At 60.1% G+C, this 55,451-nt stretch carries 52 protein-coding genes, 2 tRNA genes and 1 pseudogene; 32 read left to right on the top strand and 23 right to left on the bottom strand.

The annotated features are described in order from the left end of the window. Positions 1–108 precede the first annotated feature (108 nt). The 7 genes from RHIBUN_RS0107590 (at position 109) to RHIBUN_RS0107560 (ending at position 6,294) form a co-directional block, all read left to right on the top strand. Positions 109–306, top strand: coding sequence for a twin-arginine translocase TatA/TatE family subunit (locus tag RHIBUN_RS0107590; protein WP_007532194.1), 198 nt, complete (start codon positions 109–111; stop codon positions 304–306). Between the two features lie 49 nt (positions 307–355). Continuing rightward, positions 356–973 (top strand): Sec-independent protein translocase protein TatB, encoded by a 618-nt coding sequence (tatB, locus tag RHIBUN_RS0107585; protein ID WP_025659085.1) that lies wholly within the window; start codon positions 356–358, stop codon positions 971–973. Next, positions 970–1,797 carry a twin-arginine translocase subunit TatC gene (tatC, locus tag RHIBUN_RS0107580; protein WP_018859384.1) on the top strand — a complete coding sequence of 276 codons (828 nt, stop codon included), beginning with the start codon at positions 970–972 and terminating at the stop codon, positions 1,795–1,797. The genes tatB and tatC overlap by 4 nt, the downstream gene beginning before the upstream one ends. Positions 1,798–1,887: 90 nt before the next feature. Further along, positions 1,888–3,171, top strand: a complete 1,284-nt coding sequence (gene serS, locus RHIBUN_RS0107575) for a serine--tRNA ligase (RefSeq protein ID WP_025659084.1) — start codon at positions 1,888–1,890, stop codon at positions 3,169–3,171. Between the two features lie 4 nt (positions 3,172–3,175). Then, on the top strand, positions 3,176–3,943 hold the full coding sequence (surE, locus tag RHIBUN_RS0107570; RefSeq protein WP_018859382.1) for a 5'/3'-nucleotidase SurE: 768 nt from the start codon (positions 3,176–3,178) through the stop codon (positions 3,941–3,943). A 6-nt stretch (positions 3,944–3,949) separates the two neighbouring features. Next, on the top strand, positions 3,950–4,603 hold the full coding sequence (locus RHIBUN_RS0107565) for a protein-L-isoaspartate(D-aspartate) O-methyltransferase (protein ID WP_025659083.1): 654 nt from the start codon (positions 3,950–3,952) through the stop codon (positions 4,601–4,603). 137 nt (positions 4,604–4,740) lie between these two features. Next, complete coding sequence (locus tag RHIBUN_RS0107560) at positions 4,741–6,294, top strand: peptidoglycan DD-metalloendopeptidase family protein (RefSeq protein ID WP_025659082.1); 1,554 nt, start codon at positions 4,741–4,743, stop codon at positions 6,292–6,294. Positions 6,295–6,346: 52 nt separating this feature from the next. On the opposite strand, the gene RHIBUN_RS0107555 is transcribed toward RHIBUN_RS0107560, so the two are convergent. Next, positions 6,347–7,219, bottom strand: a complete 873-nt coding sequence (locus tag RHIBUN_RS0107555) for an ATP-binding protein (RefSeq protein ID WP_025659081.1) — start codon at positions 7,217–7,219, stop codon at positions 6,347–6,349. A gap of 207 nt (positions 7,220–7,426) precedes the next feature. On the opposite strand from RHIBUN_RS0107555, the gene yajC reads away from it, so the two are divergent. From yajC to RHIBUN_RS37210, 8 genes are all read left to right on the top strand, one after another. Next, the gene (yajC, locus tag RHIBUN_RS0107550) at positions 7,427–7,774 is read left to right on the top strand and encodes a preprotein translocase subunit YajC (protein ID WP_018859378.1); all 348 of its coding nucleotides are present in this window, start codon (positions 7,427–7,429) and stop codon (positions 7,772–7,774) included. Positions 7,775–7,830: 56 nt separating this feature from the next. Next, positions 7,831–10,392, top strand: coding sequence for a protein translocase subunit SecDF (gene secDF, locus RHIBUN_RS0107545; RefSeq protein WP_025659080.1), 2,562 nt, complete (start codon positions 7,831–7,833; stop codon positions 10,390–10,392). Positions 10,393–10,396: 4 nt separating this feature from the next. Then, positions 10,397–10,783, top strand: coding sequence for an Mth938-like domain-containing protein (locus RHIBUN_RS0107540; protein WP_025659079.1), 387 nt, complete (start codon positions 10,397–10,399; stop codon positions 10,781–10,783). Between the two features lie 2 nt (positions 10,784–10,785). Beyond that, complete coding sequence (locus tag RHIBUN_RS0107535; protein ID WP_025659078.1) at positions 10,786–11,637, top strand: phytoene/squalene synthase family protein; 852 nt, start codon at positions 10,786–10,788, stop codon at positions 11,635–11,637. Between the two features lie 68 nt (positions 11,638–11,705). Continuing rightward, a complete protein-coding gene (locus RHIBUN_RS0107530; RefSeq protein ID WP_025659077.1) occupies positions 11,706–12,173 on the top strand; it encodes a hypothetical protein in 468 nt (155 codons plus the stop codon). Between the two features lie 191 nt (positions 12,174–12,364). Further along, positions 12,365–13,024 (top strand): peroxiredoxin, encoded by a 660-nt coding sequence (locus tag RHIBUN_RS0107525; RefSeq protein ID WP_018859373.1) that lies wholly within the window; start codon positions 12,365–12,367, stop codon positions 13,022–13,024. A 36-nt stretch (positions 13,025–13,060) separates the two neighbouring features. After that, on the top strand, positions 13,061–14,098 hold the full coding sequence (locus RHIBUN_RS0107520) for an MBL fold metallo-hydrolase (protein WP_025659075.1): 1,038 nt from the start codon (positions 13,061–13,063) through the stop codon (positions 14,096–14,098). Between the two features lie 25 nt (positions 14,099–14,123). Further along, the gene (locus tag RHIBUN_RS37210) at positions 14,124–14,357 is read left to right on the top strand and encodes a GDCCVxC domain-containing (seleno)protein (protein WP_082728492.1); all 234 of its coding nucleotides are present in this window, start codon (positions 14,124–14,126) and stop codon (positions 14,355–14,357) included. Here the strand turns inward: RHIBUN_RS37210 and RHIBUN_RS0107515 are convergent. The 4 genes from RHIBUN_RS0107515 to RHIBUN_RS0107500 form a co-directional block, all read right to left on the bottom strand. After that, positions 14,330–14,926: a class I SAM-dependent methyltransferase gene (locus RHIBUN_RS0107515; RefSeq protein WP_025659074.1), complete on the bottom strand. Its 597-nt coding sequence runs from the start codon at positions 14,924–14,926 to the stop codon at positions 14,330–14,332. The genes RHIBUN_RS37210 and RHIBUN_RS0107515 overlap by 28 nt on opposite strands. Positions 14,927–15,014: 88 nt before the next feature. Further along, positions 15,015–16,448 carry a methylenetetrahydrofolate--tRNA-(uracil(54)-C(5))-methyltransferase (FADH(2)-oxidizing) TrmFO gene (trmFO, locus tag RHIBUN_RS0107510; protein WP_025659073.1) on the bottom strand — a complete coding sequence of 478 codons (1,434 nt, stop codon included), beginning with the start codon at positions 16,446–16,448 and terminating at the stop codon, positions 15,015–15,017. Between the two features lie 76 nt (positions 16,449–16,524). Continuing rightward, entirely contained in the window at positions 16,525–18,594 is a 2,070-nt protein-coding gene (locus tag RHIBUN_RS0107505; protein WP_025659072.1) for a pyridoxamine 5'-phosphate oxidase family protein, read from the bottom strand. Positions 18,595–18,642: 48 nt separating this feature from the next. Next, positions 18,643–19,260 (bottom strand): glutathione S-transferase, encoded by a 618-nt coding sequence (locus RHIBUN_RS0107500; protein WP_025659071.1) that lies wholly within the window; start codon positions 19,258–19,260, stop codon positions 18,643–18,645. 111 nt (positions 19,261–19,371) lie between these two features. Here RHIBUN_RS0107500 and RHIBUN_RS0107495 point away from each other — a divergent pair, with 111 nt between their 5' ends. After that, on the top strand, positions 19,372–20,259 hold the full coding sequence (locus RHIBUN_RS0107495; protein WP_025659070.1) for a LysR family transcriptional regulator: 888 nt from the start codon (positions 19,372–19,374) through the stop codon (positions 20,257–20,259). A 58-nt stretch (positions 20,260–20,317) separates the two neighbouring features. On the opposite strand, the gene RHIBUN_RS0107490 is transcribed toward RHIBUN_RS0107495, so the two are convergent. The 3 genes from RHIBUN_RS0107490 to RHIBUN_RS35170 all read right to left on the bottom strand — a co-directional run bounded on the left by RHIBUN_RS0107490 (position 20,318) and on the right by RHIBUN_RS35170 (position 21,290). Next, positions 20,318–20,521 carry a hypothetical protein gene (locus RHIBUN_RS0107490; RefSeq protein ID WP_025659069.1) on the bottom strand — a complete coding sequence of 68 codons (204 nt, stop codon included), beginning with the start codon at positions 20,519–20,521 and terminating at the stop codon, positions 20,318–20,320. 182 nt (positions 20,522–20,703) lie between these two features. Then, on the bottom strand, positions 20,704–20,847 hold the full coding sequence (locus RHIBUN_RS35175) for a DUF1127 domain-containing protein (protein ID WP_018859365.1): 144 nt from the start codon (positions 20,845–20,847) through the stop codon (positions 20,704–20,706). A gap of 296 nt (positions 20,848–21,143) precedes the next feature. After that, positions 21,144–21,290 (bottom strand): DUF1127 domain-containing protein, encoded by a 147-nt coding sequence (locus tag RHIBUN_RS35170; protein ID WP_018859364.1) that lies wholly within the window; start codon positions 21,288–21,290, stop codon positions 21,144–21,146. Between the two features lie 864 nt (positions 21,291–22,154). Here RHIBUN_RS35170 and RHIBUN_RS0107470 point away from each other — a divergent pair. From RHIBUN_RS0107470 to RHIBUN_RS37205, 5 genes are all read left to right on the top strand, one after another. Next, a complete protein-coding gene (locus RHIBUN_RS0107470; RefSeq protein ID WP_025659068.1) occupies positions 22,155–23,258 on the top strand; it encodes a DUF2157 domain-containing protein in 1,104 nt (367 codons plus the stop codon). Further along, positions 23,255–23,842, top strand: coding sequence for a GDYXXLXY domain-containing protein (locus RHIBUN_RS0107465; protein ID WP_025659067.1), 588 nt, complete (start codon positions 23,255–23,257; stop codon positions 23,840–23,842). The genes RHIBUN_RS0107470 and RHIBUN_RS0107465 overlap by 4 nt, the downstream gene beginning before the upstream one ends. A gap of 154 nt (positions 23,843–23,996) precedes the next feature. After that, positions 23,997–24,081 (top strand) — tRNA-Leu (locus tag RHIBUN_RS0107460). A gap of 186 nt (positions 24,082–24,267) precedes the next feature. Continuing rightward, positions 24,268–25,746, top strand: coding sequence for a trigger factor (tig, locus tag RHIBUN_RS0107455; RefSeq protein ID WP_025659066.1), 1,479 nt, complete (start codon positions 24,268–24,270; stop codon positions 25,744–25,746). A gap of 335 nt (positions 25,747–26,081) precedes the next feature. Then, a complete protein-coding gene (locus tag RHIBUN_RS37205; protein ID WP_245271639.1) occupies positions 26,082–26,324 on the top strand; it encodes a hypothetical protein in 243 nt (80 codons plus the stop codon). 35 nt (positions 26,325–26,359) lie between these two features. Here the strand turns inward: RHIBUN_RS37205 and RHIBUN_RS0107445 are convergent, their stop codons facing one another. The 6 genes and pseudogenes from RHIBUN_RS0107445 to RHIBUN_RS0107420 form a co-directional block, all read right to left on the bottom strand. Continuing rightward, positions 26,360–28,150 carry a radical SAM protein gene (locus RHIBUN_RS0107445; protein WP_025659065.1) on the bottom strand — a complete coding sequence of 597 codons (1,791 nt, stop codon included), beginning with the start codon at positions 28,148–28,150 and terminating at the stop codon, positions 26,360–26,362. Positions 28,151–28,339: 189 nt separating this feature from the next. Then, positions 28,340–29,746 carry a Si-specific NAD(P)(+) transhydrogenase gene (gene sthA, locus RHIBUN_RS0107440; RefSeq protein WP_025659064.1) on the bottom strand — a complete coding sequence of 469 codons (1,407 nt, stop codon included), beginning with the start codon at positions 29,744–29,746 and terminating at the stop codon, positions 28,340–28,342. Between the two features lie 87 nt (positions 29,747–29,833). After that, on the bottom strand, positions 29,834–30,454 hold the full coding sequence (locus RHIBUN_RS0107435) for a dual specificity protein phosphatase family protein (protein ID WP_025659063.1): 621 nt from the start codon (positions 30,452–30,454) through the stop codon (positions 29,834–29,836). A 64-nt stretch (positions 30,455–30,518) separates the two neighbouring features. Continuing rightward, a pseudogene (gene radC, locus RHIBUN_RS33165) lies at positions 30,519–31,335 on the bottom strand (DNA repair protein RadC). 7 nt (positions 31,336–31,342) lie between these two features. Further along, complete coding sequence (gene map, locus RHIBUN_RS0107425; RefSeq protein ID WP_018859953.1) at positions 31,343–32,179, bottom strand: type I methionyl aminopeptidase; 837 nt, start codon at positions 32,177–32,179, stop codon at positions 31,343–31,345. 568 nt (positions 32,180–32,747) lie between these two features. Continuing rightward, positions 32,748–34,073, bottom strand: a complete 1,326-nt coding sequence (locus tag RHIBUN_RS0107420) for a DUF2778 domain-containing protein (RefSeq protein ID WP_025659062.1) — start codon at positions 34,071–34,073, stop codon at positions 32,748–32,750. Positions 34,074–34,389: 316 nt separating this feature from the next. On the opposite strand from RHIBUN_RS0107420, the gene RHIBUN_RS0107415 reads away from it, so the two are divergent. Further along, on the top strand, positions 34,390–35,409 hold the full coding sequence (locus RHIBUN_RS0107415) for a methyltransferase (protein WP_025659061.1): 1,020 nt from the start codon (positions 34,390–34,392) through the stop codon (positions 35,407–35,409). 24 nt (positions 35,410–35,433) lie between these two features. Here the strand turns inward: RHIBUN_RS0107415 and phaC are convergent, their stop codons facing one another. Beyond that, a complete protein-coding gene (gene phaC / locus RHIBUN_RS33160; protein ID WP_037215164.1) occupies positions 35,434–37,272 on the bottom strand; it encodes a class I poly(R)-hydroxyalkanoic acid synthase in 1,839 nt (612 codons plus the stop codon). A gap of 154 nt (positions 37,273–37,426) precedes the next feature. Here phaC and RHIBUN_RS0107405 point away from each other — a divergent pair, with 154 nt between their 5' ends. The 5 genes from RHIBUN_RS0107405 to RHIBUN_RS0107380 all read left to right on the top strand — a co-directional run bounded on the left by RHIBUN_RS0107405 (position 37,427) and on the right by RHIBUN_RS0107380 (position 43,619). Beyond that, the gene (locus RHIBUN_RS0107405) at positions 37,427–37,843 is read left to right on the top strand and encodes a hypothetical protein (protein ID WP_018859949.1); all 417 of its coding nucleotides are present in this window, start codon (positions 37,427–37,429) and stop codon (positions 37,841–37,843) included. Positions 37,844–38,068: 225 nt separating this feature from the next. Then, the gene (locus tag RHIBUN_RS0107400; protein ID WP_007532313.1) at positions 38,069–39,286 is read left to right on the top strand and encodes an LL-diaminopimelate aminotransferase; all 1,218 of its coding nucleotides are present in this window, start codon (positions 38,069–38,071) and stop codon (positions 39,284–39,286) included. Between the two features lie 64 nt (positions 39,287–39,350). Beyond that, positions 39,351–40,673 (top strand): homoserine dehydrogenase, encoded by a 1,323-nt coding sequence (locus RHIBUN_RS0107395; protein WP_025659060.1) that lies wholly within the window; start codon positions 39,351–39,353, stop codon positions 40,671–40,673. A gap of 182 nt (positions 40,674–40,855) precedes the next feature. Continuing rightward, the gene (gene recJ / locus RHIBUN_RS0107390; RefSeq protein WP_025659059.1) at positions 40,856–42,658 is read left to right on the top strand and encodes a single-stranded-DNA-specific exonuclease RecJ; all 1,803 of its coding nucleotides are present in this window, start codon (positions 40,856–40,858) and stop codon (positions 42,656–42,658) included. Positions 42,659–42,947: 289 nt separating this feature from the next. Continuing rightward, on the top strand, positions 42,948–43,619 hold the full coding sequence (locus RHIBUN_RS0107380) for a TetR/AcrR family transcriptional regulator (protein WP_025659057.1): 672 nt from the start codon (positions 42,948–42,950) through the stop codon (positions 43,617–43,619). A gap of 178 nt (positions 43,620–43,797) precedes the next feature. Here RHIBUN_RS0107380 and RHIBUN_RS0107375 read toward each other — a convergent pair. Continuing rightward, positions 43,798–43,872, bottom strand: a tRNA-Glu gene (locus RHIBUN_RS0107375). Between the two features lie 230 nt (positions 43,873–44,102). Beyond that, a complete protein-coding gene (locus RHIBUN_RS0107370) occupies positions 44,103–45,164 on the bottom strand; it encodes a class I SAM-dependent methyltransferase (protein ID WP_018859944.1) in 1,062 nt (353 codons plus the stop codon). A gap of 230 nt (positions 45,165–45,394) precedes the next feature. On the opposite strand from RHIBUN_RS0107370, the gene RHIBUN_RS0107365 reads away from it, so the two are divergent. Beyond that, positions 45,395–45,829 (top strand): hypothetical protein, encoded by a 435-nt coding sequence (locus RHIBUN_RS0107365; RefSeq protein ID WP_018859943.1) that lies wholly within the window; start codon positions 45,395–45,397, stop codon positions 45,827–45,829. 149 nt (positions 45,830–45,978) lie between these two features. Here RHIBUN_RS0107365 and RHIBUN_RS0107355 read toward each other — a convergent pair whose 3' ends face one another. The 4 genes from RHIBUN_RS0107355 to RHIBUN_RS0107340 form a co-directional block, all read right to left on the bottom strand. Further along, on the bottom strand, positions 45,979–46,752 hold the full coding sequence (locus RHIBUN_RS0107355; RefSeq protein WP_018859941.1) for an amino acid ABC transporter ATP-binding protein: 774 nt from the start codon (positions 46,750–46,752) through the stop codon (positions 45,979–45,981). A gap of 19 nt (positions 46,753–46,771) precedes the next feature. Then, positions 46,772–47,926, bottom strand: a complete 1,155-nt coding sequence (locus RHIBUN_RS0107350) for an amino acid ABC transporter permease (RefSeq protein ID WP_025659056.1) — start codon at positions 47,924–47,926, stop codon at positions 46,772–46,774. A gap of 1 nt (position 47,927) precedes the next feature. After that, complete coding sequence (locus RHIBUN_RS0107345) at positions 47,928–49,130, bottom strand: amino acid ABC transporter permease (RefSeq protein WP_025659055.1); 1,203 nt, start codon at positions 49,128–49,130, stop codon at positions 47,928–47,930. Between the two features lie 91 nt (positions 49,131–49,221). Further along, the gene (locus RHIBUN_RS0107340) at positions 49,222–50,247 is read right to left on the bottom strand and encodes an amino acid ABC transporter substrate-binding protein (RefSeq protein WP_018859938.1); all 1,026 of its coding nucleotides are present in this window, start codon (positions 50,245–50,247) and stop codon (positions 49,222–49,224) included. Positions 50,248–50,612: 365 nt separating this feature from the next. On the opposite strand from RHIBUN_RS0107340, the gene RHIBUN_RS0107335 reads away from it, so the two are divergent. Beyond that, on the top strand, positions 50,613–51,803 hold the full coding sequence (locus RHIBUN_RS0107335) for a cystathionine beta-lyase (protein WP_025659054.1): 1,191 nt from the start codon (positions 50,613–50,615) through the stop codon (positions 51,801–51,803). On the opposite strand, the gene RHIBUN_RS0107330 is transcribed toward RHIBUN_RS0107335, so the two are convergent. After that, complete coding sequence (locus tag RHIBUN_RS0107330) at positions 51,804–52,949, bottom strand: FAD-dependent monooxygenase (protein ID WP_025659053.1); 1,146 nt, start codon at positions 52,947–52,949, stop codon at positions 51,804–51,806. Positions 52,950–52,974: 25 nt separating this feature from the next. Beyond that, positions 52,975–53,220: a zinc-finger domain-containing protein gene (locus RHIBUN_RS0107325; RefSeq protein ID WP_018859934.1), complete on the bottom strand. Its 246-nt coding sequence runs from the start codon at positions 53,218–53,220 to the stop codon at positions 52,975–52,977. Between the two features lie 155 nt (positions 53,221–53,375). Here RHIBUN_RS0107325 and RHIBUN_RS0107320 point away from each other — a divergent pair, with 155 nt between their 5' ends. The 3 genes from RHIBUN_RS0107320 (at position 53,376) to RHIBUN_RS0107310 (ending at position 55,435) form a co-directional block, all read left to right on the top strand. Then, positions 53,376–54,158, top strand: a complete 783-nt coding sequence (locus RHIBUN_RS0107320; RefSeq protein ID WP_025659052.1) for an alpha/beta hydrolase — start codon at positions 53,376–53,378, stop codon at positions 54,156–54,158. A 112-nt stretch (positions 54,159–54,270) separates the two neighbouring features. Continuing rightward, positions 54,271–55,104 (top strand): serine O-acetyltransferase, encoded by an 834-nt coding sequence (gene cysE, locus RHIBUN_RS0107315; protein WP_025659051.1) that lies wholly within the window; start codon positions 54,271–54,273, stop codon positions 55,102–55,104. A gap of 127 nt (positions 55,105–55,231) precedes the next feature. Further along, the gene (locus RHIBUN_RS0107310) at positions 55,232–55,435 is read left to right on the top strand and encodes a DUF3126 family protein (RefSeq protein WP_007532353.1); all 204 of its coding nucleotides are present in this window, start codon (positions 55,232–55,234) and stop codon (positions 55,433–55,435) included. Positions 55,436–55,451 lie beyond the last annotated feature (16 nt).

The following is a 55,451-nucleotide window of genomic DNA, read 5'->3' as shown; positions in this document are numbered from 1 at the left end:
CAGAGGGCGATCCCGTGACATTAAGCGACAATCCAAGGGGAACTTTGATGTTGGAATTGGTGTAGGAAGCTCTTACATCTGGAAACATCGCAACAGGGAGTTAGCGTAATGGGTTCTTTTAGCATGTGGCACTGGCTGATCGTTCTGGTCATCGTGCTTTTGTTGTTCGGTCGCGGCAAGATTCCGGAGCTGATGGGTGATGTCGCCAAGGGTATCAAGAGCTTCAAGAAGGGCATGAACGACGAAGACGCGCCTGAGTCCACGACTGCCAAGACCGTCGATCACAAGGCCGACGAGACGAAGTAATCCACTTCCGGGCAACGTAGCCCCCACGTTTCCCGTTCAGGAGCCTTGAATGTTCGATATTGGCTGGACCGAGCTGCTTGTCATCGCGGTCGTATTGATCGTGGTGGTTGGTCCCAAGGACTTGCCGCCGATGCTTCGTGCGTTCGGCAAGATGACGCAGCGCGCTCGTAAGGTCGCCGGTGAGTTTCGTGCCCAGTTCGACGAGGCCCTGCGTGAAGCGGATCTGGACGAAGTTCGCCAGACGCTGACTGATGCGCAGAAGCTGAACCCCGTCAACACCTTGCGCGAAGCAATGAACCCGCTTCGCCAGATGGGCAACGAAATCAAGGCTGACCTGCAGAAGGCGACGACGGTCGATAACAAGACCGAAGTTCCGCCGGCTGCCGTATCGGTTCCTGAGCCGTTGATGAGCCTGCCAGAGACGCCGCCGGTCGTAGCACCGGCGCCTGTTGCAGCAGGCGTGGAAAATGCGGCAGCCCAGGAAAAGCCGAAGGCGGCCCATAAACCGCGCGCCAAGGCGGAGCCTGCGCCTGCCGCGGTTGCTGCTCCGGTCGGAAAGCCCAAGCGGACTTCGACGAAGACAGCGGCCGCCAAGAAGCCTGCGGCAGTTGCCGCCACAGCCGCTCCGAAGAAGACGGCAGCAAAGAAGAAGAAGGACGACGCATGAGCGGTGAAATCGAAGACAAGCCGCAGCCACTGATCGAACACCTGATGGAGTTGCGTACGCGGCTGATCTGGTCGATCGGTGCGTTTTTCGTCGCGTTCATCGCCTGCTTCATATTCGCCAAGCATCTCTTCAATGTGCTCGTCTATCCATACAAGTGGGCGGTGACCTGGGCGCATCTAGACGTGTCCAAGGCGCAGCTCATATACACCGCGCCGCAGGAGTTCTTCTTCACGCAGGTAAAGGTCGCCATGTTCGGCGGCCTGGTCATCGCCTTTCCGATTATCGCGGCGCAGATCTACAAGTTCGTCGCCCCTGGCCTCTACAAGAACGAGCGCGCGGCCTTCCTGCCGTTTCTGATTGCGTCGCCGGTCCTGTTTCTGATGGGTGCTTCGCTCGTCTATTTCTTCTTCACGCCGATGGTCATGTGGTTCTTCCTGACCATGCAGCAGGCGCCGGGTGAGGGCGATGTCGCGATCTCGCTGCTTCCGAAGGTCTCTGAGTACCTCAGCCTGATCATGACGCTGGTGTTTTCGTTCGGCCTGGTCTTCCAGCTTCCTGTCATCACCACGCTGCTCGCCCGTGTTGGGCTGCTGACTTCCGATTGGCTGGCCGAGAAGCGCAAGTTCGCGATCGTGCTCGCTTTTATCGTGGCAGCGGTGCTGACGCCGCCCGATCCGATGTCCCAGATCGGCCTTGCACTGCCGACCATCCTTCTCTACGAGATTTCCATCTACGCGGCGCGACTCGTGGAGCGCCAGCGTGCCCGCGAGGCGGTCGAAGAGGCTGAAGGAAACACGGACGTTGCCAAGACGGACAACGTCTGACGATTTCCCTCAATGAGCGCTTCCAAGCATCCGGTCGAGGCCTAGCCGGGCTTTGGCCGGGTTATCTTTTTACAACGACCTGGAACGACGATGCTCGATATAAAATGGATCCGTGAGAATCCCGAAGCCCTCGATGCGGCACTTGCCAAGCGTGGTGCCGAGCCTTTGTCCGAAAACCTGATTGCGATCGACGAAAAGCGCCGTTCGGCCATCCAAAGCGTCCAGGACATGCTGTCCCGCCGCAATGCCGCCTCCAAGGAGATCGGCGCTGCGATGGCCCAGAAAAACAATGAACTTGCTGAAAAGCTGAAGGCCGAAGTAGCCGACTTGAAGTCGCTGCTTCCGGCCGCGGAAGAGGGCGAGCGGCAGGCGACGGACGAACTGAACGATGCGCTGTCGCGCATTCCGAACATCCCGCACGATGACGTGCCGGTTGGCAAGGACGAGCACGACAATTCCGTTGCCCGAGTCGTCGGCGAAAAGCCCCGCTGGAATCATACGCCGAAGGAACACTTCGAAATCGGCGAAGCGCTCGGCTACATGGACTTCGAACGGGCTGCGAAGCTCTCGGGATCGCGCTTTACCGTGCTGACCGGCCCGCTGGCGCGGCTGGAGCGTGCGCTCGGTCAGTTCATGATCGACCTGCATACGCGCGAGCACGGCTATACCGAAGTCAGCTCGCCGCTGATGGTTCGTGACGATGCCATGTTCGGCACCGGCCAGCTGCCAAAGTTTGCGGAGGACCTGTTCAAGACAACGGATGGCCGCTGGTTGATCCCAACCGCCGAGGTGACGCTCACCAATCTCGTCTCGGGGGAAATCCTCGACCAGGAGAAACTGCCGCTTCGCTTCACCGCGCTGACCCCGTCCTTCCGATCGGAGGCAGGCTCTGCCGGACGCGACACGCGTGGTATGCTGCGCCAGCATCAGTTCTGGAAGTGCGAGCTCGTCTCGATCACCGATGCCGAGAGTTCGCTTGCCGAGCACGAGCGTATGACCGCTTGCGCCGAAGAGGTGCTGAAGCGCCTCGGCTTGCATTTCCGCACGATGACGCTCTGCACCGGCGACATGGGCTTCGGTTCGCGCAAGACCTACGACCTCGAGGTTTGGCTGCCCGGCCAGAACACCTATCGTGAAATCTCGTCCTGCTCGGTCTGCGGCGATTTCCAGGCGCGTCGTATGAATGCGCGCTATCGCGGCAAGGAAGACAAGGCGACGAAGTTCGTCCACACGCTGAACGGTTCCGGCACGGCGGTCGGCCGCTGCCTGATTGCGGTTCTGGAGAACTACCTGAACGAGGATGGTTCCGTGACCGTTCCCGATGCTCTGCTGCCATACATGGGCGGTTTGACGAAGATCGAACGGGCGGCCTGAGCCGATGCGCATTCTGCTCACCAACGACGACGGCATTCACGCGGAAGGCCTCGCGGCGCTGGAGCGGATTGCGCGGACGCTGTCCGATGATGTCTGGATTGTCGCGCCGGAGACGGACCAGAGCGGCCTTGCGCATTCGCTGAGTCTTTCCGAGCCGTTGCGGCTTCGGAAGATTTCCGACAAGCATTTCGCGCTGCGCGGAACTCCGACCGATTGCGTCATCATGGGCGTCAAGCAGGTTATGGACGTCAAGCCCGACCTGGTGCTCTCGGGCGTCAATTCAGGCTCTAACGTCGCCGATGATGTGACCTATTCGGGCACCGTCGCCGGGGCGATCGAGGGCACGCTGCAGGGTGTCCGCTCCTTTGCGTTGAGCCAAGCCTATCTGCACCAAGACGGGGCAAGGGTGGTCCCCTGGGAGGTCTGCGAGGCGCATGCGCCGGCACTTCTCGACAAGCTCATATCGCTCGACCTGCCTGACGGCACCTTCCTGAACCTGAACTTTCCGAATTGCCGGCCGGAAGAGGTCGAGGGCGTGGAAGTGACGGCACAAGGGCGGCTTGCCTTCAACCTGCAGGTCGATGCCCGTTCCGACGGGCGCGGCCTGCCCTATTACTGGCTCCGGTTTGGAGAACGCGCCGGCGCCTTCGTCGCAGGCACGGATATTCACGCCCTGAGAAGCCGCAAGATTTCGGTAACGCCTTTGAAACTGGATCTGACTGATTATTCCGTACAGGACCGCGTCGCGCGGGCGCTTTCGGGTACGGAGTAGACTATTTTGACGGCACGGTTGGTGGAGAAGGAAGGTTTTGCGGCGCTCGTCTTGAGGCTGCGAGCCGAAGGCGTGTCCGATCTGGACCTGCTGACAGCAGTCGAGCAGACGCCACGGTCGCTGTTCGTGCCGGCACAGTTTGCCGAGCAGGCCTATTCGAGCCGCACGATCCCGATCGAATGCGGCTCCTTCATCGAGGGCGTCGATCTCGCGGTCAGGATCCTTCATCACCTGAAAATCAAACCCGGGCAACGCGTGCTCGAGGTCGGCACCGGCAGCGGCTTCATGACCGCCGTCATGGCTCGCATGGCCGAGCGCGTGCTGACGATCGACCGCTACAAGACACTGACGACGAATGCGCAGCGCCGCATAGACTCGCTCGGACTGCGAAACGTCATCATCCGCCAGGCTGACGGCAGTGCCGGTCTGCAGGGAGAGGGGACCTTCGACCGTATCGTCGTAACCGCTGCGTTCAATTCGATGCCACGGTTCTACACCGACCAACTCGTTTCCGGCGGTTCGATGATCGCTCCATTGATGATTTCCGACAACGAGTGTCGCCTCGTGCGGCTCACGAAAACGGGCAGCCGCTTCGAGCGCGAGGAGCTGTTCGACACACCCTATCTTCCGATCGTCCCTCGTCTCGCATCTCAACTCTAGGGCGACTGGCTCGCAAGCGCTGCTATGGTTAGCAATCCCTCAAAAAAATCTCGCGGATTCCGGCACCTTAACCGCGTGGTAATACTAACGCGCTTTAATAAACCCACAAATGGTTGCGTTAATCAGTGGGTCGAGTCATGCGTTTCAGTCTTTCGCCAAGAGTGGGCAAGTCTGCCGGTAATGTCCTGATAGCGGCTTTGCTGGCGAGTGCGGCAACGGGTTGCAGTTCCGATGTGACACGTTTCGGTGGTCTCTTCTCGTCATCCGGTCAGGACCAGATGACGACCAACTCAATCCCTCGCAGAGGTATGCAGGCCGATCCGGTGCCGCAGGCGGATTTGGCACAGGGCGGCTACGCGCCAAGTAGCCAGGCAACGAGCCAGCCTTATCCCGCGCAGCCCGCTTATGGCGCCTCCAGCGCCCGCATGGCCTCGGCACCTGTTTCCGTCCAGCGCTCCGAACTCGCGGCTCCCTCCGCCGTTGCACCGGCAGCGCCATCCCGTGAAAGGCAAGTCGCACTCGCCCAGCCATTCCCTGCCGCCACTGCTCCGAAGAAGTCGGCGCCCATTCTCGTTCCACCGAAGGCAGACGCGATCGTCACCGGCACGAACCCCAAGGTTTCCGGCTGGTCGGCAACCAATGCGCCGTCCGTCACACTTCGCCCGGGTGAAAGCATCACGACACTCGCCAACCGCTACGGTGTGCCGGAGAAGGAGATCCTTCGCGTCAACGGCTTCAAGGCTGCCGCTGCCGCCAAGCCGGGCCAGATCATCCTGATCCCGACATTCAATGGAGGCAATGCAGCAAAGGCAGCCGCCCAAAGCGCCGACCTCTCCAAAGGTGGGCATCTGCCGCAACCGAACAAGCAGCAGGAACAGAACGTTGCGGTCGTTCCGGGTGCGAACTCCGCCCGTGACAAGTCAGTCGCAAATGCCGATCTGTCCAACAAACTTGCGGCCGGTGCAGGCAAGGGGCCAAAGGGCGCCGGCGGCACCTACGTCGTCAAGCCGGGTGACTCGCTCGCCAAGATCGCCAAGGCGACGGGCACCAGCATCGACGATCTGAAGGCCGCCAATAACCTGTCGGCCGGTTCTATTCGCATCGGTCAGGAGCTTAGTCTTCCGGGTGGTTCTAAGGATGGCATGAAGACGGCTTCCATTCCGGCAAAGGCAGAGCCGAAGCCAGTCGCCGAGCCCGCCTCCGCAACGTCGACTGCTGCCGCGCAGCCGGCAACCTACAAGGCTCCTGTCGCCACCGAGACGGTGGATGAGGCTGCCAAGAAGGAAGTGGCATCCGCCGCACCCGAGGCTACCGGCATCGGCAAGTATCGCTGGCCGGTTCGTGGAGCTGTCATTGCCGCCTACGGCGCCAACGTCAACGGCAGCCGCAACGACGGCATCGACATTTCCGTGCCCCAAGGTACGCCGATCAAGGCGGCCGAAAACGGCGTGGTCATCTATGCTGGCAACGGCCTGAAGGAACTCGGCAATACGGTCCTCGTCCGCCACGACGATGGTACGGTCACCGTCTACGGCAACGCCGATACCTTGAGTGTTGCCCGCGGCCAGAAGATCCAGCGCGGCCAGACGGTCGCCGTCTCCGGCATGAGCGGCAACGTCAAGCAGCCGCAGGTCCATTTCGAAGTTCGGAAGGACGCGACGCCGGTCAACCCGATTACCTTCCTCGAATAGGTATTGCGTCCGAGGATGCTCAAAAGCCCGGCCTCAAGCCGGGCTTTTGTCATTATGCACGGTCGAGTGCGATGCGCATCCGACCGGCGAGATCCTGAATGTACTGCCAGGCAACACGGCCCGAACGTGCGCCACGCGTCGTGGCCCATTCTAGCGCCTCCGCATGCATCTTCTCGCGATCGATTGGCAGCCTGAAGTGGTCGGCATAGCCGTCGATCATCGTTAGATAGTCGTCCTGGCTGCATTTGTGAAAACCCAGCCAAAGGCCGAACCGGTCGGACAGCGAAACCTTTTCCTCGACCGCCTCCGAAGGATTGATCGCCGTCGACTGCTCGTTCTCCATCATGTGGCGCGGAAGCAGGTGGCGCCGGTTCGAGGTCGCATAGAACAGGACGTTGTCCGGTCGACCTTCCACGCCGCCATCAAGGGCTGCCTTGAGCGATTTGTAGGCCGTGTCATCATGGTCGAACGAAAGGTCGTCGCAGAAGACGATGACACGGTGCGGCGTGTCCTTGAGAAGATCGAGCAGCGTCGGGAGGCTCGCAATATCCTCGCGATGCACTTCCACCAGCTTTAGCGACACGCCGCTCTCGCGCCGCACATCCTCGTGAACAGCCTTGACCAGCGACGACTTCCCCATGCCGCGCGCACCCCAGAGAAGAACGTTGTTGGCCGGAAAGCCTTCGGCGAAGCGCACCGTATTCTCGTGCAGGATATCGCGCACGTGGTCGACACCGCGGATGAGCTTCAGCGCCACGCGGTTCGGCCGTGCAACCGGCTGAAGATGCTGACGGGCAGGGGACCAGACGAAGCAGTCGGCCGCGTTCCAGTCGTTCAATGCGGGCGGCGGCCCCGCCAACCGATCGATCGCATCTGTGAGCCGGCGCAGCTCCGTCAGAATGGCGTTGTTGACGTCTCCGGCCATGGGCCTTCCTCCTGAATTCTGCTTGCAACCAGTGTACTGTGTCTTTTGCCTGCGGCGTAGCATGGCCTTTTACGAGCGGAAAGGTTATGAGGCAGCGGAATCGGTACGGTTTCCAGCTGTTTCTGTTGCATTCGCAAAGACCGCAATTATAGTCCGGCCACCCGAGAAAGGCGGAGTTCCGCCTCCGGAAAGTTTGAGGAGTTTAGCATGTTCATCACCCCGGCATTTGCCCAGGCTGCCACCGATACCGCGGCGTCGCCGTTCGGTTCCGGCTTCGAAATGATCATTCTTTTCGTGCCGTTGATGGTTGTATGGTATTTCCTGCTGATCCGTCCGCAGCGCGCCCAGGCCAAAAAGCGGGAAGAAACGCTGAAGGCGATCCGCCGTGGCGATCAGGTTGTGACCGGCGGTGGCCTCGTCGGCAAGGTCACCAAGGTTGTTGACGACAAAGAACTCGAAGTGGAGATTGCAGACGGCGTTCGCGTTCGCATCGTCCGCACCGGCATTTCGGAAGTTCGCGTCAAGGGTGAGCCAGTCAAGGCGGACGCAGCATAGTATTGCAAACCAAGATGTGAACCGGATTAGGCCGGGTCGGAAATAGTCGAGAGAAAATGCACCGTTTTTCCCGCTTGAAGGCCGTCCTGATCTGGGTTTTGGTGGTGGTGGCCGTGATACTCGCGGCCCCAAATCTGTTGTCTGAAGGGCAGCGTTCGAGGCTGCCCCTATGGCTGGCTCATAGCCACATTGTTCCTGGCCCCGATGTGCAGGGCGGTTCCCATCTGCTTTTCCAGATAGAACGCGCTGATATCGTAAAGCACCAGCTCGAACGCACAGTCGCGGATGTGCGCGGTAAGTTGCGCGAAGCCAATATTCGCTACACTGGCCTGACCGGCAACGATCAGGAGATCACCGTCAAGATTACCGCTGCCAGCCAGGTGGATGCTGCCGTCAATGCGTTGAGCGCGCTGACCGTGAGCACGAAAAGTGGCTGGTTCGGTGGCTCGGTTCAGAATGTTTCCCTGCAGAAGGGCAATGACGGACAGCTTACGCTACGAATTTCGAACGCTAGCATCGACCAAGGTATCGCGGCCGCTCGGACGCAGTCCGTCGAGGTTGTGGAGCGTCGCATCGCCGGCATTGGGATTAGCAGTTTTTCAGTCCGCGGAGACGGGCGCGATCGTATCGACGTCAAGGCACTGGGCTCGGTCGACGTCGAGCGCCTGAAGAATATTCTGAGCGAGCCGGCCCAGCTCTCCGTCCGGCTGATCGATGAAAGCATGTCGGGGCAGGAGGCCCTTGCCGGTCGCTGGCCCGCGACGTCAGAGGTTCTCTACTCGCTCGACGATCCGCCCGTTCCCTATCTCGTGGACCGCACTGATTTCGTGACGGGCAACAATCTCGTTGACGTTCAGGCCGTCGCCGATGCGAACACGGATTCAGTCGCAATCAGTTACAAGCTGGATGCTGAAGGGACCGAACGCCTCGCGCAGAAGACTCGCCAGAACATCGGTCGGCACCTTGCCATACTTTTCGATGATCAGGTCATGGCGGCGCCTCTGATCAATGCGCCGATCCTGGACGGCACCGGGAAGGTGCCGGTCAGCTTCAGTGAGGACGGAGCCCGCGATCTTGCGCTGATCTTGCGAAGCGGCGCTCTGCCGGCGACGTTGACGACCGTAGAGGAGCGCACCGTCAGCCCCATCCTCGGGGCTGAATCAAAGCGCGCCGGTCTGATCGCCGGCTTCGTCGCTGCGATCCTTGTCACCGGATTGATGTTTGCCTTCTATCGCAAGCTGGGCATCATTGCCGGCATTTCGCTGGTCCTGAATCTGCTTTTGATTCTTGCTGTGCTGAGCGTGATCGGCGCGACACTCACGCTGCCCGGCCTCGCAGGTATCGTCTTGATCATCGGCATGGCCGTCGACGCCAATGTGCTTGTCTACGAGCGCATTCGCGAGGAGGCGAAAGCCGGTCACTCCTTCGCGGATGCGATCGACAACGGCTTCTCCCGGGCATTTATGACGATCCTTGATGCCAACGTCACGATCGTCATTGCGGCCGTCATTCTCTATTATCTCGGCAGCGATACCGTCCGCGGTTTTGCAGTGACGCTGGCCGCGGGAATCCTGACGACGGTCTTCACTACCTTCACGCTGACGCGCTGGATTGTCGTTACCTGGCTGCATCGCAAGCACCCGCGGCATCTGCCAAGGGATGTTCAGACGGGCATTTTCGACCGCGCGAACATCCGTTTCATGGGCATCAGGCGCTACACCTTCACGGTGTCGGCCGTGCTTTCCATTCTCGCCATGGTCGGCTTCGCGACAGTCGGTGCAAATCTTGGTGTCGACTTTGCGGGCGGGTCGCTGGTGGAAGTCAAGGCGAAGCAAGGAGCTGCCGATCGTGATGATATCCGCGCTCGCCTCGGTGATCTGAACATCGGGGCCATTGAGGCTCGCCGCCTTTCGGACCCGTCGACGGCATTGGTCCGCATCCAGGCGCAAGGCGGCGGCGAGAATGCCGAACAGTCTGCCATGACGTTGCTGCGTGATGAATTGAGCGACGACTATGAGATCCGGCGTGTCGAGGTTGTCGGCCCCGCCGTATCAGGCGAACTGACCAGGGCCGCGACGTTGGGCATACTCGGTTCGCTCGCTATCATCCTGCTTTACATCTGGCTCCGCTTCGAATGGCAATTCGCGATCGGCGCGATTATCGCGACGCTCCACGATATCATCCTGACGCTAGGCCTTTTCGTACTGACCGGCATGGAATTCAATCTCACAAGCGTTGCGGCCCTCCTGACGATCGTCGGCTATTCGCTCAACGATACAGTCGTCGTCTACGACAGGATGCGCGAGAATCTGAAGCGCTATCGCAAGATGCCTATGCCGATCCTGATCGATGCTTCCATCAACCAGACGCTGTCGCGCACCGTTTTGACGGCGGCAACGACGTTGCTGGCGCTCCTGGCGCTCTGCCTTTTCGGTGGCGACGTGATCCGCCCGTTCGCCTTTGTGATGCTGTTCGGCGTTGCCATTGGCACCTTTTCCTCCATCTATATAGCCGCGCCCGTGCTGATAGCCTTCAAGCTCCGCCCTGACGCGATTGACAACGATCAGAACAAGAAAGTGGCCGAGCCGGATACGAACCCCGGCAATCCGGCAGTGTGAGAATATGGCAAGAGGCATAGAAATCCGCGAGGCGCATTTTCCTGGACGTGCGCCCATCGATACCTACGGCAATGGCGGCTTCCGTTTCGCTGACATGTCTCATCGCGGGTCGATCCTTTGCCTGCCGTCCGGCATCTATGGCTGGGACATGGACATGTCGAAGTCTCTGTCGATCAAGAATTTTCAAAAGGTGCTCGATGAAGCAGCCGGGATCGAGGTTCTGCTGATCGGGACGGGAGACGACATGCGTCCGATCCCGCCTGATCTGAAGGCCGCGCTCAAGGCTGCAGGTATTTCCTCGGATCCCATGAACACAGGCGCGGCCGTCCGCACCTTCAATATCATGCTCATGGAATCCCGCGCTGTCGCCGCGGCACTGATCGCGGTTTGACAATGGCGGAGCAGTCTTTGACGAACCAGGACATTTGCCTGGCGATGCTGCGTGACAACGACCGCGACCGCTATCTGGCTTGCCTGCTGGCGCCGGAAGTAAGGCGGGGCGCTCTGGCAGCTCTCTACGCTTTCAACGCCGAGCTCGCGCGCATTCGCGATCTGGTGCACGATCCCCTTCCAGGGGAGGTTCGCATGCAGTACTGGCGCGATCTGCTGGAGGGCAGCGCGCACGGCTCCACCCAGGCAAACCCGATTGCCGCCGCCTTGTTGTCGTCGATTGAAACCCACCGCCTGCCATCGCAGACCCTCGTCAACATGATCGATGCCCGCATCTTCGATCTCTACGACGATCCGATGGAGACGCGGGTCTCACTTGAGGGGTATGCCGGCGAGACGGCGTCTGCGCTGATCCAACTGGCAAGTCTCGTGCTTGCGCCGGAGGCGGCCACCGCATCTGCCGAGGCTGCTGGGCATGCGGGCGTTGCGCAGGCCATCGCCGGTCTTCTGCTCCTGATGCCGTTGCATCGCCACCGCGGCCAGCTCTACCTTCCCCTTGAAATCCTGTCCGCTACCGGGCTCGATCGTGATGCGTTTCTCGCCGGCGAGGACAAGCCGCGAATCTCTGCCGCGATCGAAGCCTTTGCGGGACTTGGACGCGACCATCTTGCCAAGGCGAGACGTGTCGCAATACCGCAGTCGGTGTTTCCCGCCTTTTTGCCTGTCACCATGGCGGAGCCGATTCTTTCCAACGCCCAGAAGGTAGGCGCGGGACTGTTCGATCGGCAGATCCAGCGATCGCAGTTTCGGCGCCAGGCCGGCATGCTGCTTGCGCTGATGCGCAAGAAAATCTGACCCTGTTTAAACTCGCGCAAGGCTCGTGCGTTATAAAGACGCCGTTGTCGATTTGATCGGAGAGGGATGTGAGCATAATCGTCTGGTGCGTTATATTCGCGATCGTCGTCTTCATCGCCTTCATTTCGACGCGCATGGCGGCGCAGAACAAGGAAGATGGCCTGCACGATACCGGGCTCGCGATCATCGAGTTCAACCGGGCTTTCCCCAACGAAGCAATCCGCCAGTTGCAGGCGACTGCCGATGGGCAGGCGGTGTTCGTGCGTTTGCATGACAACAAGGCCGGCATCATGCGGAATATGCAGCGGCACTATTCGTGCCATGTTCTTGAGCCGGGAAGGGTGCGTGTGCTCAGCTCCGAAACCGGGCGAGGCCTCAACATAGAGTTCCTCGACGCACCACATTACAGCGGCACCTTTGAATTCGCGTCCGCCAGGGTGGCGTCGGAGGTCGCACTTTGGCTGCTCGGCAACTACGTGGCCGAGCCTGACAAGGCATTGCCGTCGCACAATCCCACGGTCGCAAACGGCCAGTAGCAAAGGTCCTGGCGAACCGGGATATCCCTTCGCTGCGGCCGTCCCGCATTTACAATCATCCTCGTCGGCGCGGCCCGCGCGACGCGTCGCCGCGGCCGTTTTGCCGTTGCCTACGGTCCGAAATAGGCGCAAGATTTACGCTATCCGGCATTAGTTTGAGTTTGTATTCACAAACGCGATGGAGGTGCGTGATGCTTGCAATCAATGATACCGCTCCGGATTTCGAAGCTCAGACGACCGAAGGCGTGATCAGTTTTCACCAGTGGATCGGCAACTCCTGGGCAGTGCTGTTTTCGCATCCGAAGGACTTTACCCCCGTATGCACGACCGAACTCGGCTACATGGCGCGGATCAAACCCGAATTCGACAAGCGCGGTGTGAAGATTATCGGTCTTTCCGTTGATCCGCTCGAACGCCACACCAGCTGGATGATAGACATCGAGGAAACGCAGGGCTATCGTCCAAACTATCCGATGATCGCGGACGTCGATTACGCGGTATCGAAGCGTTACAACATGCTGCCCGCGCTCGTATCCGGCGATCCGACCGAGCGCACTCCAGCCGACAATCAGACCGTCCGCAACGTCTTCGTGATAGGGCCTGACAAGAAGATCAAACTGGTCATGGTCTATCCGATGACCACGGGGCGCAACTTTGATGAGGTGCTGCGGGTCATCGATTCCCTGCAGCTTACTGCAAAGCACAAGGTCGCAACGCCAGTGAACTGGAAGAACGGCGAGGACGTGATCATCGCCGGTTCAGTCTCCGACGACGACGCAAAGAAGCAATACCCGCAAGGTTGGCGAGCACCGAAGCCCTATATCAGGATCGTGCCGCAACCGCACGGATAGGCAATCGCAAAGCAAGCCGCCACGAAGGAGGTGGGGATGATCTTCCGGCAGCTGTTCGATCCGGTGTCGAGCACCTATTCCTATTTGCTGGCAAGCCGGAACGGCGGCGAGGCGCTGATCATCGATCCGGTGTTGGAAAGGGTTGATCGCTATCTTCAGCTCATTCACGAGCTCGATCTGAAGCTCGTGAAGGCCGTAGATACCCATCTCCATGCCGACCACATCACAGGTCTTGGCGCGCTGCGCGACAAGACCCATTGTATTACCGTGATGGGAGAGCAAACAAAGGCCGACGTCGTTTCGATGCGTCTGTCGGACAATGAGAAGCTGACCATCGAGGGACTCGCCCTCGATGTGATTTATACGCCGGGACACACCGACGATTCCTACAGTTTCGTTTTGCCCGACCGCGTTTTTACCGGCGACACCCTGCTCATTCGCGGCACCGGCCGCACCGATTTCCAGAATGGAGATCCCCGGGCGCAATACGAGTCGATCTTTGGCCGACTGCTGAAGCTTCCGGAATCGACGATGGTCTTCCCTGCACACGACTACAAGGGCGATACGGTCTCGACCATCGGCGAGGAAAAGGCCTTCAATCCACGCCTGCAGGTAAAATCCGCCGATGAATATGCCGATCTGATGAACAATCTGAAACTGGCCAATCCGAAGATGATGGACGTAGCCGTTCCGGCTAACATGAAGGTCGGGATGAACCAGGACAACGTAATGCGCCATGGCTGGGCGCTGACGGCGCAGCAAGCGCTGGGCGTCGTCGGCCTCGGCGACGTCGCCTTGGTCGACCTGCGCGAGAATGCCGAACGGCAGCGAAACGGCACGATCCCGGGCTCTCTTCACGTCCCCTATCCCTCGCTCGAGGAAAGCATAGGCGCTGGCGGTACGCTGCATGAGCTGGCAACTTCAACCCGCAAGAGGCTGCTTTTCTATTGCGCGTTCGGCGAACGATCGGCAATGGCCGTGCAGGCAGCGCATGACGCCGGTCTTCCGCTGGCCTTTCATATTCAAGGCGGCATCGACGCCTGGAAGAAGGCGGACGGACCGATCGCGCATTAGCGAGCGCCCTATGGCAAGCGATAAAATGGTGCAGCGGCAATCGATTCTGACCTGTCCGATCTGCGGGCACCGATCAGTGGAAACGATGCCGGTCGATGCCTGCGTTTGGTTCCACGAATGCCAGGGCTGCGGCGCGACGCTTAAGGCGAAGCACGGCGATTGCTGCGTCTTTTGCTCATACGGGTCGGTTCCGTGTCCGCCGATTCAAACCCGCGCGATCTCGCGGTGTTGTCAGGCCACCTCGAACACGGCCGCGTAGTGATAGGGCGGCAGATCGACGACCCGCTGCATGAAAAAGCCAGCAGTCTCAACAACGGTACGAACCGCTTCGGGCGACATGCGCATCTCGGTTCGCGGTCCCCGGGGCTTGCCTAGGACCACCGTTTCCTCTCGCGGAGCCGGGTGCCAGTTGACGATGCAGAACAGGCCGTCCGGTTTCAGAACTTCCCTTACGGAACATGCGAGACCTATTTGGTCAGGAACGCCGTGGAAGGTATTGGCGATCAAGACAAAATCGACCGGTTCGTCAAGGTGTTTCGCCAGCGCCGACGTGGCGTCCGCGCAAATCCACTGGCGAACTGACGCGCCGCTGCGCTCAACTTCGGCCTTTGCCAGCTCGATCATGGCGGGATCGAGATCGAGCGCCGCCAACCGTCCGTCGACCAGTGCTGCGAGCGGGCCGGTGAAGTAACCGTCGCCGCAGCAAAGGTCGAGAACGCTCATGCCCCGCCGGATGCCAATCTGTTGAAGCAGCCCTTGGGGATCAGGCCACAGCGCAGACCACCAATCCCTGTCCGGCATGGACGTGCCTTGAAACAATGCTGCCATGTCACGCCCCCGAGGAGGTCTCACCACACAGAATTTCGACAGCGACGAGACGCCTGTCGATGGCTAGATCGGTAGGCTCCCGGCTCGATTACGCACTCTCCGCGAGCTTGACGTCCTGTCCGAGCCAGGTGGCACAATCCGCAAGCGCCCGCTTGGCGATCAGCTGCCGCTTCATGATCGTCTTGTCCTTGCCGCGGAAACGCTTCACGCCTTCGGGTTTGACAATCGAGCCGGGCTCCAGCTCGGGGAACAGGCCGAAATTGATGTTCATCGGCTGAAACGACCGCTTGCCCGGCTCCTCGTCGTTGACGATGTGTCCGCCCGTGATGTGGCCGAGCAGCGAGCCGAGCGCCGTCGTTGCCGGCGGCAGGGATACTCCTTCTCCCTTTCGCTCGGCAGCGGCGAACCGGCCAGCCATGAGGCCGACGCTGGCGCTTTCGACATAGCCTTCGCAGCCAGTAATCTGCCCGGCAAAGCGCAGGCCCGGGCGGGACTTGAGCGTGAGCGACGGGTCGAGCAGCGTCGGCGAATTGATGTAGGTATTACGGTGAAGGCCGCCGAGGCGAGCGAATTCGGCGTTCTGAAGCCCCGGGATCATGCGGAAGATCTCGGCCTGGGCCCCGTATTTCAACTTCGTCTGGAAGCCGACCATGTTGTAGAGCGTGCCGAGCGCATTGTCCTGGCGCAACTGAACGACGGCATAGGCCTTGACCGTCGGGTTGTGCGCATTGGTCAGGCCCATCGGCTTCATCGGGCCGTGCCGCAGCGTCTCGCGGCCGCGCTCTGCCATCACCTCGATCGGAAGACAGCCGTCGAAGTAAGGCGTTCCTTCCCACTCCTTGAATCCGACAGTATCGCCGGCAATCAGGGCATCGACGAAAGCGTTGTACTGCTCTTCGGTCATCGGGCAGTTGATGTAATCCTTGCCGGTGCCACCCGGACCGACCTTGTCATAGCGCGACTGGTACCAGCAGATATCCATATCGATGCTGTCCCGATGAACGATCGGCGCGATTGCATCGAAGAAGGCCAGCGCGTCCGCGCCCGTCTCGGCCTGGATGGCGCTTGCAAGGGAAGGTGCCGTCAACGGGCCGGTGGCAACGATGGCGAGATCCCATTCTGTCGGTGGCAAGCCGGTTACTTCTTCACGAACGACCGTGATCAACGGGTGCTCTTGGATCGCTTTGGTAACGGCGTCCGAGAAACCGTCGCGGTCGACGGCCAGCGCGCCACCGGCGGGGACCTGATGCTTGTCGGCGCACGCCATGATCAGCGATCCCGCCATGCGCATTTCGGCATGGATAACGCCAACCGCGTTGCTGGTCGCGTCGTCAGAGCGGAAGGAGTTGGAGCACACGAGCTCGGCCAAGCCGTCGGTCTTGTGGGCGTCGGTGCCACGCACACCGCGCATCTCGTGCAGAATAACCGGCACGCCGGCATTTGCGATCTGCCAGGCTGCCTCGGAGCCGGCGAGCCCGCCGCCGACCACATGGATGGGAGAATGGGAAAAGGTCTTGTTCATGCGCGGCTGATTACCACGCTGGGCCGGCGCAGGAAACCGAAGAATTGGCGACTGATCGATGCCGGCACCGATGCCGTCAAATATCCAGCTTCAGCCGAGCGCCCGTGTCGCTCGCCGCCGGCACGGCGCAGCAAATCAGCGCTTCGTCATCGGCGGCGTCGGCGGTCGGCTCCTTCGTGTATGCAACGGAGCCTGACAGGATTTTCGTCCTGCAACTTCCGCAATTGCCAAGGCGACAGCTGAACTCGGGCGCCAAGCCGCGCGCTTCGGCAAGCTCGAGCAACGTGCCCGATCCTGGCTCCCAGCGTGCTTCCTTACCGGAGCGCATGAAATAGACCGGCTGCGGTTCTTCAGCGGCGGCGCGCGCGGGCGATCGCGGGAGCGCATCTCCCGATCGCTGGAGAGACGCGGGTCCAAACGCTTCGGCATTGATGCGGCTATCAGAGATATTCAATCCACGCAGGCCATCATAGACCGACTGCATGAAGCCGGCTGGACCGCACAGATAAAAGTCGTAGTCGTTGAACGGCAACACGCTGCTGAGCAGGGTCATGTCGACGCGCCCCTGCTTGTCATAGTCTTCACCAGCGACCGTATCAGAAGTATCGCTGAGCAACCGGACCAGCTTGACGACGCCGCCGGACACTGCGGCGAGTGCCTGCAGCTCGGCATTGAATGCACGTTCCGACGCGTTGTGCGCTGAATAGATCAGCCAGGTCGGTCGTATCCGCCTGGTTCGCAGCCCCTCGTAGACGACATGCCGCAGCATCGCGAGCAGGGGGGTGATCCCGATGCCTGCCGCCAGCAAGACGGCAGGGCGTCTCTCGCCGGGGTCAATCGTGAACGCGCCTGTCGGGGCGCGTGTCTCGATGATGTCTCCTTGCCGGATGGCATCGTGAAGATGCGCCGAGACAAGCCCTTCGCGCTTGACGCTGATGCGATAGATACTGTCGGAGGGGGCCGAGGAGATCGTATAGGTGCGCACCGCCGGCACATCCGATCCCTCGAGCTTGATGCGGATCGGCAGGTGCTGGCCGGAGACATGCGGAATGATCCCGCCTTCGTCTATCGGTTCGAGATAGAACGAGCGCACGCTGGCGCTCTCTTCGACGATCCGGGTGACGCCGAAGGGCCGCCAGCTCTTGGCGAGGGCAATCGCCTGAAGCCGCGCGGCAGCCTCATCCCAACTCCCGGTCATCAGGGAGTTGGGAGATGGACCGTTGGCGCGCGATCGCCATCGCAGCGGCAACGCTTCCTGCCGGTAGACGATCTGTGTCGGGCGAAAGCGCCACAGCCGCTCCGCCCCCTGGAACGCCGCTATCTCAGGCGATTCCAGAATGACCTCGGCGCTGCCCGATAACTGCAGCAGGTCGCCGCTCTCGAAATCCGCGAAGACCAACCCCGCCCGCGGATTGGCAAGAATGTTGCCGAGCGTGTTGAAGAAGAGATTGCCGGCAAAGTCCGGGATCGTCAGAACACTGTCCTCGCCAATCCGGACAAAGCCGGGCCGGCCGCCACGATGCGAAACATCGATTTGGCGCCCTTCATGGTCGCGGTCGACATACGAGGCGACGAAGAATGTATCCGCCTTGGCGATCATTTCGGCAGGCCGACCCTCCAGATTGCCAAAACTGACCGGGTCGTACCCGGAGGGCTGCATTGGATCCCGTGCAAACTCGAAATCGCGCAGCTGGATATATTGCGGGCAGTTGCCGTAGGCCTGCCCAACACGCACATCGAAGCCGTCCTGCCCGGTTCGATGGATAGTGCCATTCAGCCGGTTGCGACGGCGCGTGTGGAGCTCGATACCCAACATGGCAATGGCCTTGCCGTCGTCCATTCCCGCGCCGGCCGGGTCGAGCAGCTCACTCGGAAGGTCGACACTCAGTGTGTGGAGGTCCGGGCTCTGAAGGAAGCCCGGACGATTGGCACGGAGTGTCGCCCATGCGTTGCCGTCTTCATCTACCGTCCCAAGAACGATGAAGGGCAGCTGCGGGTAGAACTGCCGATGCTGATCGATCAGGTGATCTCGCAGCACGCGGCGGCCCACTTCGTCCATTCGCTTCGCGACGCCGACCTTCTCCTGCAGTGCGATCTCTCCGGCATGCCAGGGAGAGGAGGTGGTGCTCTGTGCCTCGGTGGGCATAACTGGCTCCTTCACGGCTTTTGGTCGGGTGCGGCGCGATGCGGCGCCTTAAGCGGCCTCGACAATGCCGACGGGTGATTTCTGGAAAGGCTGAAAGCCGGGAAGAGCTTCTATGCGCTCGAGCCAGGTCGTTACGCTACGGTAGGCAGACCGGTCGACGTTCCCCTCAGGCGCCCGGGCGATGTAGCTGTAGAGGGCGATGTCGGCGATCGTCGGTCTCGTTGAGGCGATCCATTCACGACCGGTCAGTTGGGCATCGACAAGGCCAAGAATGCGATGAGCTCTCGCGATCACTTCTTCAGTATCGAATTTCGCGCCGAATAATGTCACAAGACGGGCCGCGCATGGACCATAGGCGATCTCGCCCGCCGCGACCGACAGCCACCGCTGAACCGCAGCCGCCGCTGCCGGCTCCTCCGGCAGCCATCCCTCCGGCGCATACGTCTTGGCGACATAGACAAGAATGGCGTTGGAGTCGCTGACGACGGTGTCGCCGTCCTGAAGCACCGGCAGCTGCCCGAATGGGTTGAGCGCCAGGAAATCGGGGCTCTTGTGTTCTCCCGCCGCTAGGTCGACCTCCACGATTTCGGCATCGACGCCGATAAGCGACAGAAAGAGGCGGGCGCGATGGGCATGGCCCGATAGAGGATGCGAGTACAGCTTCATCGATCTGATCTCCGATTGAGGTGAACAGACAATAATTGTTTCCTGCTGCGCGCTGAATTGCGATAATACGAAAGTCACTATTTCAATTTGTGGAATATTGCGGGATATCCTATGGATCGGCTTCAATGTATGAGGGTTTTGGTCAAGGTCGCCGAGACGGCGAGCTTTGCGCAGGCTGCACGCCAACTTCACATGAGCGCTCCGGCCGTTACGCGCGCAGTCGCCTATCTGGAGGAAACTACAGGTGCTAGGCTGTTCGTGCGCTCAACGCGCTCGGTGAAGCTGACGCCATCAGGCAGCCGATATGCTGACGACTGCCGAAGGATTCTCAGTGATATCGACGAGGCGGAAGCCTCTGCCGGTGGATCCCATTCAACGGCATCCGGAATCCTCAGCATCACTGCGCCGGTATTGTTCGGTCAGATCCATGTCGTCCCGATCTTGACCGCGTTTCTCAGCACGCACCCGGCGGTCACCGGGCGCGTCCTGTTCTTCGATAGGATGGTCAATCTCGTGGAGGAGGGCATCGACGTCGCCATTCGTATCGGCCACCTGCAGGACTCGGACCAGCAGGCGAACAAAGTCGGCAGCGTGCGCCGCGTTGTCTGCGGCGCGCCGGCCTATTTCGCGCGTCATGGCGAGCCGGTAACGCCGGCGGATCTCACCCGGCACGTGACCATCGTCAATACGGGATCATCGGCGCCGTTGGACTGGCACTTCGCGCCCAACCATACGCCCGTCAAGCTTCACCCGCGCATGTACTGCAACACCGTCGATGCATCGATCTCCGCGGCGTTGACGGGGTGGGGCCTGACGCGGACCTTGTCCTATCAGGTGGCGGAGCATCTTGCTGCCGGTCGGTTGAGGACGGTGCTCGATCAGTACGAGGAAGAGCCACTGCCGATCCACGTGGTCCACGTAGAGGGCAGGCACGTCTCAGCCAAGACACGTGCTTTCGTGGACTTTGCTGTTCAGAAGATAAAGGCGCTCGGCCTCTAGAGGCAGACCGATGTCGAGGTAGATATCAGCCCGATACGCTGTGCCGCAAAGGCGGCATTTATGCAATGGCCTTGGCCGAGGCTTCGTAGCATTCGGACAGGGAGCTTATACGATCGAGGTTGTTCAGGATATCGACCATGTCGCATGCTTCGCGCCACGTCATCCGAGCCATCTGCACGTTGTTCAACTCCGCCGGCCGTTGTGTCGTGGCATCGACAACGGTCCAGAGTCCGTCCTCCATGCGAAGATTATATCGGCACATTACGCATGTCTCCCTTGGGTAATGCCGGATACTTTCACAATGGCTAATATGAGTCCATCCTAAAGGATGATGGAAGTGTGGTATTAACTGCCATGCCCGTGGCGGGCGCGCTCGCCGTGAAGGGGCTCAGAATCAAAAACGGCGCCAAAGGCGCCGTCTTGGAAGCTTCACGCTCGCCGCTATTAGCGGAACGAGCGGGAAGCGATATTGCGGATGTCGTAGCGGGTAACGCCGATGTCGGCGAGCGCCTGGTTGGAGAGGCTGCCAAGTTCACTGAGCGTGCGGCGATAGCTCATCCAGTTCTTTGCAATGCGGATCGGGTTCATGTTCTTTTCCTCAGAATGATCGTCAGAGCGGCCCCATCGCCGTCTCATCGTTGACGTTCATATAAGTCTTCTCTGTCATATTGTGCAGTGCAAAGAAGCGGCATCTGCTATGCAATTGTGCATGTGATGCTCATTCCGAATGCAACGATTGTTTTCTGAGCCACGCCAAAAGGGACGGGGAATTGACTGCAACTATCGCGGAAGCTGGTAGCCAGGCAAAAGAAAACGCCCGTTGCCAGGGGCAGCGGGCGTTTTATCAAGGCGATCTTGCTTGGGAGGATAGCAAATCGCTTGGATTAGCGGGCAGAAGCCTCGCGAGCAACACGATGGATGTCAGAGCGGTCGATACCGAGGTCGTGCAATTCGCGGTTGGTCATGCGGCCGAGTTCGGAAACAGTCTGACGATACTTGCGCCAGTTGTTGAAAGAGCGAGAGAAGTTCATTTTGGTCCCCTTTCCTAGGGCTTGCGATCTGCCAGCTGCCGCCGATCGGCGCTGACCTCTATTTGATGACTGCAATATATGTTGCGCTGCGAAGTCGTAACAGAGACAAGATTTCAGATCACCTATGCATTTAGCGCAAGTCTCAAGCGCTAGTCGCCGTGATTTCGCTCCCATGTGGTTAATCATTAGGCAGAATGGTTGGCGTATGCCGGCCCGCGTTACCTTTTCTCCTTGCGAGGCGAGTGGCCGCCGGTTGGCATATGCAGCTGCGACAAGGAGGTCGCAGCGAAATTTGGTTCGGCGGTCAGCGGCTGCGGGGTCGTTGCTGCCTCCGATGAGCCTGCTGCCAGGCCATTAGACCGGCGCGACCTGCGGGAGGCACATCCGCCACCGCTGTCCAACAGGCATTGGAAAACCACGCTGCGATATTGTCGAAAACCAAACGCCCACCGGGGGAGGATCCGGTGGGCGTCGTTAGGGTGACTGACAACTGGGAGGAGGAGTGTCGTCAGTCTATCGGAGGGCGCTGGGAGGAGGAGTGCGCTGCTCCGAATTTCGTTACGAAGATCATCTTCGCAGGCTTTTCCGGTAACCCGGGGCAGGGCGCCGTCCCCTTGCCTTCTGACTAGTAACATAAATCGTCTTACTGGTATTTTGCAGTGCAATATAATCATGCTGCCCATGCAGAAATCGCATGGCTTGCGAGTATGGAGTGTATATTAGCAACCTGCCGTTATGGATCGGTTAAAAAGCACCCCAAATTCGCCCAATGAGGATTTCGTATGGGAATATTTCCCCGTGCTCGATCAACGGCTATAAAGCAAAGAGAGGAAGCGCGTAATCGCGCGTTTGGCGGAGTAGGGCATGTATCGCGGTCGATTGGAGCGAGACCTCTCGCTTTGGGTGGAAAAGGGGCTCTTGCCGGAGGCAACTGCAGGAGCGCTCTTGGAGGAATATGACGCGCGCCCGGCAAGCTTCAGCCTTGGCAACGTGCTGATGATCCTCGCGGCAATCCTGCTAGGGGCGGCGATCCTGCTGGTTGTCGCTTCGAATTGGGAAGCCATCCCGCGTCTTGTGCGCGTCGCCGTCATTCTTGCAATCATCTGGGTCGTGCATCTCGGCGCGGCGGTCATGCTCAGGCGCGGCGCCACCGGTGCAGCAGGCGGACTGCTGGTGATCGGGACATTGGCCTTCGGTGGAGCGATTTCGCTGATCGGGCAGATGTATCATTTGTCGGGAGACCAACTGACGGTCATGTACCTGTGGTTTGGCATGGCAGTGGTTTCGGCGGTGCTGTTTCGCTCCGGCGTCGTCGCCGCGGTGGCAGGCTTTCTGTCTTGGGGCAGCTTCGCGGCCTATCTCGATACCTACGATACGCGCTGGGTCGGCCTCGATCCCTGGATTGTGCCGCTCATGGCAGCTGTTGTCATTGGTCTCGTCCGCCTCACCGGCGCGGATCGCGCGCGCCATCTCGCGTATCTGCTGCTTGTCGGCTGGCTTACCTGGCTCTATGCGGTGAACGAGAATTTCTGGCTCGCGCTCGCCTATGCTGTCGGCGGCATGCTCGCCTTTGTTCTCGTCAGCCTGCCGGTAGCACGACGTTCCGCGCTTCTCAGGACTGCCGGATCGGCTCCTGCCTTTTACACTTTCCTCGTCGCCATCATCGGTCTCCTTCTGCTCCATATTGAACTGGAGCATGGCTGGCAGTTCGTGACATTGGCGCTGGTGACGCTGGGCGCCGCAGTTGTTGCCATTGCGCTCCAGGGACGAAACAACGGTGCGGTGCGCTATCTGGCCTACGCCGCCTTTGCCGCTGAGATGCTCTACCTTGCGTCGGTGACCGTCGGGTCGATTCTCGGGACATCGAGCCTCTTCCTGTTCTCGGGGCTCTTCGTTGCGGCCGTCGCGTGGCTCGTCATTCGCCTCGAGCGGCGATTTGCCCTCACAACTCCGGAGGCAAGCGTATGAGCATTTTCTCGCCGCAAGGTTCAGGCAGCCGCTACATCGTCGCTGCAATCATCGTAGCGGCGCTGCAGACCGCCGTTCTTGGCTATGTGATCGAGAGCCGTGCGTCGATTCTGCGCAGCGGTACCGACGCTCTGCTGAAGACCGCGCCCGTCGATCCGCGCGACTTTCTGCGCGGTGACTATGTCGTGCTGAACTACGAGATCTCCTCGGTCCCGGTAGCATCGATTGTTGGCGGTGTACCGCAGGACCAGGGCAAGAAGAGCCTTTGGGTGCGGCTGAAGCCTGGCGATGGCGGATTCTGGGGCATTGTCGAAGCATCGTTCGAACGCTTGGCCGAGCAACCGGGCACCGTGGTTCTGCATAGCAGGCCTTTCTATAGTTATGGCCCCAATTCCGCCGACCACATCCGCGTCGAGTATGGCATCGAACGCTACTACGTTCCGGAAGGCCAAGGCACGGCCTTGGAGCAGGCGCGCCAGGGCGGTGACGTCTCCATTGCCGTTCGCGTGGCCTCGGATGGAACGCCACAGATACGCAGCCTGCTCGTCGACGGGAAGCCCGCCTACGACGAGCCTCTTTATTAAGTTGACGCCGAATGGTGTGGAAGCCTGCGAGCGCGGGCGAAATCACTGTCATTTGCCCTTCATTTTTCCTTTGCCTCTCCCAAATCGGGTGTTATAGAGACGCCGCGCTCCGGAAGGCCTCATGTGCAGGCATATGCATGCGGTTTTTGAGAACGCGGGTATGGTGAAATTGGTAGACACGCCAGATTTAGGTTCTGGTGCCGCAAGGCGTGGGAGTTCAAGTCTCTCTACCCGCACCAAAAGCTGGCTTGCAGGCGGGGGGACCGGAACCGGTGTTCCTCGATTACCCGGCAGCAAGGCGCCGTTCCGCCAGGGGCGGAATGAATAAGAATTGAGAACAAGCCACGCTCGGCAACTTTCCGGCGTCGTGCTCATCGAAACGAACGGCGTCTGGGCACGGCCGCCACGAAATGAGGTAGGAAGACATGCAGGTTATCGAAACGCTCGCTGAAGGGCTGAAGCGCGAAATCAAGGTCGTAATCCCGGCCAAGGACATGGAAGTCAAGATGAATGAGCGTCTTGCCGACGTGAAGGACAAGGTCCGCATCAACGGCTTCCGTCCGGGCAAGGTTCCGGCCGCTCACCTCAAGAAGGTTTACGGCAAGTCCATTATGGCCGACCTCGTCAACGAGATCGTCCGCGAGCAGCCGACCGCCATCTTGGCCGAACGCGGCGAAAAGTCCGCGACGCAGCCGGAAATCGCGATGACGGAAGACAAGGACGAGGCCGAACAGATCCTCGCCGCTCAGAAGGACTTCGAGTTCACGCTGTCCTACGAAGTTCTGCCGCCGATCGAACTGAAGTCCAACAAGGGCATCAAGATCACGCGCGAAGTCGTCGACATCTCCGAAGAGGAAGTCAACGAACAGGTTCTGAAGGTCGCTGAAAGCGCCCGTTCGTACGAAACCAAGAAGGGCAAGGCCGCCAACGGCGACCGCATCACGATGGACTACGTCGGCAAGGTCGACGGCGTTGCCTTCGAGGGCGGCACCGACCAGGGCGCCGAACTCGTTCTCGGCTCCGGCCGGTTCATCCCGGGCTTTGAAGACCAGCTGGTCGGCACCAAGGCTGGTGACGAGAAGACCATCACCGTTACCTTCCCGGCTGACTACCCGGCCAAGAACCTCGCTGGCCAGGAAGCCACCTTCGACGTGTCGGTCAAGGACGTTGCTGCTCCGGCCGACGTTGAAATCAACGACGAGTTGGCCAAGAAGCTCGGCCTTGAATCGGCTGACCGTCTGAAGGAAATCGTCCGCGGCCAGATCGAGTCGCAGTACGGCTCGATGACCCGCCAGAAGGTCAAGCGTCAGATCCTCGACCAGCTCGACGAAATGTACAAGTTCGAGACCCCGGCCTCGCTCGTCGACGCCGAGTACAACGGCATCTGGAACCAGGTCGCCAACGATCTCGCTCAGTCCGGCAAGACCTTCGAAGACGAAGACACGACGGAAGAGAAGGCACGGGAAGAGTACAAAAAGCTCGCTGAGCGTCGCGTTCGCCTCGGCCTCGTTCTCTCTGAAATCGGCGAAAAGGCCGGCGTCGAAGTAAGCGAAGACGAAATGCAGCGCGCTATCTACGAGCAGCTGCGCCAGTATCCGGGCCAGGAAAAGCAGATCCTTGACTTTTTCCGCAGCCAGCCGGGTGCAGCAGCCTCGATCCGCGCTCCGATCTTCGAAGAAAAGGTCATCGACCATCTGCTGACCGAAATCGACGTCACGGACAAGAAGGTAACCAAGGAAGAACTGCTCGCCGACGAAGAAGGCGAAGCGTCCGAGAAGGAAGCCAAGAAGGCCGCTCCTAAGAAGAAGGCTGCTGCAAAGGCAGAAGCTGCTGAAGGCGAAGAAGCTGCTCCGAAGAAGAAAGCCGCTCCGAAGAAGAAGGCTTCCGAGGAAGGCGCCGAGTAATCTTCGGCCAGTTGAAATTTACGAAAGCCCCGCCTTGTGCGGGGCTTTTTCTTTCCAGGTCGCGTGCCTGCTTTTAGGCTGTCGTCCGTCCAGGTCGCACGGTATGGTTGCATTTTGAAATGATATGATGCAATCTAAGCGTTGTTGGCAGGGGAAGGATTGACGATGGCTTCCGGCGCAGACCTGACAAGGCGGATTTTCGAGGCGCGGCATCGGGGGGACCTTGATGCGCTTATGTCATTCCTTGGGACAATTGCGTTTTCCGGGCAGCCGGCAGCCAGTATCTGGCGTCGCTCACCAACCCCGTTGTCGGCAGCGCTGCACTCCGCGCGACGATGCGGCAGTTCATTGACACATGGGACATGACGGCGCTGGAACTCGACATCCGTGTCGACGGAAATGTTGCACCGGTTCATCGCGTCGGCCAGATGCGTCATAGTACGACCAAGTTCGATACCGAAATCATGGACAAGATGACCTTCGAGAACGGCAAGCTGGTTGAGTGCGTGGAATTTCTCGACACACTTCAAGCTGCGTCACTACTCAATATAGCGGCGATCTCTACGGCACAAATTTAACCGGCCCGTTCTTGCGTTGGCGGCGGCGGTCGACCTCAGACTGCCGGTCGGGCCTTGTGGGCGTGGGTCAATTCCGCAACCTTGTGAATGTGGGACACAGCAGCCCGCCCGCCCGCTGTCTTCGTGAAGAGTTCAAGCGTCTCATCCTCATGGTCACCGACCGGTGTCAGTGCCTGGTCCATATAGGCTTTGGACGCTTTGTCTCGTGCGATGAAGAAGGCGCTGATTGCAAGCTTGGCAATGGTCGCACCTAGCGACAGGTGTTTGGTGACCGTCTCCCAGACGAAACGCGGCCAGAAGGTTACAGCGCTTTCGCGCGGCATATCGGGCCGCCGTTCGGAGGGATGCTTGAGACGTAGAAGGCCGCTCTGCAATGGATGCACGTTCTCCAACGGTACAGTTGTGGCGAACGACACAAGGACCTTCACGAGGCTGGCGAGCGGCACGCCCGTGGCAACGGCCCGGCGCAGCAGCGTCTTCATGTGCTCCGGCGAATAGTAGAGCGACCAGGCCTCCTGGTAGATGCCCTCCCATTCCTGCTTGCTCATCTTCGGATGCGCGGTGCAGACGTGCTCCACGTCGTAAATATTGAGATCGGCGTCCATCTCGACGCCTTTCTTCCACAAGGTCTGGTGGTCTTCCGAGCCCGGCAGTGGTGTCAGCACGAAGAATTCAATGACATCAAGAGGCAGTTCGTGCTGGATGATCGCGATGTCGCGGCGGATCGTCTCCGGCGTGTCCGCGGGGAAGCCGAGAATGTAACCGGCGAGAGTCATGATGCCCTGTGCCTTCCAGGCAAGCAGCATCTTCCGGTATTCGGTGATCTTGTTCTGGTTCTTCTTGGCCGCCGTGAGGTTGTCCGGGTTTACGTTCTCAAGCCCGATGAAGACGCGGGTGACGCCGGCACGCTTTGACTTTTCGATGAAGTTCGGGATCTTGTGGCAGAGGGTGTCCACCTGGATCATCAATCCGAGCGGAATGCCGTCCTTCTCCCTGAGTTCGATCAGGCGGTCGAAGATTGCTTCCCAATCCCTGTTGCGTGCGAAATTGTCGTCGGTGATGAAGAACTTATGGATGCCTTGCGCCCAGTTCATTCGCACCAGCTTTTCGACATCGTCGGCCGAGCGGAAACGCGACTTGCGGCCCTGCACGTTGATGATGGTGCAGAAGGAGCACTGATAGGGGCAGCCACGGCCGGCGTCAAAACTCGTGCTGAGGCCGAGCGTCTGCGCGACATTGGTTTTCGGCAGAAATGGGACGGCGGCACCTTCGATGCTGGGCAGGTCGTTCATGAAATTGTAGAGCGGCTCAAGCTTGCCGGCGGCGGCGTCCTGTAGAACGCGGTCCAACCGGCCTTCTGCCTCTCCAGCAAACATCGAGATGCCCATCTCGCGACAGGCGTCGAGGCCGACCGCCTTGCCGTCGAGCATGGCCAGGCATCCCGACACGTGAAAACCGCCCATCGAAACCGGAATTCCGGCAGCGCGGAAGGGCCGGGCAATGTCGAGCGCCCGCGGATATTGGTTCGACTGCACACCAACCAGGGCGATCATCCCGAAATTGTCGTGCTGTTCAAGCCGCTTGAGAAGTGCGGGAATGTTGACCCGGGTGTTGGTCTCGTCGATGACCGTAATCTCGATCCCGACATCGGGCCCCAATACCTTGCGTTCGGCGCAGTCGACAGCGATTCCATAGATCGCAGCCAAGGAATTCGACGGGATCATCGCCCGCCACCACCGGATTACATAGCCGTCATCGTCATAGTGCGACGGCTTGATGAGGATGAGCTGAAAGGTCCGTTCGGCAGTCTTTGGAAGATCTTGCACGGTCACTCGCTGGTAAGAGGAATCCCCGAAAATGGACGCTACCAGACACGGTGGATTATACAAGCAAAGCTTTTACCGATGCTATTCGACACAAATAAGTCAGTTGAAATGGATTTTGGACGGCGCGTAGGTATCTGTTTTCGTTCAAGAAATTATCAAATTCCAATCGGTTGCCTTTAGTCGGAGGGATTAAAGCTCCGACTTGATGTCGCCCATGCGGTTCCACGCGTCGAGGCCTGCGATCTTGTAGGCTTCTGCGAGGGTCGGGTAGTTGAAGGTGTTTTCGACGAAGTACTCGACGGTGCCCTTGAGGTTCAAGACTGCCTGGCCGATGTGAACCAACTCGGTCGCTCCTTCGCCGACGATGTGCACGCCAAGCAGCCGGCGCGTCTTCAGAGAGAAGATGAGTTTCAGAAGCCCAGTATCGAGGCCCATGATGTGGCCACGCGAAGTCTCGCGGAAACGCGCGATGCCGCATTCATAGGGGATACCGCGCTCCTTCATCTCTTCCTCGGTCAGGCCGCAGGTGGAGATCTCAGGCACGGCATAGATGCCGTAGGGAAAGTACTTTGGCGGCTCCTTCGCGACCGCGCCGATAGCAACGCGCGCAGCAATGCGGCCCTGCTCCATCGAGGTGGATGCCAGGCTCGGAAAGCCGACGACATCGCCCGCGGCATAGATGTTTGGTACGGACGTCTGGAAGGTCTCCGGATTGACCTTGAGGCGACCGCGGCTATCAGCTTCGAGCCCGGCCGCGTCCAGGTTGAGCGTGTCGGTCGCGCCCATGCGCCCGGCGGCGAACAGGACCATGTCTGTCACCAGGCGGCGACCATTGCCGAGCTTCAGTTCAACCTTGCCATTGTCGAGACGCGTCACCTTGTCGGCCTTGGTGCCGAGCAAGATCTTCATGTTGCGATCGCGCAGTTGGTAGGTGAAGTCCTCGACGATTTCCCGGTCGATGAAATCGAGCATCGTCGCCTTCGGATCGATCACGGTCACCGCGGTATCCAATGCGCTGAAGATCGTCGCGTATTCGATGCCGATGACGCCCGCGCCGATCACGACCATCGAGCGCGGCAGCTCGTCGATGTCGAGCAGTTCGTCACTGTCGAGCACCGTCTTGTTATCGAATGGGATGTCGTCCGGACGGAACGGTTTCGTGCCGACCGCAAGCAGGATGCTCGCTCCCGTGACCTTGACCACTTCCCCATCATCCTTGACGACCTCGAGTGTCGACGGGTCGAGAAAGCTTGCCTTGCCCCTGATGTGCTGCACCCGGTTTCGGGCGAACTGGTGTTCCAGCACTTCGACTTCGTGATCAAGTGTGATCAGCAGGCGGCGCCGAAGGTCATCCGCGCTGATCTCTTCCTTCACGCGATAGGATCGGCCATAGAAGCCGCGCTCACGCCATCCGGACAGATTGAGCGCCGTTTCGCGCAGCGTCTTGGAGGGGATGGTGCCGGTGTGCACCGAAACACCGCCGACGCGCTTGCCTTGCTCGATGACCAGGACCTTCTTGCCAAGCTTGGCTGCCTGGATTGCGCCGCGGCGGCCTGCCGGGCCGCTGCCCACAACAACGAGATCGTACTGGAACATTAGGCTGGCCCCGATTGGAAAGCTGGAATCATTTTGCGACGCAATATGTCGCGCGTCCACCGGGGCAGGTCAATGTTGCAAAATGCTCTAGGAGGAGAGGTCTGGATTTATTGAAGCCAAGTAGGGTTCCAGCTTCTCGAAGCTGCGGTCCATGGCGAATGCGCGAGCGAAAGGCAACCCGATATGCCCGTAGAAGATGGACATCTGTTTCTCCGCAACCCCCTGGCTCGTCTTGTCGACGCCGGCCAGATAGAGTGCGGAAGCGAGACCGGTTCGATCCGCGCCTGAGTTGCAATGGATCAACAGCGGTTTCGGCGCGTCCTTCATGACTTGGATCAATTTCATCGCTCGCTCTGGCGAAAGCTCCTTGTAGGCCGACATCGGGAAATCGATATGCTCGATGCCAAGTGTCTTTGCCTGCTCGACTTCGGCGCTCCGTACCGGGTTATTGCCTCGCAAGTTTATGATCGTCTTGATCCCATAACGCTTCGAGAAACCCGCAAGGGCTTCAGGCGATGGCTGCGATGAACGATAGACTTCGCCATCGATGACCGCGTGGAAGTTGTCCGTAACTGTCAGGTAGAGGGCGTAGCTGCCACCGGCGAGAAAAGACCCGGCGAGCAAGCACAACGCTGCTATCGCGGTGCGAGGAAATCGGCGAAAGGCGGTTGGCGTCATAAAGGTACCGGAGCAGTTTGATTGCAGCATTGTCCCTTTGCCACCTAAACCTGACGGATACCTGAAGCACTTTAGCTCCTATAGGTTTAGACTCCTATATCAGACGCAACCCTTTCAGGCTAGCGTGACCGTCCTTGCCGATGATGATGTGGTCGTGGACCGTGATGTCGAGGGGCTTTGCGGTGTCGACAATCATCTTGGTCATGTCGATATCGGCCCGCGACGGCGTGGGATTGCCGGAGGGATGATTGTGGACGAGGATCAGGGCTGTGGCCGAAAGCTCCAGCGCCCGCCGCACAACCTCGCGCGGATAGACCGGCGTATGATCGACCGTGCCCCGCCCTTGAACCTCGTCGGCGATCAATGCGCTTGTCGAGAAAGAGAATGCGGAATTGCTCGCGTGTCTCGTGAGCCATCGCGGCGTGGCAGTATTGAATCACCAACGACCAGGACGACAGCACCTGCTAGCCTCGAAGCTCGCTCTTCAGGGTCCGCTGTGCGACCGTCGAGACCAGTTTCAAATCGAGCGCCACGGCTTCGCCGATGCCCTTTACCTCCTGCAGCAGAGGCAGCGGTGCACCGAAGACGGCAGCGAGCGAGCGGAAGCGCTCGTGCAGCGCCTTGGCGATCGGCTTGGTGTCGCGCCGGGGGATCAGCCTGTACGGCAGCAGTTCGAGCAACTCGTAATCGGCGAGGGCTGTATCGCCATGCTGACGGAAGCGGTCGCGCAGGCGCTCGCGGTGCCCGTGGTAGTGCTCTTCCTTGCCAAGCAAGGCGGAGAGGCTGGCCTGCTTCGCCAAGGATGCCGGCTTGGCGGCCTGTTCCGCGAAAAAGGAGCGTTCGTCGCTTGCATCGCTGGTGGCGAAGGGCAGTTCGGCGTCGTTGGAATGCGAAACAGGACCCTTCGTCATCAAGCGCTCATCGGTTCAAGGGCGGGAGGCCGGGTCGGTCGAGGCCGCCTGGCGAAAGCGTGAAAATCTCGCAGCCGTCGGCAGTAACCCCGACCGTGTGTTCGTATTGCGCCGAAAGCGAGCGATCGCGCGTTACCGCAGTCCAGCCGTCCGCAAGAACCTTCACATGCGGCCGACCGAGATTGATCATCGGCTCGATCGTGAAGATCATGCCTTCCCGCAGTTCGGGCCCTTCGTTCGCGCGACCATAGTGCAGGATATTTGGGGAGTCGTGGAACAGCGCGCCGACGCCATGACCACAGAAGTCGCGCACGACGGAACAGCGCTCGGCTTCGGCATAGGTCTGAATGGCTTCCCCGATCGCGCCGGTGCGGGCGCCGGGCCGAACGGCCGATATGCCACGCAGGAGGGATTCATAGGTCACTTCAAGCAGCCGCTCAGCAGCGCGCTTGATGGTTCCGACCGGGTACATCCGGCTTGAATCGCCGTGCCAGCCTTCGACCACGTAGGTGACGTCGATGTTGACGATATCGCCTTCGCGCAGCGGTTTTGCATCCGGAATGCCATGGCAGACGACATGGTTGATCGATGTGCAGGTAGACTTTGTGTATCCGCGATAGTTGAGCGTCGCCGGAATCGCGCCGTTGTCCATGCCAAATTCGAACACGAAACGGTCGATTGCATCGGTCGCAACGCCGGGCCGCACGAACGCCGCCAGCTCATCGAGGCAACGCGCCGTCACTTGGCACGCCTTCCGCATTCCTTCGAATGCTTCGGGACCGTAGAGCCTAATTGCGCCGGTATTCTTCGATGGCGCGGAAGAGGCTTCGATATAATTCACCATTGCAGGCCCTTAGGATTGTCATTCTGGTACATAATGCAGCTATGCCGGGTTCGTCCATCGCGATCAATGGGGCGAATGCTATTTCTGCCGTGTGCGTCGTGTATCGGTGCCAAGTGGCTTTTCTGCGAGCGGCACGCGTCTTCGCCCTCACGGGATCCTCACGTCCCGCGGCTTGAGCATGCATGCATTGGACGGGGCGCTGGAAATTGCCTCGTTGAGATAAAATCATATGGCTCTTCCCAGAGACCCGTTCGGCGGTTTATGTCCGCAACTCCGGTCCCTCTGCGGCCTTGCCCGAGGAAGCTTCGCTTCCCCTGGGGACCATGTGTGCCACACAGGCACGTCCGAGGCTCAACTCAACGCCGCATTCGCGCGGACGCCGCCGTCCCCGGAGGGAGACCATTTTCTGCAGACCCCTGATGCGGAAGCTCACGTCCTTCTTCCGCACCCGGCGCCGGTTCCGCCTCGCCGCAACGCCTTGTGGCGTATCCGCGACGGGACAAGGGGATGATTGCATGGGGGCGAGGTGCGGTGAAAATCGAGCGCGGTGTTATCTTTTGACTATTGATTAGGAGCGCGACGAGAACAACGAAGCGAAGGTGGACGTCGGCTTGTTCGGCATGCTCGTGACCACCACCAGCTGGCGTATCTGGCCGCGCTTGAAGGCAGCGAGGAAGCGCTTGTAGTCCTTGAAGGACACGCAACCGTTCGAGTCGCCGCGGGCGCCGAGCATGTAGGTGTGCGCAAGCAAGCCGACGCGGTTGTAGACGTAGCCTGCACCGCCGACAGGGTTCAGTCGGATCGCCTCGACGCCGTGGAAAAGGCTTTCGCGCATCGTCAGATTGTAAGTATGCGGTGGGGTCGGGCCGCGGTTCTTGGCATGCACAAAACGCGGATTGTCACGCATCTTGCCGAGGCCGGAATGGGCTTCCAGGCGTTCGCCGTTCGGAAGGTAGACGACGTTGGCCGAAATGTCGTAGACCGCGACGCCATTGCGGGCGATCGCGGGGGACAGCCCCTTCTTCACCGTCGGCATTTGATCGTCGTCATCATCGGAAGCGCCGGCATCCGGGCGCGCATAGGCAAGTACGGGTTCAGCCGGAGCACTGCGATCGTTGGGGGTAGCCCGCTTGATCAGGCCATCGGGCCGAGCCATGGGCAAGGGGATCTCGGTGTCGGTGCCGCTCAAAACGAGATCGAACGGCTGGGTTGCCCCCGGTGCAGGCTGCTCAGTCGGCGCAAGAGCCGCAATCTCGACCGGGCCGGGCTTGGTGGCGGCGGGCGGTACCTGTCCCTTGATTTCGGCCGCAGGGCTTGCTGCGAGCGCCAGCAAGGCAGGTCCTTCGGCGGCTGCGACCTCCTGCTTCGACGGGATGATGATACGGTCAGTCGAGGCAACGGTCGCTGATGCCACCTCTACGGTGTCGTCCTTGGCCGGGCGCGCCGGCTGAGCGGGTGCCGGTGACGCGACAGCCGTCGCCAGCTCTCTGTTCGGAGAGGCTTCGGAGAGCGCAAGAGGTTCGGACTGCCCGACAAATGCCGCCGCAAGCGCCGCCGACGGAGCGGCTACGTGAACACCCCTTGCAAGGGCCAGTTCGGCATCGGTGCTCATGCGCAAGCGCGAGAATTTCTTGACGTGAACGAGGCGTTGCACAGGCTCGGTCTTCGCGACGCTTGCGGGGGCAAGCGCGATGTCGGCGAAGCGACCGGCGCTCGGAAGCGGGGCCGGTGCAACCATATGCATAGTCGCAAGTGTAGCGACGACCCACGCTGAAGCGGCAAACCCCGCACCGATGAGAGCTGCACCTGAAAGAAAGCGGAAAGAGTAACCGAAACGAGAAATGGACGTACCTATAGGCCTGCTATTGCTAAACACATCGACCGCAAACGCCATGAGACCCGTCTTTCACAACTCGTTACTGGGGCCGGCGGTACGAACCGATGGATATTCCTTCGCCGGGGCCGGTATAGAAGCATCAGGGCTAAATTGCGGCTCGCTAATATGTCCGGTTGATTGGCAGGATGCCGAATTATGGTAACCAATTCCTTTACGCGCTCGCTCGAGCCGTTCAAAATTGAGGGCAGGCTTTGGGCATGTCCTTGGGGCGCCGGCTTTTTGCCTGCTCCTCCTTTGTCAGGACGTGCCGAGGAATGCGGATTCTGCTATGAATACCTCCCGTCGCGTGGCTCCACGTTGGGAGGGAAAGCCGATGTCTTCGACACAAGTGGTTCATGAAGAAATCTCGCCAGCCTTGCTTGTTGATGCGATGTTTGCATTTCGGAAAACGGCGGCGATGAAGGCAGCGATCGAATTCGATCTTTTCACAAAATTTGGCGGGCAAGCGCGCACGGCGGCGATGCTCGCGTCGGACATTGATTGCGCCGAGCGTGGGGTGCGCATTCTTTGCGACTTCCTGGTAGTTTCGGGTCTTCTGACGAAGAGCGGTGAGAGTTATGCGCCGACGCCGTCGAGCAAGGCCTTTCTGGACAGGCGTTCCCCGGCCTATATAGGTGCGGCGATCGATTTCATGGGGTCGCCGCAAATGATGTCCTTGTTCCTCGAAAATCCTGCCGCCTACGTCCGCAACGGAGGCTCCGTCGGCTTGGCCAACGTGGAGCCGGACAACCCTATTTGGGTCAAGTTTGCGAGGGGCATGTTTGGGCTTAACACAGCGAGCGCGAAAGCTGTGGCATCTGACGTTGCGACATGGTCAAAGCTGCCAAGCAAGGTGCTGGACGTTGCCGCCGGTCCTGGTGCCTTCGGTATAGAAATCGCCAAGGTGGCGCCATCTGCCAGCGTGGTTGCTATCGATTGGAAGCCGGTTCTTGCGGTGACCGAGGAAAATGCAACGAATGCAGGAGTAGCGGGGCGCTTCAGCTTCCGGCCCGGCAGTGCCTTCGAGGTTGATTGGGGCAGTGGCTATGATCTCATCCTGCTGCCGAATTTCCTTCATCACTTTGACGCCGAAGGCTGCGTCATGCTCCTGAAAAAGGCGCGAGCAAGTCTGGCAGCAGGAGGCCGCGTTGCGATCGTCGAGTTCGTTCCGAACGAGGATCGGGTGTCGCCCGAGTTCCCGGCTGCTTTCGCCATGGTCATGCTGGCCACGACACCGAAGGGAGACGCCTACACGGAGCGGGAACTGGCCGATATGGCCAAGTCGGCTGGTTTTCAGGAGTTCGTTTCCCGACCGCTGCCCCCGTCACCTGCCAGTCTGATCTTCCTGGAGTGATGAAGCCGAGCAGGGGCGTCGCTCTTAGGCTCGCTCCATCACGTAGCTTCCCGGCGCCTCCTCGATGGCGTTGAGCGCGGTGCCTCCCGGTTTCCGGGCGGGCACGCGCTTTTTGTCCTTCGCCTCGATCCAGGCTTGCCAGTGTGGCCACCACGAGCCGGCGTTCTCAGCCGCTTTGGTAAGCCACGTCTCATAGTCGCCGGTTACGCCGCCGCCGGTCCAGTATTGGTATTTCTTCTTGTCCGGGGGATTGACGACGCCCGCTATGTGGCCGGAACCTGCCAGCACGAAATCGACCTTGCCGCCGAAGAACTGGCTGCCGAGAAACACCGATTTTGCAGGCGCGATATGATCTTCGCGGGTCGCGAGATTGTAGATCGGGATCTTGACGTCCTTCAGCGACAGCTTCTGACCGTCCAGGATCATCTCGTTCGCCGTCAGCGCGTTCCTGAGGTAGCAATTACGCAGATAGAAGGCGTGGTTTGCCGCCGCCATGCGGGTGGAATCGGCATTCCAGAACAGAAGGTCGAAGGGCATCGGTTCCTGGCCCTTCAGATAGTTGTTGACGAAATAGGGCCAGATCAGTTCGGAAGCCCGCAGCATATTGAAGGCGGTCGCCATCTTTGAGCCGTCGAGGTAGCCGATCTCCTCCATGTGGGCTTCAAGCCGGCCCAATTGCTCCTCGTCGACGAAGACCTTGAGGTCGCCGGCGTGGGTGAAATCGACCTGTGTCGTGAAGAGGGTAGCGGTCTTGATCCGCTTGTTCTTTTCCTTGGCGTGCAACGCTAGCGTTGCCGCAAGCAGCGTGCCTCCGACGCAGTAGCCGACGGCGTTCGCTTCCTTCTCACCCGTCGCCCTCTCGATGGTGTCGAGGGCAAAGTCGATGCCTTCGCGCGCATAGGCGGCCCAATCCTTTTGCGCATGCCGCGCGTCCGGATTGACCCAGGAGATCACGAAAACGGTCTGGCCCTGGTCGACGCACCATTTGATGAATGATTTCTGTGGGTTGAGGTCCAGGATATAGAATTTGTTGATCCACGGCGGGCAGATGAGGAGAGGGCGCTTCAGCACCGTCTCTGTCGTCGGCTCGTACTGGATGATCTGGCAGATCTCATTCTGTGCGATCACCTTGCCCGCGGTCAGCGCCATGTCGCGACCGACGGCGAATTTGGTCATGTCGGTCTGGCGAAGCCTCAGGTCGCCTTGGCCCGCCACGATATCCTCGGTAAGCATCTTCATCCCGCGCACCAGGTTCTCGCCGCTGGTCGCGATCGTTTCACGGTAAAGCTGCGGATTGGTGGCAACGAAGTTGGTCGGCGAGAGGGCGGCCGTGATCTGCTTCACATAGAAACCGGCCTTGTGCTTCGTGTGCTCGTCGAGCCCGTCGGTTTCGGCGACCATCTTCTCCGCCCAATCGGCGGTGATGAGGTAAACCTGCTTCAGGAACTCGAAGAACGGGTTCTTCTGCCAGTCTTCATCGGCAAAGCGCTTGTCGTTGCGCTCCGGTTCCGCCGCCGGCGTTTCGCCCTGCATGCGTTGCATCGAGCGCATCCAGATACCGAAGTAGCTGCTCATCAACTGGGTCTGCGCTTCGAAGGTGCGGCGCGGATCTGAGATCCAGTATTCGGTGACCTTGGAGAGCGTCTTGACCATGTCGGTCACCGGCTCTGCTGCATTTTCTGCGATCTCGCCACGTTCGCGTGGCGCAAGCCAGGCCGTGGCCGCCTTGCCGAGATTCTCCAGTGCACGGGCAAAGTTGACCGCCATCGCCTCGGGATCTTTCATCAGGTACGGATCCAGGTCCTTCGCATCGAATCCCCGGCTCTTTGCCTTGTCGCCGTCTTGCTGCTTGCTGTCGGTCACCTGTCTCCTCCGGCGGCGGCATGTTCCTGCAAATTGATTTGTACATCTGGAAAGATCTATAAAACAAGTTCCGCTGACGCACGCTCGTGCTATTGCTTTGTGGCGGCGACGAATCTAACAGTCGAAGCACCTCAGGATTTGGGACCTCTGGCAAATGACGAGAATTGGCATCCGCACCATCGCAAACATGACCCGTATCGCGCTCATCGGCGCCGCCGCGGCCATGGCGCTTGCCGGATGCATGCAGACGCCCGAGGAAAAGGCCGCCTTCGCGGCAAGGCAAGCGGCCCCGACGCCCGTTGTCATGAGCGCGACAAAGGGTGAAGAGCCGACCGAGAGCGGCCTGTCTCATTACAAGGACGGCTATCCGGGATTCGGGGCACCGCTCACGGCCGCAAACGTTCAGATGAGCGACGACGAGGCTGGCGGGGTTCAGAAGCAATTGACGGCGCTTGCCGCCCAGCGCAAGGCCGGCACGATCTCGGAAGCCGAGTACCAGCGTCGCGTCGCGGAATTTCGAAAGCTAGCGGCCGAGCACGGCGCCGAGACGCTCTCAGAAATCGCCAATTAGGCCTTGCCTTCGCTGCAATTTGGAAGCAAAGCCTTCCATCTGTGGCGGAAGATGAATTTTTCCCGATAATGCACGGCCTGCGCGGCTTTCCGTCAAAGAAATGCCGTGCGACGCAAGTCTGATGAATACGGCGTTGGTGATTCTGAAGTTCGTATCGCGAACAGCCGGGAATTTAGGACGAACTTCGAGCGCGGCCGCGGTGGCCGCATTTCCGTGGGGAAAGAAATGGAAGAGTTTCACAAAGTCCGGCGTTTGCCGCCTTACGTTTTCGAACAGGTCAACCGTTTGAAAGCAAGCGCGCGAGCGGGCGGGGCCGATATCATCGATCTCGGCATGGGAAACCCTGACCTTCCGACCCCGAAGGCGATCGTCGACAAGCTCTGCGAAGTCGTCCAGGACCCGCGCACGCATCGTTATTCGTCCTCCAAGGGCATTCCGGGCCTTCGCCGGGCGCAGGCTGCCTATTATGCGCGCCGCTTTGGCGTGAAGCTCAATCCTGACACGCAGGTCGTCGCGACGCTGGGCTCCAAGGAAGGCTTCGCCAACATGGCGCAGGCAATCACCGCGCCGGGCGACGTCATCCTCTGCCCGAACCCGACCTATCCGATTCACGCCTTCGGCTTCCTGATGGCCGGTGGCGTCATCCGCTCGATGTCGGTCGAGCCGGACGAGAGCTTCTTCCCGCCGCTGGAACGCGCCGTTCGCCATTCGATTCCGAAGCCGCTGGCGCTGATCCTCAACTATCCGTCCAACCCGACGGCTTTTGTGGCGACGCTGGACTTCTACAAGGACGTCATCGCGTTCGCGAAGAAGCACGATATCATCGTCTTATCCGACCTTGCCTATTCGGAAATCTACTTCGAGGGCGAGCCGCCTCCGTCGGTTCTCGAGGTTCCGGGTGCGATGGATGTGACGGTCGAGTTCACGTCGATGTCGAAGACCTTCTCGATGCCCGGCTGGCGCATGGGCTTTGCCGTCGGCAACGAGCGTCTGATCGCCGCGCTCACACGCGTCAAATCCTACCTCGACTACGGCGCGTTCACGCCGATCCAGGTAGCGGCAACGCACGCGCTGAACGGCGACGGCTCTGATATCGCGGAAGTCCGCAACGTCTACAAGCGCCGCCGCGACGTCATGGTCGATACTTTCGGCAAGGCCGGCTTTGAAGTGCCGCCGCCGGCAGCGACGATGTTTGCCTGGGCCAAGATCCCGGAAAAGTTCCGTCACCTCGGTTCGCTGGAATTCTCCAAGCTGCTCGTCGAGAAAGCCGACGTGGCTGTCGCGCCAGGCATCGGTTTCGGCGAAATGGGCGACGACTACGTGCGCCTGGCGCTCGTCGAGAACGAGCACCGCATTCGTCAGGCAGCCCGCAACATCAAGAAGTTCATGTCGACGGCAGACGAGACGATGCACAACGTCATCTCGCTCAACGCACATCGCTGATATAATCCCTCAACGGCAGCCGCTTCCGGCGGCTGCCCTTCATGACACATTTCAGGATCGATCCATGGCAGATGCCCTCAAAATCGGCATTGCGGGCTTAGGTACCGTTGGTGCTTCGCTTGTCCGTATCATTCAGCAGCGCAGCAACGAGCTGGCCGCAACGTGCGGACGCCCGATCCTGATTACGGGTGTTTCCGCCCGCGACAAGACCAAGGACCGCGGCATCGACGTCGGCGGCATCGAGTGGTTCGACCGGCCGGAAGATCTGGCGGGGAAGGGCGACATCGACGTTTTCGTCGAACTCATGGGCGGCGTCGGTGGATCGGCAAACAGCTCCGTACGCGCTGCTCTACAGCGCGGTCTCCACGTGGTGACAGCAAACAAGGCGCTGCTTGCCTACCACGGCGTCGAACTGGCGACGATCGCGGAGGAGAAGGGCGCGTTGCTGAACTTCGAAGCAGCGGTTGCCGGCGGCATTCCCGTCATCAAGGCGCTGCGCGAATCGCTGACGGGCAATACGATCTCCCGCATCTACGGGATCATGAACGGCACCTGCAATTACATCCTGACGAAGATGGAAAAGGAAGGCCTGTCCTTCGCCGACTGCCTGAAGGAGGCACAGCGCCTCGGCTATGCAGAAGCCGATCCCGCCTTCGACATCGAAGGCAACGACACTGCCCACAAGCTCTCGATTCTCACGACGCTCGCCTTCGGAAACCAGATCGCGGCCGACGATATCTATCTCGAAGGCATCATCAACATCTCGATCGAGGACATCCACGCTGCCGCCGATCTCGGCTACCGCATCAAGCTGCTCGGCGTTGCACAGCGGACCGATACCGGCATCGAACAGCGCGTCCATCCGACGATGGTGCCCGTCGATTCCGTGATTGCACAGGTCGACGGCGTGACCAATGCCGTGGCGATCGAGTCCGATGTTCTCGGTGAGTTGCTGATGGTCGGGCCCGGCGCTGGCGGCAATGCGACGGCTTCGTCTGTTCTCGGTGACATCGCGGACATTGCAAAAAGCCGACCTGGCGCCCAGCGCGTGCCCGTTCTCGGCCATCCCGCCAAATCGCTCGAGCCCTACCGCAAGGCGCAGATGCGAAGCCACGAAGGCGGATATTTCATTCGCCTGACTGTGCTCGACCGCACGGGCGTGTTTGCAAGCGTCGCGACCCACATGGCGGAAAACCATATCTCGCTGGAGTCGATCGTCCAGCGCTCGAAGCAGCACCTTGCGCCGTCGCATCACCAGACGATCATCATGGTGACTCACGCGACAACAGAGGACTGCGTTCGCAAGGCGGTCGCCGCAATCAAGGGCGAGGGCTATCATGTGGGTGAACCGCAGGTGATCCGCATCGAGCGGCCGAAGGAAGACTGAGCCTCACCCGCTCCCAGAAGATCGATGTTGCCGAAGGTGCCGCGGTAGATCAGCCGCGCGCATCCACAGCTAACGTCGAGTGTCTCGTCCAAAACCGTTGTGCGGCCGGGCCAAGCCGCATAAAGCTGCCGATATCACTCCCGGTCCCGGGGTGGTGACAAGCGACGAGGGCAGCAGGCGATATGGAGATTCCGGCCGATCCGGTACAACGTGCGTTTCTGGGCGTGGAGAGGTCCGTACTGGACAACCGCTGGATATCGCGACTGGATCAGGCCGGCCAGAACCGGGCGCTTGCGATGTCTCAGGTGCACGGGCTGCCTGAACTTATCGCGCGCGTCCTCGCCGGACGCGGTGTCACCGTCGACGAGGCGCTGGAGTTTCTTGATCCGACGCTCCGCAACCTGATGCCGGACCCCTACACGCTGACGGATTGTGAGAAGGCGGCCAAGCGGCTCGCCGAGGCCATCCGCAACCAGGAGCAGGTCGCGATTTTCGGCGACTACGACGTCGACGGCGCGTCCTCGTCGGCGCTTATGTTCCGCTTTCTCGAGCACTTCGGCGTCAAAGCTGAGATCTATATTCCGGATCGCATTTTCGAGGGCTATGGGCCTAACGCTGCGGCAATCGGCAGTTTGATCGACAATGGCGCACGGCTGATCGTCACCGTCGATTGTGGGTCGACCAGCCATGATGCCCTCACCGAGGCAGCGAGGCGCAATATCGATGTGGTGGTGATCGATCACCACCAGGTGACACACGATCTGCCGCCGTGCCACGCGCTGGTCAATCCGAACCGGGAGGACGATCTCTCCGGGCAGGGACATCTCTGCGCGGCGGGCGTCGTGTTCCTCGTGCTCGTCGCGACGCTAAGGCTGTTGCGGGAAGCAGGAAACCCGCGCGTACGGTCGATCGACCTGCTGCAATGGCTCGATATCGTCGCGCTTGCGACCGTCTGTGATGTCGTGCCGCTGAAGGGCCTGAACCGTGCCTACGTCGTCAAGGGGCTGATCGCCGCTCGCCACCAGGGCAATGCCGGCCTGTCCGCTCTCTTTCGCAAGGCGGGTCTTGCTGGACCGGTGACGCCCTATCACTTCGGCTTCCTGATTGGGCCGCGCATCAATGCCGGTGGTCGCATCGGCGACGCGGCACTCGGGAGCCGCCTGCTCACCCTGGACGACACGAGCGCGGCCGAGGCCATCGCCATGCAGCTGGATGAGCTCAACCGCGACAGGCAGGCGATGGAAGCGGCGATGCTGCTGGAAGCGGAAGCCGAGGCACTGGCGGAATATGGGGACGGCGAGGGCGCCTCGGTCATCGTCACTGCGCACGAAAAGTGGCACCCCGGGATCGTCGGCCTGATTGCCGCCCGTCTCAGGGAGCGCTTCAAGCGCCCGGCCTTTGCCATTGCTTTCGATCCATCCGGCAAAGGCACCGGCTCGGGTCGCTCCATCAACGGCTTCGACATGGGCAAGATGGTGCGCGCGGCTGTGGACGATGGCCTGCTGGTCAAGGGCGGCGGCCACGCGATGGCTGCCGGTCTCACCGTTGAGCGCGACAAGCTCGGCCGCTTGCGCAGCTTCTTTGCCGAGCGAGCCGAAAAGACGGTTGCCGCACTCGTCGCCAACGAGAAGCTGAAGATCGACGGCGCGATTGCCGCCAGCGGCGCGACGCTCGATCTGATCGACCGCCTCGAGACGGCCGGGCCTTACGGCTCGGGGCATTCACAGCCGCTCTTTGCTGTTCCCGCCCATCGGCTTCGCGATTCTCGTTTGGTTGGCGAGAAGCACGTGAAGGTGACGCTCGAAGCCATGGACGGCGCCCGCCTTGATGGGATCGCCTTCCGGGCCGCCGATACGCAGCTCGGCAACCTGCTGCTGAATTCGAGGGGCGCCAACCTCCATGTTGCAGGCTCGCTTGGCGCGGACCACTACCAGGGTGTACGACGCATCCAGCTACGCGTCCAGGACGCCGCTCCGGCGCGGTGAGTGCACATGACTATCCAGGGAAGGCTCGCCAGTGGCGGCAATTGCGGCTGCCTCGAACTGTTCCCGAAGACTGTCAACCGGGTCCTTGCCATTGGCAAAGTCCGCTTGGATGGCGACGGATTTTGCGCCAAGCGCTGCGGCACCGCCGATGCCACTCGAACTGCCAGTCACGAGGGCTACTTTGGTGCCAATTTTCCAGACATAAGTCTCTCCGCTGCAATTTTTATAGCGACCGATATATTGTGAGGGAAATCCGCCTGTCAATATTTTTATAGGGATCGATATAAAAATGAATGAACCAGTCCGGAAACGTGGCAGGCCAAGAGCGCTCGATCGCGACGTCGGGTTGGGTGTCGCGTCGCGGCTCTTCTGGGAGCATGGTTACGAAGGAACCTCGATCGCCGACCTGACCCAAGCGATGGGGATCACTCCGCCTTCGCTGTACGCCGCGTTTGGTTCAAAGGAAGAACTCTATCGGCAGGCCCTCGACTACAATATCGAGCATGAAACCAAACGCCGCACCGAGGCGCTGCAAGGGCCGATGTCAGCCTATGACGCACTTGCATTCTACCTGTATGACGTCGCCGAGGGTGTCTCCAATCCCGATAAGCCGCGTGGCTGCATGGTCTCAACCGCTGTCCTCCAGCATGCCGAGGAGAACGAGGCTGTCGCCCGAGAAGTGGCAGTACGACGGGACGCTTCGATCCGATTCATGAAGGCGCGCTTCGATCGCGCAGTCGGCGAAGGCGAGCTTCCGACGGAATCCGACACGGATAGTCTTGCCCGCTTCTATTCGGCTGTCGTTCAAGGCATGTCCGCGCAGGCCTGTGATGGAGCATGTACCGTCACACTGAAGCGCTTGGCCGATGTGGCGCTGCGGGCTTGGCCTGGAAAGCATACGGATCGCAAGGCTGAGCGAGAGGTTCGGAACGGACCATGGGCTGCTCCATTCTGCTGCTAGGTAGATGGCGGGGAGGGCTCGAACCATGATGTCCGAGCCCCAAGCTATAGCAGGTGGCTGATTCCCAGACATTCGCTTTGCCAAAAGCAGTTTATAATCCGCTTGCCCCCGAAACTCGGAATAATTATCGAATTTCCGCAAGCGGGTATCTAAACAACTGATTTTTAAGGGAAAACGATGGCACGCCCTAGGGGAGTCGAACCCCTCTTCCCAGAATGAAAATCTGGTGTCCTAACCGATAGACGAAGGGCGCTTCCTTCGTGGTGGCGCCCTTATAGTCAGGCACTTTGAATCCCGCAAGCGGCAAAACCAGAAAAAATCACAATCGCGCGATTTTTTCTCTCCCTTGAACCTCCTGCGCCTAGGAAAATCTGTCTATCCTTTTGATATTTCTCCGTTATCTCTATATTCACAAGCTCTTCTCAGCATGTGGAAAGTTTCAGGTGACGCGGCGGGCCATGGCCAAGCGCGCCGCACCTCGCCTCACGCGCGCACCTCGAAGACCATGTTGAAGGGTGTTTCCGTGGCGCGGCGGAAATGCTTGAAGCCGGCATCGAGGGCGACCTTACGCAGCTTGGTTTCCCCGGCCTGCGCGCCGAGTCCGAGGCCGACCTCCTGAGAGAGCGACGCCGGCGTGCAGATCATCGTCGACGCGCCGTAGTAGACGCGGCCGACCGGATTGAGATTGTCCTTCAGGCAGTCGTGGGCGAAGGGCTCGACGACCATCCAGGTTCCATCGGCCGAGAGCGATTCCTTGACATGCTTGCCGGCACCGACCGGATCCCCCATGTCGTGGAGGCAGTCGAACATGGCGATGAGATCGTAGTTCCCCTCCGGAAAGCCGGCGGCGGGCGCCTGTTGGAATGTGACGCGATCTGAGACGCCGGCCTCCTTGGCGGCAGCCTTCGCCCGCTCGATCGACGGGGCGTGATAGTCGAAGCCAAAGAACGTCGAGGCAGGATAGGCCTTAGCCATCAGGATCGTCGAAGCGCCGTGGCCGCAGCCGACATCAGCGACCTTGGCGCCGGCTTTGAGGCGGGCGTCGACGCCCTGGAGCGCCGGAATCCACTCAGCAACCAGATTGTTGTTGTAGCCGGTCCGGAAGAAACGCTCCGTGCCGCGGAACAGGCAGGCGCTGTGTTCGTGCCATCCCACACCCTTGCCGGTCCGGAAGGCGTCAGCCACCTTCGGTTCGTCCGTCCACATGGCCTGCACGACCTGAAAGGCGCCAGCAAAGAAGGCTGGGCTGTCCTCCTCGGCAAAGACCATGGCCTGCTCTGGCGTCAGATGAAAGCGATCGCTCTTCTCGTCATAGCTGACGTAGTCGGCAGCTGCGAGGGCGGACAGCCACTCCCTGATATAACGTTCCTTGATACCTGTTTTTTTCGACAGTTCGGAAGAGTTGCGCGGCTTGCCGTCGGCCATGGCCTTGAACAGGCCGAGGTCATCGCCCAGCACCACCAGCGCTCCGGAGACGGCCGCGCCAACATCGCCGATTAACCTGCCGACGAGTGCATCTACTTTCTGCATGTCAGGTTCGCGCATGTCTTCCTCCCTCGGAAGTGCAGGAAAAGCCAGCCCGGCCGGCACTATACCACCGTCGGCGTTTTGCCGCTAAGCAAACGCCTGCTGCATCGCGGGGATGTTATCCCGTCAGCGGAGCTCGACGGTTGCCCGGAACAAATCTAACGTACTGGTTGCGCCAATTGTCGCGTTGACAAGAAAATTGGCCAGCCTGATAGTTTGATTGCCCCTGGAGGCCTGGAGGAAAGATCATGATCAAGCAGTTGACTATTCTTGCATCCGTTTCCCTGCTCGGGGCGTTGGCGTTTGCTACGCCGTCCTCGGCGCTGACCATGAAGGAATGCAGCGCGAAGTATAAATCGGCCCAGGCTGACGGCTCTGCGAAGAACATGAAGTGGAACGATTTCCGCAAGGCGCAGTGCGGTCCGGATGCGACGGCCGAACCCGATGTCACCCTCAACAGTGGCGAAGAACCGGACAAGCCGACGATGACGGCGCCCAAGGGCGTGTCGTTCCCGACAGCAATTTCACCGAAATACGCCAAGGAAACGCCCGGAAAGGGCCGGATGCATACCTGCGTCGACGCCTACCATCAGAACAAGGATGCGAACACGCTCAATGGCCTGAAGTGGATCCAGAAGGGCGGCGGCTTCTACAGCCTCTGCAATGCCAAGCTGAAGACCTGATCGCTCTCAGGCTCGCCTCGGAAGGCCCCGTCATCGGGGCCTTTTGTTTGTGATGTTATGGCGCCGCGTGTGAACCGCCAGAAGTGCCCCGAAACGAAAAGGCCGCCGGAAAAATCCGACGGCCTTGAATTTGTTGTTCGCCAATCGACCTAGTGCAGGATCTGGCTGAGGAACAGCTTGGTGCGTTCGTGCTGCGGATTGTCGAAGAACTCGGCCGGCGAATTCTGCTCGACGATCTGCCCCTGGTCCATGAAGATGACGCGGTTGGCGACCTGACGCGCGAAGCCCATTTCGTGCGTCACGCACAGCATCGTCATGCCTTCTTCCGCAAGCCCGACCATGGTCTCCAGAACTTCCTTGATCATTTCTGGGTCGAGCGCTGAGGTCGGTTCATCGAAGAGCATGATCTTCGGGTTCATGCAGAGCGAGCGGGCGATTGCCACACGCTGCTGCTGACCGCCCGAGAGCTGGCCCGGATACTTGTTGGCCTGTTCCGGGATCTTGACGCGCTTCAGGAAGTGCATGGCGACTTCTTCCGCCTGCTTCTTCGGCATCTTGCGCACCCAGATCGGCGCCAACGTGCAGTTTTCCAGGATCGTCAGGTGCGGGAAGAGGTTGAAGTGCTGGAAGACCATGCCGACTTCGCGGCGCACTTCGTCGATCTTCTTGAGGTCGTTGGTGAGTTCGACGCCATCGACGATGATCTGGCCCTTCTGGTGTTCTTCCAGACGGTTGATGCAGCGGATCATCGTCGACTTGCCGGAGCCCGAAGGGCCGGCGATGACGATGCGTTCGCCACGCATCACTTTCAGATTGATGTCGCGCAGAACGTGAAAATCACCGTACCACTTGTTCATGCCGATGATGTCGACGGCAACGTCGGTTGCCGAAACGGTCATCTTCTTTGGTTGAGCCTCAGCCATGTGTTCGTTCCCTTATCTTTTATCGTTTGTGGCCGGTATCGAGATAGCGTTCCATGAAGCCTGAATAGCGCGACATGCCGAAGCAGAACAGCCAAAAGACGAAGCCAGCGAAAATCAGGCCTGTCAAGGGTGTCACCGCGCTCGCCCAGTTGGCGTCCGTGAAGTTGAAACGGACGATACCGAGCAGGTCGAACATGCCGATGATCGACACCAGCGATGTGTCCTTGAACATGCCGATGAATGTATTGACGATGCCCGGGATGACCAGCTTGATCGCCTGCGGCAGGATGATCAGCCGCATTTTCTGCCAGTAGCCGAGCCCGAGCGAGTCGGCCCCTTCGGACTGGCCCTTCGGGATCGCCTGCAGGCCGCCACGGATAACCTCGGCCATGTAGGCGGAGGCGAAGATCGCCACACCGATCAAGGCGCGGAGCAGCTTGTCGATCGTAAAGCCTGTGGGCAGGAACAGCGGAAGCAATACGCTCGCCATGAACAGCACGGTGATCAGCGGTATGCCGCGAATGATCTCGATGAAGCCGACGCAGACCATCTTGATGACAGGCATCTTCGAGCGGCGTCCGAGTGCCAGGATGATGCCGAATGGCAGCGACACGGCGATGCCGACGAAGGAGAGCACCAACGTCACCATCAGGCCGCCCCAGAGCGGCGTATCCACGATTTCGAGCCCGAGGCCGCCATAAAGCAGCCAGAAGGCAAGAAGCGGCAAGACGCCAAACAGCAGAATGGCGTTGGTGCGCTTGAATGGTGCCTTGGGGATCAGCATAGGCACGAGCAGCAGCACGAACAGGATCCCGACGATTGTCGGACGCCAGCGTTCGTCGAGCGGATATCGACCGAAGACGAACTGGTCGAACTTCGCATTGACGAACGCCCAGCAGGCGCCGCTCCAGCCGTCGGGTTGCGTGCCGCCCTGAACGGTGGTTGCACAGAAGGTGCGATCCGTTCCGCTCCAGACGGCCTGGATGAATAGCCAGTTGATGACGTGCGGCAATGCCCATGCGAGCAAGGCAACGGCCAGAGCCGTCAGGACGACGTCTTTCGGCGTAGCCAGCAGGTTCTTGCGGATCCAGGCCAGAGGCCCGCTTTCGCTACGCGGCGCGGGTTCGGCATCGATGAAATTCGTTCGGACGAACGCTTGGTTGGATGTCGACATCTTATCTCTCCACCAAGGCCATCTTGGCGTTGAACCAGTTCATGAACAGCGATGTGAGGATGCTGATGGCGAGATAGACGACCGCCCAGATGAACACGACTTCAATGGCCTGTCCGGTCTGGTTCAGGATCGTACCGCCGACGGCGACGAGATCCGAAAAGCCAATGGCGATCGCGAGCGACGAGTTCTTCGTCAGATTCAGGTACTGGCTGGTGAGTGGCGGAATGATGATGCGCAAAGCCTGCGGAACCACCACGAGGCGCGTGATACTTGATGGATGCAGGCCCAGTGCGCCGGCGGCCTCGGACTGGCCCTTCGGCACACCGCGAATGCCGGCGCGGACGATTTCGGCAATAAATGCCGCCGTATAGAAGGACAGTGCCAGGAACAACGACATGAATTCCGGGCCGATGACGGAGCCGCCGGTGAGATTGAACTTGCCGGCAACTGGCACATCGAACGAAAGCGGCAGGCCGGACAGCAGGAACACCAGAACGGGCAGGCCGACAATCAGCCCGATGGAAGCCCAGATCGTGTGGAATTGCTTACCGGTTGCGGCCTGACGTTTATGCGCCCAGCGCGCGATTATTGCGGCTGCCACGATCCCAACCAGAAATGCCACGCCAACCGCCCACATGCCTTCACCGAAGATCGGCTTCGGGAAGGCGAGCCCGCGATTGTTGAGAAACATGTTGAGCGGCAGGTGCAGCGACTCTCGCGCGCCTGGCAGAACAGCGAGAACGCCCTGATACCAGAAGAAGATGACGAGCAGCGGCGGGATGTTGCGAAATACCTCGACATACACCGTGCAGAGCTTGGCGATCAGCCAATTGTGCGACAGGCGCCCGATGCCGACAACGAAGCCAATGATCGTGGCCGTAATGATGCCGGTGACCGCGACGAGGATTGTATTCAAAAATCCGACCACAAGGGCTCGGCGATACGTCGCATCGCTCGAATATTCGATCAGCGACTGGCCGATGTCGAAGCCGGCGCGCCCGCTCAGAAACCCGAAGCCGGAGGCCGTGCCGGCGCGGGCGAGGTTTTGAGCCGTGTTATGGGCAATCCACCACACGAAGCCGACGATGAGCGCGACGGTCAGAACTTGGAAGAAAATGCCCCGAATCCTCGGGTCGTAAGCCACCGACCGGAAACTCCAGCCAGTGCTTTGCACATGTGACGTGTGCATAGCCTCTTGCGTCATGCCGAGTCTTATCCCCTATGAGCCCGTTTTCGGGCTTTTCTCTTTATATAGGGAAGGCGGCTGACCGCCTTCCCAAGTCTTGACCAGCCGCTTAGCGGACCGGCGGAGCGTACTGGATGCCGCCCTTGTTCCACAGCGCGTTCAGACCACGCTCGATCTTGAGCGGGCTGCCTTTGCCGACGTTGCGCTCGAAGACTTCGCCGTAGTTTCCGACGCCCTTGATGATGTTATAAGCCCATTCATTGGTGAGCCCGAGGTCGGTGCCGATCTTGGTATCGGTTTCCGTGCCGAGGAAGCGCTTGATGTCAGGATTGGCCGAGTTCTTCATTTCATCGACGTTCGCCTGGGTGATGCCGAACTCTTCGGCATTGATGAGGGCATAGGCCGTCCACGACACGATGTCGAACCACTGATCGTCACCCTGACGAACGGCCGGGGCGAGCGGCTCCTTCGAGATGATTTCCGGAAGGATCATGTGCTCGTCTGGGTTCTTCAGCGTCAGACGCAGCGAGTAGAGGCCGGACTGGTCAGTCGTGTAGACGTCGCAGCGACCAGCGTCATAGGCCGCGTTGACCTCTTCAAGCTTCTCGAAAACGACCGGATTGTACTGGAGGTTGTTGGACTTGAAATAGTCGGCAAGGTTCAGTTCCGTCGTCGTGCCGGACTGGACGCAGATGGCAGCACCCGACAGCTCAAGTGCCGACTTCACGTTCAGGCTCTTGCGGACCATGAAGCCCTGGCCGTCGTAGTAGGTGATCGGGCGGAAGTTGAAGCCTTGCGCGGTGTCGCGGTTGATCGTCCAGGTGGTGTTACGCGATAGAAGGTCGACTTCGCCCGACTTCAGCGCCGGGAAACGGTCCTTGGCCGACAGCGGCGTGTACTTCACCTTGGCCGGGTCGCCGAAGACGGCCGAAGCAACTGCCTTGCAGAAGTCGACGTCGAAGCCGGCCCAGTTGCCGGAAGCGTCAGGTTGCGCGAAACCGAGAAGGCCGGTGTTGACGCCGCACTGAATGAAACCCTTTGCCTTCACGTCTTCGAGCGTGGTGGCAGAAGCTGCAGAAGCGCCAACTCCGAAAACTGCTGCGCCGATGGCGACCGACAGAAGCTTAATCTTCATTTTTCCCAACCTTTTCCTTTGTCTTATCTTTCTGTGGGAGCGCTCGCGAAGCAGGCAAACCTCCCAGATGACCCGACACCCTCCCGGCGCGAGTTGGTGCTATCACAGTCGCAAATGTCACTATGGTCAAGTGTCGCGATGAAAGATTGCGTGATATTTCGGCAATTCACTAATTGAGGCGCATAAAATGCGCAGATGGCTATCGAAATAGCAGCATCTTGCCAAAAAAAACCGCGCAAAACCGCTGATATATCTGAGGAATTTGCATGGCAGGGATGCTGTGCGAGTGCGGGCTACGGGGTTGACCGATCGTTTTGCGCGGTCCAAGAGTTTGGCTGCATCCCACCGCCAAAGGCATTTCCGATATGATAGATAAAGAAGGCCTGCTTCAGAACGCCGGCATCAACACGCGCCTTTCCCACCTCGGCAACGATCCGGCCGAATACCACGGTTTCGTCAATCCGCCCGTTGTCCACGCCTCCACGGTCCTCTTTCCAAATGCGAGGACGATGGAGACACGGGGACAGAAGTATACGTATGCAACGCGCGGTACCCCGACGACGGATGCGCTTTGCGAGGCGATCGATGCGCTGGAAGGGTCCGCTGGGACTATCCTCGTGCCCTCGGGCCTTGCAGCTGTTACCGTCCCGTTCCTGGCGTTCCTGTCGGCCGGTGACCATGCGTTGATCGTCGATTCGGTCTATGGACCGACCCGTCATTTCTGCGACACGATGCTGAAGCGTCTCGGTGTAGAAGTAGACTATTACGATCCGCTGGTCGGTGCGGGCATCGAAGCGCTGATCAAGCCGAACACCAAGCTCGTTCATACGGAAGCGCCTGGCTCGAATACCTTCGAAATGCAGGACATTCCGGCGATTGCCGCGGTCGCCCACAAGCAAGGGGCCGTGGTAACGATGGATAACACCTGGGCGACGCCTGTTTATTTCAGGCCGCTCGACTTCGGTGTCGATGTCTCGATTCACGCCGCCACCAAATACCCGTCCGGGCACTCGGACATCCTGATGGGAACAGTCTCGGCAAACGCCAAATACTGGCCGCAGCTGCACGAAGCGAACATTACGCTCGGCATTTGCGGAGCGCCTGACGACGCCTATCAGATCCTGCGTGGATTGCGGACCATGGGCGTGCGCCTGGAGCGACACTATGAAAGTGCGCTCACGATCGCCAAATGGCTGGAGGGCAGGGAGGACGTCGCCAAGGTGCTGCATCCGGCGCTGCCGAGCTTCCCGTCGCACGAATTGTGGAAGCGCGATTTCAAGGGCGCGAGCGGCATCTTCTCTTTCGTGCTTGCCGTGGACGCGCCGGAAAAATTCAAGGTCAAGGCGCACGCCTTCCTCGACGCGCTGCAAATCTTCGGCCTGGGTTGGTCATGGGGCGGGTTCGAGAGCCTCGCGCTTCACGTCAACCTGAGCGATCGCCGTATCTGCAAGGCGCCCGCCGAGGGGCCGGTCATGCGTCTGCAGATCGGGCTTGAGGATGTCGTCGATATCAAGGCCGATATCGAGCGCGGTTTCGCCGCGGCAAAAGCCGTCTGATCAAGTGCCGGCGCGGTAGCCGTAAATCCAGTCGAGATCCGCCGCGAGACTTTGCGGCGGCCGCAGCGCCAGAACGATGTCCCGGCCGATGCGCATCGGCCCGCGGGCGTGATAGGCAAACTGGTTGAATGCACCGCGCTGGCGCAGCCGCGCAATCCGCGGCGTGCGATGCGCTTCGAACAACCGCAGGGCTTCGGCGACGGGATGCGACGGGGCAAACAGCGCAAGCTCGTAAGCGTCTTCGATTGCCATTGCGGCACCCTGCGCCGCGAAAGGCATCATTGCGTGTGCGGCGTCGCCGATGAGGACGCAGTTGTGGCCGTCGTGCCAACGCCCGTTCGTCGTTTCGTACAAGGGCCAGAAGGTGACGTCGCCTGTCTTGGCGAATAGTTCGACGATCGCAGGATGCCACCGAGAAAAACGCGACAGCAGTTGCTGACGCTGGGCTTCCGTCGGCTGGTTGGTCCAGTCGTGCGATGCGGCATTGCCGGCGGTGATCGCCACCATATTGAAACGGTTGGCTTCCCTGAGCGGATAACACACGAGATGCGCTGAGGGACCAAGGATGGCAGAGACGCTCGTCCGTTCAAGAAAGGCGGGCGCATTTGCGGCGTCAACGGTGAAACGGTAGGCGATGTTGCCGGAGAACCGCGGCGAGGGGCTGCCTTCGATGCTTTCCCGAACCTGCGACCAGACGCCGTCGGCGCCAATCAGAAGGTCTGCTTGGCGGTCTGACAATGGCCGGCCCTTGATCTGCGCGCCTAGATGCATCTGGCAGAGCGGCTCGTTGGCGACGGCGTCGAGCAGGGTTTGCTGCAGCGTGGAGCGATGCAGGACGCCGTAGGGAGCACCCCAGCGGGCGCGTGCAAAGCTCCCGGCGGGAACGGCTGCCAGCAGGCGCAGTGAGGTTCCGGATATCAGCTGGATGGAGTCCGGCTCGAGCCAGGCGTCGGTCAGGCGCGCGAGTACTCCCAACTCGGCCAGAATGCGTGACGCATTGGGCGAAATCTGCAGACCGGCGCCGACCTCGGTCAGTTCCGGCGCCTGCTCGAAAATCTCGGAACTGATGCCGCGCTGTGCCAAAGCAAGTGCAGCTGTAAGGCCCGCTATGCCCGCGCCAACGATGGCGGCATGTTTAGCCGGCATAGGCTTTCCGATCTCGAAATGGGTGTCAGGCGGCCTTGACGTGGAAGACGCAGCCAGCCGGATTGGTCTGGGTTGCCTTCAGCGCACCATTGAAACGGTAGAGGGTCGAGCAGTAGGAGCAGACCTTCTCGTTCTCATCGCCCATGTCGATGAAGATGTGGGGATGATCGAACGGAACGGAGGCACCGGTGCACATGAACTCTTTCACGCCGACTTCGATAACGCGGTGTCCGCCGTCGTTCTGGAAGTGGGGAATGTTGTGGCCGGCCATGTCTGTCTCCGAATGCTTTGTAACGTGCGCGGACCTTATAGTCCTTCACCGCAAATGTGTAGAGCCAAAGAGCGCTCGGACGCACAGTTTTTGCACCTGCGAGGGTTTCAGTTCTCTGACCTATAAAATATGGTCCGGCAAAAAAGGACAGTCCGATGAACTTGAATACGCCCGCTTTTTCCAGCTTGACGCATGATGGGCTGAAGCTTGCCTTCTTCGATGAAGGCGATCCGGGCGGCGCTCCCGTGCTGTTGATCCACGGTTTTGCTTCCAGCGCCAACGTCAACTGGGTTCATCCCGGCTGGCTGAAGACCCTGGGCGACGAGGGCTACCGAGTCATAGCTATCGACAACCGCGGACACGGTGCAAGCGACAAGCCAAGGGATGCCGAGGCCTACCGTCCCTGGCATATGGCAAGCGATGCGATTGCGCTGCTTGATCACCTTGGGATTCCGGAAGCCAACCTGATGGGCTACTCGATGGGAGCCCGCATTTCCGTTTTTGCGGCACTTGCGCACCCCGACCGGGTCCGCTCGCTGGTCCTCGGCGGTCTTGGGATCGGCATGACGGATGGTGTCGGCGATTGGGATCCGATTGCGGATGCCTTGCTGGCTCCGTCGCTCGACGATGTCTCTCATGATCGCGGACGCATGTTCCGGGCCTTCGCCGATCAGACGAAGAGTGACCGTGACGCACTCGCCGCCTGTATCAAGGGATCTCGCGACCTCGTGGCACGCTCCGACATGGCGAAAATCGAGGCGCCGACCTTGATCGGCGTTGGAACGAAGGACGACATTGCGGGTTCAGCCCAGGAACTGGCTGCGCTGATGCCGCATGCCCAGGCGCTTGATATTCCCGGCCGCGATCACATGCTGGCCGTCGGAGACCGGGTTTTTAAGAAGGCGGTGCTGGAGTTTTACGCCAAAGTCGCCGGATAGTGACTTGCCTCCATGCCGGTGCTGCGGGACAAAGGATTCCCCAAGTGCCCATTTATGTTAACAGGTTTTTGCCCTATATAGAGCCGAGCCTACGCATACGAGGAGACCTTTCATGGTCGCAAAGACAGACATTCGCTCTCTTGAGACTGGCAATCCTCTCAAGGTGATGGATCCGATCTGGGACAGCCTGCGAGAGGAAGCGCGTGTTGCCGCGGAAACCGATCCGGTGCTGGCCGCATTTCTCTATTCGACCGTGCTGAATTATCGGTCGCTCGAAGAGTGCGTGATCTACCGCATCTGTGAACGTCTCGATCATCCGGACATGCAAGCGATCCTGCTGCGCCAGACCTTCGATCAGATGCTGGAGGATTGGCCGGAGTGGAGCGCGATCCTGCGGGTCGACATTCAGGCGATCTACGACCGAGACCCCGCATGCCTGCGTTTCATGGAAGCCGTGCTCTATTTCAAGGGATTCCACGCGCTGCAGACGCACCGCCTGGCGCATTGGCTGCTGAACCGCGGCCGCCGCGATCTGGCGCTCTATCTGCAGAGCAGATCCTCGAGCGTGTTCCAGACCGACATCAATCCCGCAGCGCGTATCGGCAGGGGCATTTTCCTTGACCATGCCACCGGGTTGGTCGTCGGCGAAACCGCTGTGATCGGCGACAACGTGTCGATCCTGCATGGTGTCACCCTTGGCGGCACCGGCAAGGAAGGCTCGGATCGGCATCCGAAGATCGGCAGCGGTGTCCTGATCGGCGCCGGCGCCAAGATTCTTGGCAACATCGAGGTTGGTTATTGCTCGCGCATTGCCGCTGGCTCTGTCGTGCTGAAGGCAGTGCCGCCGAAGACGACCGTGGCGGGCGTGCCGGCCAAAGTGGTCGGAGAAGCCGGGTGTTCGGAACCGTCGCGAATTATGGATCAGGTGATCGGCGCGGATATCTGAGCCGCTTACCGTCTTAACAGTACGACATATCGGCGGGGATAGCGTTCGCGCGTCTGTCCCCGCGCCTTTACAGCGCCGTCTTTCCCATGCAACAAGCGGCCAACCGAGACCGCTCAGGAGATGCAGTGTGAAGCCCGAAGAAATCAAGAAGCTCGACGCCTATTTCAAGCGCACGTTCAACCCGCAGGTGATCGTCAAGGCACGCCCGCGAAAGAACGATTCCGCGGAAGTCTATCTCGGCGAAGAATTTCTGGGTGTCGTCTATATCGATGACGAGGACGGCGACCGCTCCTATAATTTCTCGATGGCAATCCTCGACGTTGATCTTTGATTTGTGATTGACGGGC

Origin of the sequence: Rhizobium sp. IBUN (assembly GCF_000510625.1) — a bacterium.
GTDB lineage: Bacteria > Pseudomonadota > Alphaproteobacteria > Rhizobiales > Rhizobiaceae > Rhizobium > Rhizobium altiplani.
The sequence above is the reverse complement of the archived record's forward strand: the minus strand, read 5'-3'. Positions and strand labels throughout refer to the sequence as shown.

What these genes read in the sequence shown, in the direction of transcription:
- RHIBUN_RS0107590 (WP_007532194.1), top strand. Translation starts at nt 109, where the DNA reads ATGGGTTCTTTTAGCATGTGGCACTGGCTGATCGTTCTGGTCATCGTG.
- tatB (WP_025659085.1), top strand. Translation starts at nt 356, where the DNA reads ATGTTCGATATTGGCTGGACCGAGCTGCTTGTCATCGCGGTCGTATTG.
- tatC (WP_018859384.1), top strand. Translation starts at nt 970, where the DNA reads ATGAGCGGTGAAATCGAAGACAAGCCGCAGCCACTGATCGAACACCTG.
- serS (WP_025659084.1), top strand. Translation starts at nt 1,888, where the DNA reads ATGCTCGATATAAAATGGATCCGTGAGAATCCCGAAGCCCTCGATGCG.
- surE (WP_018859382.1), top strand. Translation starts at nt 3,176, where the DNA reads ATGCGCATTCTGCTCACCAACGACGACGGCATTCACGCGGAAGGCCTC.
- RHIBUN_RS0107560 (WP_025659082.1), top strand. Translation starts at nt 4,741, where the DNA reads ATGCGTTTCAGTCTTTCGCCAAGAGTGGGCAAGTCTGCCGGTAATGTC.
- RHIBUN_RS0107555 (WP_025659081.1), bottom strand. Translation starts at nt 7,219, where the DNA reads ATGGCCGGAGACGTCAACAACGCCATTCTGACGGAGCTGCGCCGGCTC.
- yajC (WP_018859378.1), top strand. Translation starts at nt 7,427, where the DNA reads ATGTTCATCACCCCGGCATTTGCCCAGGCTGCCACCGATACCGCGGCG.
- secDF (WP_025659080.1), top strand. Translation starts at nt 7,831, where the DNA reads ATGCACCGTTTTTCCCGCTTGAAGGCCGTCCTGATCTGGGTTTTGGTG.
- RHIBUN_RS0107540 (WP_025659079.1), top strand. Translation starts at nt 10,397, where the DNA reads ATGGCAAGAGGCATAGAAATCCGCGAGGCGCATTTTCCTGGACGTGCG.
- RHIBUN_RS0107535 (WP_025659078.1), top strand. Translation starts at nt 10,786, where the DNA reads ATGGCGGAGCAGTCTTTGACGAACCAGGACATTTGCCTGGCGATGCTG.
- RHIBUN_RS0107525 (WP_018859373.1), top strand. Translation starts at nt 12,365, where the DNA reads ATGCTTGCAATCAATGATACCGCTCCGGATTTCGAAGCTCAGACGACC.
- RHIBUN_RS0107520 (WP_025659075.1), top strand. Translation starts at nt 13,061, where the DNA reads ATGATCTTCCGGCAGCTGTTCGATCCGGTGTCGAGCACCTATTCCTAT.
- RHIBUN_RS37210 (WP_082728492.1), top strand. Translation starts at nt 14,124, where the DNA reads ATGGTGCAGCGGCAATCGATTCTGACCTGTCCGATCTGCGGGCACCGA.
- RHIBUN_RS0107515 (WP_025659074.1), bottom strand. Translation starts at nt 14,926, where the DNA reads ATGGCAGCATTGTTTCAAGGCACGTCCATGCCGGACAGGGATTGGTGG.
- trmFO (WP_025659073.1), bottom strand. Translation starts at nt 16,448, where the DNA reads ATGAACAAGACCTTTTCCCATTCTCCCATCCATGTGGTCGGCGGCGGG.
- RHIBUN_RS0107505 (WP_025659072.1), bottom strand. Translation starts at nt 18,594, where the DNA reads ATGCCCACCGAGGCACAGAGCACCACCTCCTCTCCCTGGCATGCCGGA.
- RHIBUN_RS0107500 (WP_025659071.1), bottom strand. Translation starts at nt 19,260, where the DNA reads ATGAAGCTGTACTCGCATCCTCTATCGGGCCATGCCCATCGCGCCCGC.
- RHIBUN_RS0107495 (WP_025659070.1), top strand. Translation starts at nt 19,372, where the DNA reads ATGGATCGGCTTCAATGTATGAGGGTTTTGGTCAAGGTCGCCGAGACG.
- RHIBUN_RS0107490 (WP_025659069.1), bottom strand. Translation starts at nt 20,521, where the DNA reads ATGTGCCGATATAATCTTCGCATGGAGGACGGACTCTGGACCGTTGTC.
- RHIBUN_RS35175 (WP_018859365.1), bottom strand. Translation starts at nt 20,847, where the DNA reads ATGAACCCGATCCGCATTGCAAAGAACTGGATGAGCTATCGCCGCACG.
- RHIBUN_RS35170 (WP_018859364.1), bottom strand. Translation starts at nt 21,290, where the DNA reads ATGAACTTCTCTCGCTCTTTCAACAACTGGCGCAAGTATCGTCAGACT.
- RHIBUN_RS0107470 (WP_025659068.1), top strand. Translation starts at nt 22,155, where the DNA reads ATGTATCGCGGTCGATTGGAGCGAGACCTCTCGCTTTGGGTGGAAAAG.
- RHIBUN_RS0107465 (WP_025659067.1), top strand. Translation starts at nt 23,255, where the DNA reads ATGAGCATTTTCTCGCCGCAAGGTTCAGGCAGCCGCTACATCGTCGCT.
- tig (WP_025659066.1), top strand. Translation starts at nt 24,268, where the DNA reads ATGCAGGTTATCGAAACGCTCGCTGAAGGGCTGAAGCGCGAAATCAAG.
- RHIBUN_RS37205 (WP_245271639.1), top strand. Translation starts at nt 26,082, where the DNA reads ATGCGGCAGTTCATTGACACATGGGACATGACGGCGCTGGAACTCGAC.
- sthA (WP_025659064.1), bottom strand. Translation starts at nt 29,746, where the DNA reads ATGTTCCAGTACGATCTCGTTGTTGTGGGCAGCGGCCCGGCAGGCCGC.
- RHIBUN_RS0107435 (WP_025659063.1), bottom strand. Translation starts at nt 30,454, where the DNA reads ATGCTGCAATCAAACTGCTCCGGTACCTTTATGACGCCAACCGCCTTT.
- map (WP_018859953.1), bottom strand. Translation starts at nt 32,179, where the DNA reads ATGGTGAATTATATCGAAGCCTCTTCCGCGCCATCGAAGAATACCGGC.
- RHIBUN_RS0107420 (WP_025659062.1), bottom strand. Translation starts at nt 34,073, where the DNA reads ATGGCGTTTGCGGTCGATGTGTTTAGCAATAGCAGGCCTATAGGTACG.
- RHIBUN_RS0107415 (WP_025659061.1), top strand. Translation starts at nt 34,390, where the DNA reads ATGTCTTCGACACAAGTGGTTCATGAAGAAATCTCGCCAGCCTTGCTT.
- RHIBUN_RS0107405 (WP_018859949.1), top strand. Translation starts at nt 37,427, where the DNA reads ATGACGAGAATTGGCATCCGCACCATCGCAAACATGACCCGTATCGCG.
- RHIBUN_RS0107400 (WP_007532313.1), top strand. Translation starts at nt 38,069, where the DNA reads ATGGAAGAGTTTCACAAAGTCCGGCGTTTGCCGCCTTACGTTTTCGAA.
- RHIBUN_RS0107395 (WP_025659060.1), top strand. Translation starts at nt 39,351, where the DNA reads ATGGCAGATGCCCTCAAAATCGGCATTGCGGGCTTAGGTACCGTTGGT.
- recJ (WP_025659059.1), top strand. Translation starts at nt 40,856, where the DNA reads ATGGAGATTCCGGCCGATCCGGTACAACGTGCGTTTCTGGGCGTGGAG.
- RHIBUN_RS0107380 (WP_025659057.1), top strand. Translation starts at nt 42,948, where the DNA reads ATGAATGAACCAGTCCGGAAACGTGGCAGGCCAAGAGCGCTCGATCGC.
- RHIBUN_RS0107370 (WP_018859944.1), bottom strand. Translation starts at nt 45,164, where the DNA reads ATGCGCGAACCTGACATGCAGAAAGTAGATGCACTCGTCGGCAGGTTA.
- RHIBUN_RS0107365 (WP_018859943.1), top strand. Translation starts at nt 45,395, where the DNA reads ATGATCAAGCAGTTGACTATTCTTGCATCCGTTTCCCTGCTCGGGGCG.
- RHIBUN_RS0107355 (WP_018859941.1), bottom strand. Translation starts at nt 46,752, where the DNA reads ATGGCTGAGGCTCAACCAAAGAAGATGACCGTTTCGGCAACCGACGTT.
- RHIBUN_RS0107350 (WP_025659056.1), bottom strand. Translation starts at nt 47,926, where the DNA reads ATGTCGACATCCAACCAAGCGTTCGTCCGAACGAATTTCATCGATGCC.
- RHIBUN_RS0107345 (WP_025659055.1), bottom strand. Translation starts at nt 49,130, where the DNA reads ATGACGCAAGAGGCTATGCACACGTCACATGTGCAAAGCACTGGCTGG.
- RHIBUN_RS0107340 (WP_018859938.1), bottom strand. Translation starts at nt 50,247, where the DNA reads ATGAAGATTAAGCTTCTGTCGGTCGCCATCGGCGCAGCAGTTTTCGGA.
- RHIBUN_RS0107335 (WP_025659054.1), top strand. Translation starts at nt 50,613, where the DNA reads ATGATAGATAAAGAAGGCCTGCTTCAGAACGCCGGCATCAACACGCGC.
- RHIBUN_RS0107330 (WP_025659053.1), bottom strand. Translation starts at nt 52,949, where the DNA reads ATGCCGGCTAAACATGCCGCCATCGTTGGCGCGGGCATAGCGGGCCTT.
- RHIBUN_RS0107325 (WP_018859934.1), bottom strand. Translation starts at nt 53,220, where the DNA reads ATGGCCGGCCACAACATTCCCCACTTCCAGAACGACGGCGGACACCGC.
- RHIBUN_RS0107320 (WP_025659052.1), top strand. Translation starts at nt 53,376, where the DNA reads ATGAACTTGAATACGCCCGCTTTTTCCAGCTTGACGCATGATGGGCTG.
- cysE (WP_025659051.1), top strand. Translation starts at nt 54,271, where the DNA reads ATGGTCGCAAAGACAGACATTCGCTCTCTTGAGACTGGCAATCCTCTC.